General features: G+C 32.1%; 50 protein-coding genes (2 of these 50 cut by a window edge). 25 read left to right on the top strand and 25 right to left on the bottom strand.

Features of this window, described 5'->3' with window-relative positions; all coding sequences use genetic code 11:
- From CGC48_RS00260 to CGC48_RS00275, 4 genes are all read right to left on the bottom strand, one after another.
- On the bottom strand, positions 1-1,702 hold the 5' portion of the coding sequence (locus tag CGC48_RS00260) for an efflux RND transporter permease subunit (RefSeq protein WP_095897306.1). The gene continues 701 nt to the left of window position 1, outside the view; 1,702 of the gene's 2,403 nt are visible here — the first part of the coding sequence; it begins with the start codon at positions 1,700-1,702; its stop codon lies off the left edge, out of view.
- Positions 1,703-1,880: 178 nt separating this feature from the next.
- Positions 1,881-2,411, bottom strand: a complete 531-nt coding sequence (locus tag CGC48_RS00265) for a DUF4136 domain-containing protein (RefSeq protein WP_041996986.1) — start codon at positions 2,409-2,411, stop codon at positions 1,881-1,883.
- A 126-nt stretch (positions 2,412-2,537) separates the two neighbouring features.
- Entirely contained in the window at positions 2,538-3,788 is a 1,251-nt protein-coding gene (metK, locus tag CGC48_RS00270; RefSeq protein ID WP_095897307.1) for a methionine adenosyltransferase, read from the bottom strand.
- A 236-nt stretch (positions 3,789-4,024) separates the two neighbouring features.
- Positions 4,025-4,558 carry a hypothetical protein gene (locus CGC48_RS00275; RefSeq protein ID WP_095897308.1) on the bottom strand — a complete coding sequence of 178 codons (534 nt, stop codon included), beginning with the start codon at positions 4,556-4,558 and terminating at the stop codon, positions 4,025-4,027.
- Between the two features lie 166 nt (positions 4,559-4,724).
- Here CGC48_RS00275 and CGC48_RS00280 point away from each other — a divergent pair, with 166 nt between their 5' ends.
- Entirely contained in the window at positions 4,725-5,492 is a 768-nt protein-coding gene (locus CGC48_RS00280) for a murein L,D-transpeptidase catalytic domain family protein (RefSeq protein ID WP_095897309.1), read from the top strand.
- Positions 5,493-5,545: 53 nt separating this feature from the next.
- Here the strand turns inward: CGC48_RS00280 and CGC48_RS00285 are convergent, their stop codons facing one another.
- Together CGC48_RS00285 and CGC48_RS00290 are read right to left on the bottom strand one after the other, a co-directional pair.
- Positions 5,546-7,225 carry a L,D-transpeptidase family protein gene (locus tag CGC48_RS00285; RefSeq protein ID WP_098029708.1) on the bottom strand — a complete coding sequence of 560 codons (1,680 nt, stop codon included), beginning with the start codon at positions 7,223-7,225 and terminating at the stop codon, positions 5,546-5,548.
- Between the two features lie 47 nt (positions 7,226-7,272).
- Positions 7,273-8,676 (bottom strand): aromatic amino acid ammonia-lyase, encoded by a 1,404-nt coding sequence (locus CGC48_RS00290; RefSeq protein ID WP_095897310.1) that lies wholly within the window; start codon positions 8,674-8,676, stop codon positions 7,273-7,275.
- 158 nt (positions 8,677-8,834) lie between these two features.
- On the opposite strand from CGC48_RS00290, the gene CGC48_RS00295 reads away from it, so the two are divergent.
- Both CGC48_RS00295 and CGC48_RS00300 read left to right on the top strand, forming a co-directional pair.
- The gene (locus tag CGC48_RS00295; protein ID WP_095897311.1) at positions 8,835-10,196 is read left to right on the top strand and encodes an MFS transporter; all 1,362 of its coding nucleotides are present in this window, start codon (positions 8,835-8,837) and stop codon (positions 10,194-10,196) included.
- 57 nt (positions 10,197-10,253) lie between these two features.
- A complete protein-coding gene (locus tag CGC48_RS00300) occupies positions 10,254-10,901 on the top strand; it encodes a hypothetical protein (RefSeq protein ID WP_095897312.1) in 648 nt (215 codons plus the stop codon).
- Positions 10,902-10,980: 79 nt separating this feature from the next.
- Here CGC48_RS00300 and murB read toward each other — a convergent pair whose 3' ends face one another.
- Positions 10,981-12,000, bottom strand: coding sequence for a UDP-N-acetylmuramate dehydrogenase (gene murB / locus CGC48_RS00305; RefSeq protein ID WP_095897313.1), 1,020 nt, complete (start codon positions 11,998-12,000; stop codon positions 10,981-10,983).
- 251 nt (positions 12,001-12,251) lie between these two features.
- On the opposite strand from murB, the gene CGC48_RS00310 reads away from it, so the two are divergent.
- From CGC48_RS00310 to CGC48_RS00330, 5 genes are all read left to right on the top strand, one after another.
- The gene (locus tag CGC48_RS00310) at positions 12,252-12,566 is read left to right on the top strand and encodes a YbaB/EbfC family nucleoid-associated protein (protein WP_018278892.1); all 315 of its coding nucleotides are present in this window, start codon (positions 12,252-12,254) and stop codon (positions 12,564-12,566) included.
- A 57-nt stretch (positions 12,567-12,623) separates the two neighbouring features.
- Positions 12,624-13,391, top strand: coding sequence for a ParA family protein (locus CGC48_RS00315; protein ID WP_018278891.1), 768 nt, complete (start codon positions 12,624-12,626; stop codon positions 13,389-13,391).
- 9 nt (positions 13,392-13,400) lie between these two features.
- Positions 13,401-14,342 (top strand): ParB/RepB/Spo0J family partition protein, encoded by a 942-nt coding sequence (locus tag CGC48_RS00320; protein ID WP_095897314.1) that lies wholly within the window; start codon positions 13,401-13,403, stop codon positions 14,340-14,342.
- Entirely contained in the window at positions 14,335-14,943 is a 609-nt protein-coding gene (locus CGC48_RS00325; RefSeq protein ID WP_095897315.1) for a DUF5683 domain-containing protein, read from the top strand. Before CGC48_RS00320 ends, CGC48_RS00325 begins: the two co-directional genes overlap by 8 nt.
- A 65-nt stretch (positions 14,944-15,008) precedes the next feature.
- Positions 15,009-16,655 carry an OstA-like protein gene (locus tag CGC48_RS00330; RefSeq protein WP_095897316.1) on the top strand — a complete coding sequence of 549 codons (1,647 nt, stop codon included), beginning with the start codon at positions 15,009-15,011 and terminating at the stop codon, positions 16,653-16,655.
- 390 nt (positions 16,656-17,045) lie between these two features.
- Here the strand turns inward: CGC48_RS00330 and rlmD are convergent, their stop codons facing one another.
- The gene (rlmD, locus tag CGC48_RS00335; RefSeq protein WP_098029709.1) at positions 17,046-18,455 is read right to left on the bottom strand and encodes a 23S rRNA (uracil(1939)-C(5))-methyltransferase RlmD; all 1,410 of its coding nucleotides are present in this window, start codon (positions 18,453-18,455) and stop codon (positions 17,046-17,048) included.
- A gap of 287 nt (positions 18,456-18,742) precedes the next feature.
- Between rlmD and bshA the strand changes: the two genes are divergently transcribed.
- The 7 genes from bshA (at position 18,743) to CGC48_RS00370 (ending at position 26,551) form a co-directional block, all read left to right on the top strand.
- Positions 18,743-19,879, top strand: coding sequence for an N-acetyl-alpha-D-glucosaminyl L-malate synthase BshA (bshA, locus tag CGC48_RS00340; RefSeq protein WP_095897317.1), 1,137 nt, complete (start codon positions 18,743-18,745; stop codon positions 19,877-19,879).
- Positions 19,880-19,900: 21 nt separating this feature from the next.
- Positions 19,901-20,161 carry a thiamine-binding protein gene (locus CGC48_RS00345; protein ID WP_095897318.1) on the top strand — a complete coding sequence of 87 codons (261 nt, stop codon included), beginning with the start codon at positions 19,901-19,903 and terminating at the stop codon, positions 20,159-20,161.
- Entirely contained in the window at positions 20,145-20,819 is a 675-nt protein-coding gene (gene pnuC / locus CGC48_RS00350; protein WP_095897319.1) for a nicotinamide riboside transporter PnuC, read from the top strand. The genes CGC48_RS00345 and pnuC overlap by 17 nt, the downstream gene beginning before the upstream one ends.
- Positions 20,783-21,349: an AAA family ATPase gene (locus CGC48_RS00355; protein ID WP_095897320.1), complete on the top strand. Its 567-nt coding sequence runs from the start codon at positions 20,783-20,785 to the stop codon at positions 21,347-21,349. The genes pnuC and CGC48_RS00355 overlap by 37 nt, the downstream gene beginning before the upstream one ends.
- Positions 21,342-22,889, top strand: coding sequence for a DUF4301 family protein (locus CGC48_RS00360; protein ID WP_095897321.1), 1,548 nt, complete (start codon positions 21,342-21,344; stop codon positions 22,887-22,889). Before CGC48_RS00355 ends, CGC48_RS00360 begins: the two co-directional genes overlap by 8 nt.
- A 101-nt stretch (positions 22,890-22,990) precedes the next feature.
- Positions 22,991-24,034 carry an endolytic transglycosylase MltG gene (gene mltG, locus CGC48_RS00365; protein WP_095897322.1) on the top strand — a complete coding sequence of 348 codons (1,044 nt, stop codon included), beginning with the start codon at positions 22,991-22,993 and terminating at the stop codon, positions 24,032-24,034.
- A gap of 96 nt (positions 24,035-24,130) precedes the next feature.
- Positions 24,131-26,551: a thiamine pyrophosphate-dependent enzyme gene (locus CGC48_RS00370; protein ID WP_095897323.1), complete on the top strand. Its 2,421-nt coding sequence runs from the start codon at positions 24,131-24,133 to the stop codon at positions 26,549-26,551.
- A gap of 196 nt (positions 26,552-26,747) precedes the next feature.
- Here CGC48_RS00370 and CGC48_RS00375 read toward each other — a convergent pair whose 3' ends face one another.
- The 3 genes from CGC48_RS00375 to CGC48_RS00385 form a co-directional block, all read right to left on the bottom strand.
- On the bottom strand, positions 26,748-29,312 hold the full coding sequence (locus CGC48_RS00375) for a phosphoenolpyruvate carboxylase (RefSeq protein WP_095897324.1): 2,565 nt from the start codon (positions 29,310-29,312) through the stop codon (positions 26,748-26,750).
- A gap of 85 nt (positions 29,313-29,397) precedes the next feature.
- Positions 29,398-29,877 (bottom strand): Lrp/AsnC family transcriptional regulator, encoded by a 480-nt coding sequence (locus CGC48_RS00380; protein WP_018279111.1) that lies wholly within the window; start codon positions 29,875-29,877, stop codon positions 29,398-29,400.
- A gap of 88 nt (positions 29,878-29,965) precedes the next feature.
- Complete coding sequence (locus tag CGC48_RS00385; RefSeq protein ID WP_198537142.1) at positions 29,966-31,054, bottom strand: M14 family zinc carboxypeptidase; 1,089 nt, start codon at positions 31,052-31,054, stop codon at positions 29,966-29,968.
- 125 nt (positions 31,055-31,179) lie between these two features.
- Between CGC48_RS00385 and CGC48_RS00390 the strand changes: the two genes are divergently transcribed.
- Complete coding sequence (locus CGC48_RS00390; protein ID WP_095897325.1) at positions 31,180-31,602, top strand: helix-turn-helix domain-containing protein; 423 nt, start codon at positions 31,180-31,182, stop codon at positions 31,600-31,602.
- Between the two features lie 18 nt (positions 31,603-31,620).
- On the opposite strand, the gene corA is transcribed toward CGC48_RS00390, so the two are convergent.
- The 5 genes from corA to CGC48_RS00415 all read right to left on the bottom strand — a co-directional run bounded on the left by corA (position 31,621) and on the right by CGC48_RS00415 (position 36,590).
- Positions 31,621-32,706 (bottom strand): magnesium/cobalt transporter CorA, encoded by a 1,086-nt coding sequence (gene corA / locus CGC48_RS00395; RefSeq protein ID WP_095897326.1) that lies wholly within the window; start codon positions 32,704-32,706, stop codon positions 31,621-31,623.
- Positions 32,707-33,192: 486 nt separating this feature from the next.
- Positions 33,193-33,702 (bottom strand): KdsC family phosphatase, encoded by a 510-nt coding sequence (locus CGC48_RS00400; protein ID WP_095897327.1) that lies wholly within the window; start codon positions 33,700-33,702, stop codon positions 33,193-33,195.
- Positions 33,683-34,462, bottom strand: a complete 780-nt coding sequence (locus CGC48_RS00405; protein ID WP_041993211.1) for a Rossmann-like and DUF2520 domain-containing protein — start codon at positions 34,460-34,462, stop codon at positions 33,683-33,685. The genes CGC48_RS00400 and CGC48_RS00405 overlap by 20 nt, the downstream gene beginning before the upstream one ends.
- Before the next feature lie 20 nt (positions 34,463-34,482).
- On the bottom strand, positions 34,483-35,037 hold the full coding sequence (locus CGC48_RS00410; protein WP_098029711.1) for a hypothetical protein: 555 nt from the start codon (positions 35,035-35,037) through the stop codon (positions 34,483-34,485).
- Positions 35,038-35,066: 29 nt separating this feature from the next.
- Positions 35,067-36,590: a helicase HerA-like domain-containing protein gene (locus CGC48_RS00415; protein WP_095897328.1), complete on the bottom strand. Its 1,524-nt coding sequence runs from the start codon at positions 36,588-36,590 to the stop codon at positions 35,067-35,069.
- A 161-nt stretch (positions 36,591-36,751) separates the two neighbouring features.
- On the opposite strand from CGC48_RS00415, the gene CGC48_RS00420 reads away from it, so the two are divergent.
- Genes CGC48_RS00420 through CGC48_RS00430 form a run of 3 tightly spaced genes read left to right on the top strand, consistent with a single transcriptional unit; the run spans position 36,752 to position 38,231 of the window.
- Positions 36,752-36,982 (top strand): hypothetical protein, encoded by a 231-nt coding sequence (locus tag CGC48_RS00420; RefSeq protein WP_018279119.1) that lies wholly within the window; start codon positions 36,752-36,754, stop codon positions 36,980-36,982.
- 6 nt (positions 36,983-36,988) lie between these two features.
- Positions 36,989-37,546, top strand: a complete 558-nt coding sequence (locus CGC48_RS00425) for a phosphatase PAP2 family protein (RefSeq protein WP_095897329.1) — start codon at positions 36,989-36,991, stop codon at positions 37,544-37,546.
- A 7-nt stretch (positions 37,547-37,553) separates the two neighbouring features.
- Positions 37,554-38,231 carry a TrmH family RNA methyltransferase gene (locus tag CGC48_RS00430; RefSeq protein ID WP_095897330.1) on the top strand — a complete coding sequence of 226 codons (678 nt, stop codon included), beginning with the start codon at positions 37,554-37,556 and terminating at the stop codon, positions 38,229-38,231.
- Positions 38,232-38,288: 57 nt separating this feature from the next.
- Here CGC48_RS00430 and fbaA read toward each other — a convergent pair whose 3' ends face one another.
- Positions 38,289-39,356 carry a class II fructose-bisphosphate aldolase gene (gene fbaA, locus CGC48_RS00435; protein ID WP_095897331.1) on the bottom strand — a complete coding sequence of 356 codons (1,068 nt, stop codon included), beginning with the start codon at positions 39,354-39,356 and terminating at the stop codon, positions 38,289-38,291.
- 318 nt (positions 39,357-39,674) lie between these two features.
- Between fbaA and CGC48_RS00440 the strand changes: the two genes are divergently transcribed.
- Positions 39,675-40,871 carry a heparan-alpha-glucosaminide N-acetyltransferase domain-containing protein gene (locus tag CGC48_RS00440; protein WP_095897332.1) on the top strand — a complete coding sequence of 399 codons (1,197 nt, stop codon included), beginning with the start codon at positions 39,675-39,677 and terminating at the stop codon, positions 40,869-40,871.
- A gap of 30 nt (positions 40,872-40,901) precedes the next feature.
- Here CGC48_RS00440 and CGC48_RS00445 read toward each other — a convergent pair whose 3' ends face one another.
- Positions 40,902-42,551, bottom strand: a complete 1,650-nt coding sequence (locus tag CGC48_RS00445) for a S41 family peptidase (RefSeq protein WP_095897333.1) — start codon at positions 42,549-42,551, stop codon at positions 40,902-40,904.
- A gap of 124 nt (positions 42,552-42,675) precedes the next feature.
- Positions 42,676-44,718, bottom strand: a complete 2,043-nt coding sequence (locus CGC48_RS00450; protein WP_095897334.1) for a protein-disulfide reductase DsbD family protein — start codon at positions 44,716-44,718, stop codon at positions 42,676-42,678.
- Positions 44,719-44,876: 158 nt separating this feature from the next.
- Between CGC48_RS00450 and CGC48_RS00455 the strand changes: the two genes are divergently transcribed.
- A complete protein-coding gene (locus tag CGC48_RS00455) occupies positions 44,877-45,749 on the top strand; it encodes a PPK2 family polyphosphate kinase (protein WP_095897335.1) in 873 nt (290 codons plus the stop codon).
- Positions 45,750-45,772: 23 nt separating this feature from the next.
- A complete protein-coding gene (locus tag CGC48_RS00460) occupies positions 45,773-47,155 on the top strand; it encodes a M20/M25/M40 family metallo-hydrolase (protein WP_095897336.1) in 1,383 nt (460 codons plus the stop codon).
- Position 47,156: 1 nt separating this feature from the next.
- Here the strand turns inward: CGC48_RS00460 and CGC48_RS00465 are convergent, their stop codons facing one another.
- The 6 genes from CGC48_RS00465 to CGC48_RS00490 all read right to left on the bottom strand — a co-directional run bounded on the left by CGC48_RS00465 (position 47,157) and on the right by CGC48_RS00490 (position 55,465).
- Positions 47,157-49,178, bottom strand: coding sequence for a ComEC/Rec2 family competence protein (locus tag CGC48_RS00465; RefSeq protein ID WP_095897337.1), 2,022 nt, complete (start codon positions 49,176-49,178; stop codon positions 47,157-47,159).
- Positions 49,175-49,729 carry a C40 family peptidase gene (locus CGC48_RS00470; RefSeq protein WP_232780517.1) on the bottom strand — a complete coding sequence of 185 codons (555 nt, stop codon included), beginning with the start codon at positions 49,727-49,729 and terminating at the stop codon, positions 49,175-49,177. The genes CGC48_RS00465 and CGC48_RS00470 overlap by 4 nt, the downstream gene beginning before the upstream one ends.
- A gap of 180 nt (positions 49,730-49,909) precedes the next feature.
- Positions 49,910-52,432 carry an ATP-dependent Clp protease ATP-binding subunit gene (locus tag CGC48_RS00475; RefSeq protein ID WP_095897339.1) on the bottom strand — a complete coding sequence of 841 codons (2,523 nt, stop codon included), beginning with the start codon at positions 52,430-52,432 and terminating at the stop codon, positions 49,910-49,912.
- 240 nt (positions 52,433-52,672) lie between these two features.
- Positions 52,673-54,064 carry a dihydrolipoyl dehydrogenase gene (lpdA, locus tag CGC48_RS00480; protein ID WP_095897340.1) on the bottom strand — a complete coding sequence of 464 codons (1,392 nt, stop codon included), beginning with the start codon at positions 54,062-54,064 and terminating at the stop codon, positions 52,673-52,675.
- A 157-nt stretch (positions 54,065-54,221) separates the two neighbouring features.
- Complete coding sequence (locus CGC48_RS00485; protein WP_095897341.1) at positions 54,222-55,169, bottom strand: glycosyltransferase family 2 protein; 948 nt, start codon at positions 55,167-55,169, stop codon at positions 54,222-54,224.
- Positions 55,170-55,183: 14 nt separating this feature from the next.
- Positions 55,184-55,465: a GNAT family N-acetyltransferase gene (locus CGC48_RS00490; RefSeq protein ID WP_098029712.1), complete on the bottom strand. Its 282-nt coding sequence runs from the start codon at positions 55,463-55,465 to the stop codon at positions 55,184-55,186.
- 147 nt (positions 55,466-55,612) lie between these two features.
- Between CGC48_RS00490 and CGC48_RS00495 the strand changes: the two genes are divergently transcribed.
- The 3 genes from CGC48_RS00495 to CGC48_RS00505 all read left to right on the top strand — a co-directional run.
- Entirely contained in the window at positions 55,613-56,272 is a 660-nt protein-coding gene (locus CGC48_RS00495; protein WP_232780518.1) for an alpha/beta hydrolase, read from the top strand.
- 143 nt (positions 56,273-56,415) lie between these two features.
- A complete protein-coding gene (locus tag CGC48_RS00500) occupies positions 56,416-57,129 on the top strand; it encodes a DUF4369 domain-containing protein (protein ID WP_018279136.1) in 714 nt (237 codons plus the stop codon).
- A 13-nt stretch (positions 57,130-57,142) separates the two neighbouring features.
- Positions 57,143-57,671, top strand: the 5' portion of a protein-coding gene (locus tag CGC48_RS00505; RefSeq protein ID WP_098029714.1) for an SIR2 family NAD-dependent protein deacylase. 158 nt of this gene lie beyond the right edge of the window; the window shows 529 of its 687 coding nt (coding positions 1-529); the start codon lies at positions 57,143-57,145; its stop codon lies beyond the right edge, outside the window.

Genomic DNA, 57,671 nt, shown 5'->3' on the forward strand with positions numbered 1-57,671 from the left:
TCATAAAAGTTGTGATACGAGCTGTTTGTCCTAAAGAATCTACATAAGACGACAACATTTGCGTATTTCCTTTGGAATTTCGTACGTATGACATTATAAAATTTTGCTCCTGTGTGGTAGGCAATTCGTAATAGTCTGGATTTCCGTTATAGTACGTTTGTTTCGCGTATTTTAACAAATTTAGGATTGAAATTGGTTTTGAAATTTCTGGAATTTCGTTAATGTGTTCACAAAGCTCTTCCAATCGTTTGAGAGTGGGTAAGCGTGTCACTCCATTTTTTTGTTTTGTGTTAATAACAATTTCCAGAGGCATAATTCCGCCAAATTCTTTTTCAAAAAAGAGAATATCATCAAAAAATGCAGCCGATTTTGGCATATCCTCAATCAAACTACCTGATATTTTTATTTTATAAATTCCAATAATACTTGCCACTAGCAAGGTCACTGCAACCGAAAAAACCGCAAAACGATGATGTTTTACTGTGTTTTCAAGCCATCGAATAAGTCCACTAATCCAATTTCTATTCAAGTGACGCAAATGCTTGGCTTTCGGAATTTTCATAAAACTATAAATAATCGGAATAATAAGCAAAGAAAGAATGAAAATGGAAATAACACTTAACGAAGCGATTATTCCAAATTCTTTCAATAAATCACTTTCTGTAAATATGAAAGTAGCAAAACCGATGGCTGTTGTTAAGTTCGTCAGGAGTGTTACATTACCTATATTACGTATGACACGTTGCAATGATTTAGCTTGATTTCCGTGTTTGTTTATTTCTTGTTGATATTTGTTAATCAAGAAGATACAATTTGGAATTCCGATAACAATTACTAACGGAGGAATTAGCCCTGTTAGTATAGTAATTTCATAATCAAACAATCCAAGAAAACCAAACGTCCACATAACTCCGATAGAAACTACTGTCATTGAAATGAACATTGCTCGGAATGAACGGAAAAACAGAAAGAAAATAAAAGAAGTAGTAAACAAAGCCGCCGCAATGAACAAGCCTATTTCGTCAATGATACTTTGAGCACTAAGTGTGCGTATGTATGGCATTCCCGAAGTATGAACCTTTAGCTTAGTTTGCTGCTCAAATTTTTCTACCAGAGGAATAAAATTATTGATAATAAAATCTTTACGAGCTTTAGTGTTTATGATTTTTTTATCCATATACACCGCAGTTTGCAAAGTTCCTGTTTCTTTGTTGTAAATTAATCCCTCATAAAAAGGTAATTTTTCCGCAAGTATTGTTTTTATACTATCAGCTTGTTTCTGGGTTTCAATTTTGCCATTCAGAAGCAATTCTGTAGTAAAACTTTGTTTAGCAGTATCTTTTGCTAGAATTGGAAGATTCTCAACGGAGATAACAGCATTTATTTCTTTAAAACGTTTCAATTCTCTGCTTAACTCATTCCATTGATTGAGTACATCAGGAGTATATACGTTTTCATCTTTGATAGCTAAAAGAATTAAATTACCTTCTTCTCCGAATTTAGATAGAAAATCTTTGTATTCCAAATTTACGGGGTGGTCATTGGGGAGCATATTTGCTTCTGTGAAAGTAAAACGAATGCTTCTCCACTGAATTGCTAAAAATATAGTAATCAATGCTATACCTATCAGAAGCGTAATTCTGTTTCGTAGTATTAAACGAGCAATGGTTGTCCAAAATTCTGCTTTAAACCATTTAATCATCAGTAAATTTTTAAAATATTCGTGCAAAATTAATAATTAATTTCCAGATTCAGAATTTAATTTCTTAATTTGCCTCAGAAAAATAATTAACTTTTAGAAGAAAAGTCAAAAAAGAAAAAAGAGGTAATGAACTAATTCAATCTACCTCTTTTTTTAAAAAAAAATTTTGACCAATATTTTATTTCTTCAGTGGTGGATATTTTTCCAAGATTTTATTTACAAAGTTGGCGATGGCTTCTTCCTTAGCTTCTACACTTCTGGGAATGTAGCCAGTTCCCTTACCTTGCCAAATGAGTTCCTTTTTTTTGGCATCAATGATTTCAATGTAAAGTGTTCCTTCCGCACTTGAACTTACATTATAGTAAGAACCTCCCCAAAAAGGTCCCCAGCCCCAACCCCAATAATAGGGAGAATTATTGTAAATATTAATATTTTCACGCTCTCTTGTGAAAATATTTACCAAAAAATCAGGATTGTCAGAAACCACCATTCCTTTTGTATTCAGATTATGTTCAATGGCACGTAAAATTCGCTTCTTGTCCAAATCCGAAATCTGAGCTTTGTCCACTCCCTCTTTAAAGAATGCATACGATTTGTAGGTAGAAAAATCCGCTTTTCCATCATAATCTACTGCAACCATTACACTTGCACACGAAAAAGAAGTCAGAGCAACAAATAAAACAATGATAATTGATACTGCATTTTTCATATTTTATACTTTTTATTGATTGAACAACTTATACAAAGTTAATAGCAAAATTCATACCGAAAATCATTATTTCTGTCAGCTAAGTGAACAAAAAATATAAAATGAAAGAATAAAATACCTAATACACTAAATTCCAAATTCAGTTTTTATTTTATCCACAAAATCCAATTTTTCCCAAGTAAACAATTCTACTTCAATCGTTTTAGTTTCATTATAAGGCGACGTAAAAACTTTGGTTACAGTTTCAGGCGCACGTCCCATATGCCCGTAAGCAGCTGTTTCACTGTATATTGGATTACGAAGTTTGAGTCGTTGCTCAATATCATAAGGTCTTAATTTAAAGATGTTTTGTACTTTTTTAGCGATTTCTCCATCTGTTAAATTCACTTTTGATGTACCATACGTATTTACGTACAGACCTGTAGGTTCAGCAACTCCAATAGCATAACTTACTTGTACCAAAATTTCGTCAGCAACCCCAGCGGCGACCATATTTTTGGCGATGTGACGCATTGCGTAAGCAGCACTTCTGTCCACTTTACTTGGGTCTTTTCCTGAAAAAGCACCGCCTCCGTGAGCTCCTTTTCCGCCATACGTATCAACAATAATTTTTCTGCCCGTTAAACCTGTATCACCGTGTGGTCCTCCAATAACAAAAATCCCTGTAGGATTAATATGATACTTTATCTTCTCGTCGAAGAAAGGTGCGTACTGCGGATATTTTTTAATAACTCTTGGAATTAAGATAGTTACAATATCATTTTTGATTTTTTGTAACATTTTTTCCTCTGTATCAAAATCATCGTGTTGGGTTGAAATTACAATTGTATTGATACGAATGGGCTTATTATCATCACTATATTCCAAAGTAACTTGGCTCTTTGCATCAGGACGAAGATAGGTAATTTCCTTATTTTCACGACGTAATTCAGCTAATTCCTTTAACAAAGCGTGAGATAAATCCAACGCCAAAGGCATATAATTTTCTGTTTCGTTAACAGCATAACCAAACATCATACCTTGGTCACCAGCACCTTGTTCTTCTGGATTTCCTCTATCAACACCTTGGTTAATATCGGGTGATTGTTCGTGAATTGCCGATAAAATTCCGCAAGAGTTTGCCTCAAACATATATTCGCTTTTGGTGTAGCCAATTTTACGAATAACATTTCTTGCAATTTGCTGAACATCAATATATGTGTTCGATTTTACTTCACCAGCTAATACCACTTGCCCTGTAGTTACCAAAGTCTCACAGGCAACCTTTGAGGTTGGGTCAAAAGCTAAGAAATTGTCAATAAGTGCGTCACTAATTTGGTCTGCGATTTTGTCTGGATGTCCTTCTGAAACGGACTCGGAGGTAAATAAATATCCCATTTCTATAAAATTTTTTAGAAAGGAAGATTTTAGGCGATAACTGCAATTTTCATTAATTCATTTCTTATTAAAGAAATAATTATTTAGCAATTATAAAGCAATGTAAATCACTGTTTTAGCATTTTTTTGGAAGTTCCAAAAAGAGGTTGCAATCAGTCCAAATCTTTCCTCTTATTATTAATTCGGGTGCAAAGGTACAAAAACAAACAAAAATAGAAAAGGGAAAAAGAAAAATTTTACAACCCGACAACAATTCCCACGTTAGGAACAAATCCTGTAGAAAATATGCTTTTATTTTTATTGTAAAGTATATTATATGAAAAGCCGAGCTGCATATAAGCTCTTCCACCTAAATGTTGCATATAACCACCTCCCACATATAATGCATTTTCTCTCACATTGTACGAAGTTTTGGTAATTTTGTGTTTTTGTGATACAAAATAATGCTGAAAAGAAGAATTTAGGAAAAAATTTCGTTGTATGTAATAATTAACAGAAGGACCAAATCCTAAAAGATTATTTTTATAAAATTCTGTATTTTGAAATGTATAATTCAAATTTGCTGCCACTTCAAAAGCCTCAGTTACTTTGTAACCAACTCTTGGTGTAATAAAAACTCCCAATCCATAACTTCCTCCTGAAAGACCTACATTCCCACCAAAAGTCCAATTATTTGGAGAATAAGTTTTTGAAAATGAGGAACTTCCTTGCTGAGCTATCAAAAAATTACAGATAAAAATAAAACCAAACGTTAAAATTAATCTCTTCATAATAAAATATTTACACTGCAAAAATAAATAAATACAATAGTTAAGCAATTTTTTATCTACTATAAAAATGTTAATTAACAATTTTTTATCCACTAAGCTCTTGTTTTTTAATTTATATGGATATAGCTTTGCATCGATTTTTGTTATAGTATAATAACCATATGTTATGAACAAGATATTCCGTGTAATTTGTTTATTTATTTTAAGTATTTCAACACATCTAACAAAGGCAGAAAACATTGTTTTTGAATCTATTAGTGATTCCATTAATTCAAAAGAATATGTTACTTTGGCTCTAAAGAAAATGGAGACAAACATCAAAGATGTTTATGATGAAATTGGGGCAGAAGAATACGATTTAAACTTTGAAGCTTTCAGATACGCCTACATTGGTTATCAATCTCTTAGAAAACAACAAAGACTAAACGATAAAGAAATCTTTTCAATTATTGACTTCTCAAAGGATTGCAACACAAAACGCTTCTACACAATTGACTTGGAAAATAAGCAAATTATCTACAACACCTATGTTGCACACGGTAAAAAAAGCGGAGAAAAAACCCCCACTTCATTTTCAAATATCAAAGAATCCAACAAAAGCAGTATTGGCTTTTATATCACAGGAAAAACCTATATGGGAAGTAGAGGATTTAGCTTACAACTTCACGGTGATGAAAAAGGATACAACAGCAATATGGCCGAACGTGGTGTGGTAATCCACACAGCTGATTATGCCAGTGAGGATTACATAAAGAAAAATGGTCGTATGGGAAGAAGTTTGGGATGTCCTGTGCTGCCTAAAGATATTTATAAACAAGTTATAGAGACTATCAAGGAAAAGACGATGATTTTTGCTTACTACAACAATCCGAAATATTTAAGTTCTTCTAAATACCTAAATGTCCTAAAATTAATAGAATATTCTATGCTTTAATATTTTAAGGTTGTCATAAAAAAACAGGATAGCAAAATTGCTATCCTGTTTTTTTAATCTTGAAATTTTCTTAATTCTTTGAGTTGTTCTTGATCAAATCCATATATATCATTTTTGATAATCAAATCTCCTTTTTCATCAACCCAAGCAGTTATGTAAAGCATATTTACTAAAAATTTGGTATTCAATTTTATACGTCTCTGATTTCTTCCTGAATTCATTGCTTCGACCACTTTTTCTCTTGTCCAATCATCTTGATTTTTTAAAAGAAGATACGCTAATTCTGCAGGTTCTTCCACACGAATACATCCGTGGCTTAAAGCTCTATTTTCTCTTGCAAATAGCTTAGGAGAGGGTGTGTCGTGAAGATATATACTCATATCATTTGTTAAAATAAATTTTACTAAACCTAAAGAATTTCTGGCAGATGGAGCCTCTACAAATCTGAATTTTCGTTTGTTAATATCAGAGCTTTTCCAATCAACTGTCTTTGGATCTATTTTTTTTCCATTTTCGTAAAGTGTATATCCACGTTTTTGATATTTTTCAGGGTCGGATTGAGATACAATTTGTGGAATCATCTCATTTTTTATAATACTCTGAGGAACAGTCCAAGTAGGGCGAAATTCAACATATTTTAACGTGTCTATAAATACAGGTGTAGCTGTATATTCTTTCCCAACAATTACATTCATTTGATGAATCATAGAATCTTTATGATAGATAAACATCTTGAATTCAGGAATATTCACAACAATGTAATCATCACCTAAATCATTATTTAGTAGTCGTATACGCTCCATATTAAGTTGAAGTAAATCACGTTTTTGAGAAAGAGTCATATTCAAATAATAAAGAGTTGATTTACCAGGAATTCCATCTGGTTTAATTCCTTTATCTTCTTGAAATTGCATCAATGCTTTCAACAAAGTACTATCTACCTGATTAGCCGAGTTTTCTGGAATTGCTTCATAGCCTTTTTGTGCTAAATTCTGTCTTAAATTTTCTACTGACTTGTGTTTATATCCCACTAAAAATTCTTTTGGTTGAGGAATCGTAACCTCTATTATTGAATCTTCTTCAGTATCTTTTAATGTTTTGTATTTTTCACTCATTCGCTTATAAAGAGAATGCTGAGGATGTAAAGCGTCAACAATTTCTGATAGTTTTTCATCATCTTTTATTTTCAACAATATTTCCAAATCATCTCTATTCTTTTTTGAACGTTTCCAAATGTGTTTTCCGTGAGCTAATTTTGTGATACGTCCACGTCCTAAATGATTGGTTAACAACAAAAAAGAAGATGTGATTTCTTTATCCAATTTTTCAATTTCTGAAAGAATAGGGGAGGAAGTATAAAGATTTTCTACAGATTGTAATAAAAGTTTATGATTATAGGTTTCAGGATTTAATCCGTAATTTTCGGAATTTTCCAGAATTTTCATATACTCATAAAATAATTTCCCTGGCTTGGTTTCGTAAAGCCAACGCGTTTGAAATCCGTTCTGTTTATAAAAATTCTTAGTGTCATTAATAACAGATTTTCTGAGTACACTATCTTTTATAAATATCTGATTAAAAGATTTTTGCGTAGTGTCAGATAAAGAAACCATTTTAGGACTTTCATAGGTTTCTCGTTGCTTAATTTCTTCAACAAGTTCTTTGGGCGTCTGGTTTTTGCAACTTTGTAAAATTATAAATACTCCTAAAAGTACAAAAAAATAATTTTTCATTCTATTAAATTGAAAGTTAATAATATAGTAAATATACATTGATTTATTTAAACAATTTCGTTTTCTCTAAAAAATAATAATATTTTTTCAATATATTTTTTCAAATCCTGCTTATTTGTATCAAAATCTAAATATTTGATGTATTTTTTAATTATCTCAGAGTCATACTGACTTTTTTCATTGAATATTATTAAAGCTACAATCAATAATTCAATGGCTAAAATTTGTTCTATATTTTTAATCACTTCATAACATTTCACTGCTGAACTTCCGCCCATTCCTTTAATATCAGTCATTTTTTCAGTAAAAATAGGGCTTTCTACACTTACGGGAACCGATAATCGTTTATTTTCTGCCAAAATCCCCTCAGTTATACGCTGAAGAACTGTAAAATTTAAAAACATAGCCAAATTTTCTTCGTTATTCTGTGTACTTAAGGTAGAAATTAAGTAAAAAATCCTTCTTTCTGAGATATTTCCTAAACTTGTTAAAGCAATTGATAGAAAATCTAAGCCAAGTGATAAGGGTAAGGTATGCGAATTTCCTCCAAAAATAACTTGTTTTTTTTCTGGGAAAACTAAAAGATTATCTGTGGTTGAATTAATTTCGGTTTTAATAATTTTTCGTACGTATGCAATTGTATCTTTTACTGCTCCGTGTACTTGCGGAATAGCACAAAAAGCCTCAGGAGCTGAAGAGGAAACAACTTTATTGATATTTAATTTATTACTATTCATTAAATTACGAATAGAATCCGCTGTTTGAATTTGCCCTTTGTGAGGACGTACGATCTGCACCTGTTCCGAAAAAAACAAACTATTAATTCCAAAAACTTGTACCGAAATTGAAGATATAAAATCAGATATTTTACACAATTTCAATGCTTTAATAAGATTACAAGCCCCATAAGCAGTCGTAAGTTGCGTGCCTCCTAATAAAGCTTCAGCTTCCTTATTTCTTAATTGTATAGGCTTCCAACCAAACTTGGCTTCCAACTCACAAGTAGAAAATACCTTTCCATTAATGCGAACTTCTCCTTCTCCGATTAAAGGTAATGATAAGTGAGCCAGAGCAATACGATCATCTGGAGTGTTTTTTGAGTACACCACAGGAAGAATGTTATTATTGAAAAAATCAAGTAAACGTTCAACAATTTCCAAACGAACACCGCTAAAACCATAGCACAGCGACTGAATTTTAAGAAATAACATAAGTTTAACAACTTCGTCAGAAATAGTCTCTCCAATCCCACAGGCATATGATTTTAACAGAAAATACTGATTGTTAATATCTTTTTCTTTAAATTGCTCTGAAATATCTTGGCTCAGAAAGGCGTTACATTTTTGGACATTAATTATTGCTTCTTCCGATAATTTTAACTTTACATCATTAGTGAGTATCGACTCGATATGCTCCAAAATAAGCACATCATTAGATATATAGTGAATCATACTTATTCATTATTTCGAAGTACAAATATATATTTTTTTTGAATATACAGAAAATTACCCATTTAAGTCAAAAGATATTTTTATTCTAACATAGAGAAAAAATCTTAAAAAAGTGTAAATTTGCCTCCTTGATAATCTAACTAACGAAAAAATTGCTTATGCCAACTCAATTTCCACGCGGACACAAAAAACTTCTAAAAGCTTGGATATTATATGATTGGGCTAATTCTGTATATAGCTTAACTATTGTTTCTGCTGTATTTCCTATCTTTTATGGATTGTTATTCAAAATAGCAGAAATAACTCATATTGAAATTTTCGGAATAAGTTTTAAAAATACTGCCGTTATCACTTTTGTTACATCATTAGCTTTTTTAGTGGTTGTTTTAGTTTCTCCTATACTTAGTGGAATAGCTGATTATCTGGGAAATAAAAAAACTTTTATGAAGTTTTTTTGTTATCTGGGAGCAATTTCCTGCATAGGCTTATATTGGTTCTCTCTGGAAAATGTGTACTTCGGACTTACGTGTTATTTTTTGGGAGTTGTAGGTTTTTGGGGAAGTATCGTTTTCTATAATTCTTATTTGCCAGATATAGCCTTGCCAGAACAATATGATGAAGTTAGTGCTAAAGGTTTCATTATGGGGTATTTAGGTTGTACCACATTATTGATTTTCAATTTGGCAATGGTAATGTATCCATCTTTCTTTGGTATTGGAGGAGATGAAACACAAGCAACCCTTACAGCAATGAAAATTTCATTTGTAACGGTGGGAATTTGGTGGATTACTTTCAGTCAGTATTCGTTTAGATATCTACCTGATTTTGAGAAAGGAAGAGGCAAAATAAATAAAAATATTATTTTTAATGGTTACAAAGAATTAAGAGGTGTCTGGAGAAGATTAAAAGAATCTAACAGATTAAAAATGTTTCTATTCGCATTTTTTGTCTATAGTATGGGAGTACAAACTATTATGTTAGTTGCAACCTATTTTGGAGAACAGGAAATCCGTTGGAAAGGTACAGAAGAACGAACATTAGGGTTAATTATAAGCATTTTGATAATCCAAATTGTAGCTATTTTTGGAGCAAGGCTAACGGTTGTCGCCGTCAAAAGAATGGGACAAGTTCCTGTACTAATTATTTTAAATTGCATTTGGATTATAATTTGTTTGGTAGCTTATTTTATTTATCTTCCAGTACATTTTTATATAACGGCAATGCTTGTAGGAATGGTAATGGGTGGAATTCAAACACTTTCTCGTTCAACGTATTCAAATTATCTACCCGAGACAAAAGATACAACATCTTTTTTCAGTTTTTTTGATGTTGCTGAAAAAATTGGCATTGTTATTGGTATGGGAATATATGGCTTCATTGACCAATTTACGAATAATATGCGAAATTCAGTAGTTTTTTTGGTTCTGTTTTTCGGTTTTGGCGTATTTTTGTTGTTGAAAGTCTTAAGAATGGAAAGAAGAAAAGCGAAATTAGAAAAGCTTCAGTCCAATTGTGATTAATAAATGAAACTCATCAAAGTTTAAATTTATTTTTTGGTTACTTAATATGAATTTGTTATGAAAAAAAGTATTTTTATTTGTTTTTTGTGTTTAGTTATTAATTTTGCTAAAGCACAAACTTTTGAAACTTCAAAAAGGCAAGTTCCTGTTGTAGTTCCACTTGAAAATGCTCCCGAACTTAATTCATCTGATAACTTATTTTCTTTACCTTTATCTACAAAAAAAGACGAATCGGGTTCTCTACTAAAAACACCAGAAAAAGAGGTTAATTTCACGAAAAAAAGTGATTTGATACGACGAAAAATAGACTTTAAGCCTAATTATAGCGTTTTGAATGACCATAAAAGGGAAGAATATAACGCTCCAAAAGGGAATCAATTTTTTGGAGACTTTGTAAGCAATGGCGGATTTGTGAATGTATACTGTAGAGATTATCAAGCTATTGATGGTGATAGAGTTAGCATTTTAGTAAACGACAAAGTTGAAATTCACGATATCCTTCTATTAGGAGAATATAATGGCTTTCAAATCAATTTAAAACCTGGATTCAATAAAATTGAATTTTTAGCTTTAAATCAGGGAGAATCAGGTCCTAATACAGCAGATTTCAGAGTTTTGGACGATGGTGGAAAAGTTATCGCTCAAAATCAATGGAATTTAGCAACAGGTTCCAAAGCTCAGTTTGTTATCATAAAAAATGAATAGCAAATTTACATTACCAATATACCATTTATTAAGATAAATTTAAAAATCATAACAATTGTTTTTAATTGAAATGATTTTTTTAAAAAATGTTCACTTCAAACTCTAATTCTATATCAAACTTTTCCTTCACCTCATTTTTAACAAAATGAGCAATTTCAAGAATCTCTGTGCCTGTAACATTTCCATAATTTACTAAAACAAGGGCTTGTTTTTTGTGCACACCAGCATCACCTTTTCTATAACCTTTTAATTTACAAGTATCTATTAACCAACCTGCTGGAATTTTCACTTGTTCCTGATTTAATTCATAAAAAGGCATTTTAGGATATTTTTCTTGAAGTTTCTCAAATTTCATCTTTGTCACAATAGGATTTTTAAAAAAACTTCCGCTATTTCCTATTTTTTTAGGATCAGGCAATTTGCTTTCGCGAATAAAAATAACTGCTTCTGAAATGTCCTTTGGGGTTGGATTTTTAATTTCTCTTTGAGATAAAACGTCTTTTATAGCACCATACTCTGTACGTAAAATGTGATTTCTTTTGGTAAGTTTGAACGTAACAGAAGTAATTATATAATTATCTTTTTCTTCATTTTTAAATATAGATTCACGATACGCAAATTTGCAATCAACATTAGAGAAGGTTTTCTTTTTATATGTTTTCACGTGAATCGCTTCACAATTCTCCATAACATCTTTGATTTCAATCCCATAAGCTCCTATATTTTGTATGGGGGTAGTCCCCACATTACCTGGTATGAGTGACAGATTTTCAAGTCCCCCAAATCCTTGATTTAGCGTATGTAAAACAAATTTGTGCCAGTTTTCACCTGCCTGAGCTTTAATCCAAACGAAATCTTCTGTTTCCTTTTCTATAGAAATTCCTTTAAGTTGTATATGAAATACAGGTTTTTCAATATTTTGGGTTAAAAGCATATTACTACCACCTCCTAAAATAAAGGGATTAGGAAAATGTTGTAATGCATTAATTAATTCTTCTTCAGTTTGAATTTTAATGAAATCATTTGCTTGAACATCTATATTAAACGTATTGTAAGGTTTTAAAGATAATTTCTTTTGTGAATATATTTTATTTACCATAATTGTATTTTTTATTATGATTTTTGTAAAATTTCTTTTTGCAAAAATACGAAATATGCAAAGAATTCACACGTATTTTTTACTTAAGATTGAAATGATTTTTCAGTATTCTAAAACAAAAAATGTAATATGTTAAAAATCTGTATACTTTCAAAAAAATATAAATTGATTTTACATACCCCTAATTTTGCAAACTTGTTACTTCAAAAAAAATTACTACTTTTGTCCACACAGAAAAATTAAAATAAAATATGTTTGGAGATCTTATGGGAATGATGGGTAAATTAAAAGAAACCCAGCAAAAAATTGAAGAAACAAAACAACGTTTAAATAATGTTTTAATAGATGAAGTTTCATCAAATGGTGAAATAAAAGTTACCATAACAGCCAATCGGGAAATAAAATCTATTCAAATCAATGAAAGTTTACTTTCTGATAAAGAAGAATTGGAAGACTACTTGGTGCTCACACTAAATAAAGCGATTGAAAAAGCTACACAAATCAATGAAAATGAGTTAGCTGCAGTTGCCAAACAAGGAATGCCTAACATACCTGGTCTTTTTTAGTAAAGAGCTTTAATCACCAATAAAATATTACTTTCAAGATAATTAAAATTTAAGATTATGGGCAAAATAATTGCTGTTGCAAATCAAAAAGGGGGAGTAGGAAAAACTACAACTTCAGTGAATCTGGCAGCTTCTTTAGGGGTACTTGAGAAGAAGGTGTTACTTATTGATGCTGACCCTCAAGCAAATGCTACTTCAGGGTTAGGGGTTGATATTGATTCAATTGAGCACGGAACTTACGAGCTTTTAGAGCATACTGTGGAAGCAAAGGATATGATTATCCACACAGAATCTCCTAATTTAGATTTAATCGCAGCACATATTGACTTGGTTGCTATTGAAATTGAGCTGGTTGATAAGGAACAGCGTGAGTTTATGCTCAAAAAAGCTTTAGAACCTATCAAAGACCAATACGATTATATTTTAATTGATTGTGCTCCTTCATTGGGCTTAATTACACTAAATGCACTTACAGCGGCTAACTCTGTTATTATACCTATTCAGTGTGAATATTTTGCTTTGGAAGGGCTTGGCAAACTCTTAAATACGGTTAAACAAGTACAAAAAGTATTCAATCCAAATTTGGATATTGAAGGGCTTCTTTTAACAATGTATGACGCTCGTTTACGTCTTTCAAATCAGGTAGTTGAAGAGGTTCAAAAGCACTTTAGTGATATGGTTTTCAAAACGATTATCCAGCGAAATGTACGTTTGAGTGAGGCTCCAAGTTTTGGTGAAACAATCATAAACTATGACGCAACCAGCAAAGGAGCTACAAATCATATTAATTTGGCACAAGAAATTATTGATAAAAATAAAGTTTAAATCACATAAATGGCTAAAACATTCAAAAAACAAGCCTTAGGAAGAGGTGTTTCTGTCATATTTGGAAATAGTCCAGATAATGACATTAATTCAGCAAAGGATAAAAATGCTGAAAAAGTAGTAGGTAACATCATTGAATTGGAGCTTGATTTTATAGAAGTAAATCCTTTTCAACCCCGAACTTCTTTTAATGAAGAAGAACTTGAAGGGTTGGCTTCATCTATTCAGGAATTAGGTGTTATTCAACCAATTACTGTTCGGAAAATTGGATTTAATAAGTTCGAATTAATTTCTGGTGAGCGTCGTTTTAGAGCTTCAAAATTGGCTGGACTGAAAACCATTCCTGCTTATGTTCGTATCGCAGATGATAACGAATCCTTAACGATGGCTTTAGTTGAAAATATCCAACGCCAAGATTTAGACCCAATTGAAATAGCACTTTCTTACCAACGACTAATTGAGGAAATTAATCTCACTCAAGATCAAATGAGTAAACGTGTTGGTAAAAAACGCTCTACAATCACTAATTACTTAAGACTCTTAAAATTAGCTCCTGTAATCCAAACAGGAATTCGTGATGGGTTTATTTCTATGGGTCACGGACGTGCCATAATTACCATTGAAAATCCTGAACAACAGGTGGATATTTATCAAGAAATTATTTCGCAAAATTTGTCCGTTCGTGAAACAGAAGATTTGGTTCGCAGAATTCAAAATCCTGATTTGCAAACTACTGAAGGTAAAAAGTCAGAAATTGAAACCTCTAAAAGTCAAAATCTAAAAGCAGGAATTCCTTCATATATTCAGGAAAATTTGGACAATTTTAGTCACTTTTTTGGCACTAAAGTTTCCGTTAAAGTTGCTAAAAATGGTAAAGGAACATTAACAATTCCTTTTTCTTCGGAAGAAGATTTTAAACGTATTCAAAGTTTGTTGAATAAAAATGTCTAAATCAATTGTTTTCATATTTATAATGTGGCTTGGCCTGTATGTATCTTATGCACAATCAGCTGGTTTGCAAGATACAATACAGGCTAAAGCTGTAAAAAGTGAATTTAAAACGATACAACAACCTACTTGGAATACAGACCCTCTTTCTCCTGCTAAGGCAGCATTTTATTCCGCAATTCTTCCAGGTTTGGGACAAATTTATAACAAAAGTTATTGGAAAGTTCCTCTCGTTTATGGAGCCATCGGTACAGGAGTTTATTTTTACATTCGCAATACAAAAGAATTCAACAGATATCAAACGGCTTATAAAAGACGAATGGCAGGACATACCGACGACGAATTTTATGGAAATAGAAGTGATGGTCAGCCTCGTTTAAGTACAGATGGTTTGCGTAGGGCTCAGCAGTTTTACAGAAGAAATCAGGAGTTGTCCCTGTTAATTACGGCAGGTTTGTATGCTTTGAATATCATCGAAGCCAATGTAGATGCACACTTGAAGCAATTCAATGTAGATGAGCGTCTTTCTTTTGAACCTTTCTTTGAATCAAATGAAATAAATGCAAAGCCTATGTTTGGGATAACAATGCAATATCGTTTTTAATACTTTCTTCTTAAAGAAAAATCAGAAATAATTTTTTTAAAATACGTGTATCAAATCCTGTCCGAATGAGATATATTTTATTTATCATCAGTTTGTTAGCAATTTATTTACCTTCTTTGGCTCAAAATAATGACCCAAAAATAAAACGTATTGAGATTGTCTACGGAGGTGAATTCACTATTGATAACGCAAAATATCCTGGAGCTACCATTTTCAAATCCGATGGAAATAAAGTTCAGTTCAGGCATCAAGGATTGGATATTTGGTGTAATTTGGCAGTACTTTATGAGGAAAAAAATCTTGTTATTGCTCACGGAGATATATTCGTACAACAAGGGGATACCTTACAAATGAATAGCCAATACATTTCCTACAACGGAAACCTTAAAACAGCTGTAGCTAAAGAAAATGTAGTACTGAAGAACGAAACAATGACTCTTGAAACAGAAGAGCTTTTCCTCGACAGAAATACACAAGAAGCCTATTATAACAACTTTGGTAAAATCACCGATGTGGAAAACGAACTGACCAGCAAAACAGGTAAGTACTTCATTACCAAAAAGAAAAATCAATTTACTAATTCAGTAAAAATTGTAAATAAAGATTTCGTGGTTGACTCTCAAATATTGGACTACTACCACCCCACAGGAAATGCTTACTTCTACGGAGCGACAACAATTACAGGTCAGGACTATAAAGTTTATTGTGAACGAGGCTTTTACGATACACGCAAAGAAGAAGGGTACTTTATGAAAAATGCAACTATCGATTACGACTTAAAAACACTGAAAGGAGATAGTTTGTACTTTGATAAGAAGAAACAATTTGCCTCAGGGACAAATAATATTGTTGTGATTGATACCATTAATAATACCATTGTTAAAGGACATTATGGCGAAATTCACAAAGCGAAAGACTCTATGTTCATTACCAAAAAACCTGTAATCATTTCATTGATTGAAAAGGATTCAATGTATATGCACGGAAAAAAGATACTGGTTACAGGAAAGGAACAGAACAGAACAATCAGGGTGTTCCCTGATGCTCGTATTTTTAAATCGGATATGCAGGCAAAATGTGACTCTATTCATTCCAACGAATTTAGCGGACTTACTCAACTTATAGGTAAACCTGTGGTTTGGACAGGGGAGAGCCAAATGACTGGTGACAGTATCCATCTAATAGCCAATACAAAAACTGAACAATTGGATTCGCTCAAAGTTTTCAATAATGCCCTCGTAGTTGAAAAAGATACGCTGAGCGACGGATACAATCAAGTAAAGGGAAAAGTTCTGTATGGCAAATTCAAGAAAAATCAACTCAAGCAAATTGATTTCCTCCAAAATACGGAGTCTATCTATTACGTCTACAATGATAAAAAGGAAATGGTGGGCATCAACAAGCTCACTTGTAGCCACATCAAACTGCATTTAGATGAGCAACAACAAGTTGAGAAGGTCGTTTTTATCACGCAACCTGTAGGAGATTTATATCCAGAAGACAAACTTCATAAGAACGACCGCAAGTTCCGAGAATTTATATGGCGAGGCGACGAACGAATCGCAAGTAAAGATGAAATTTTTAGCGAGGAAGAAAAGAAACAACAACCTATTAAAATTCAAGGACCTAAGGAACCTGAAGAAGTTGATATAGAAGAAGCGAAACTAAATGCTGAGCAAGATGAAGAAGCTTCTACCGAAACTGAAAAATAATTCGCCTGACAATGATTAAAAAACATACGGCAAACTAAAAACACTTTGCCTGTAAACTGAAAACACTTTGACGTCAAAGTTAAAATACTTTCCCGTCAAAGTGTTTTTGATTTTCACTACAAGAACAAATCTGAAAACATATCACTTGTAATTTCTTTCCGTTAAAAAATAAAAAGATGTACTTATAAAACATTAGCTTTGTTGTACAATTATCAACAAATAAAAATGATGTTTATAATTAAATGAACATCAGGAATCTAAAAAATGTACGTCAATTTGAAAAAAAACTGACGTCAGAAAATAAATTTCTTGACGTCAGAAAATTTTCGAACGCACGTCAATCTTTTTTAAAGTGTACGTACGTTTCTGTTTGGAACGTATTTTCGGCTCTTATCGTTTTTCCAAAAGTACTACATTTTCTACGTGGTGCGTCTGCGGAAACATATCGACAGGTTGCACTTTGGTGACCTTGTACATTGCGTCCATCAACGCCAAATCACGTGCTTGTGTAGCGGAATTACAACTCACATACACCACTTTAGGCGGAGCAATGTTGAGGATTTGTTGTACCACGTCCTTGTGCATTCCGTCGCGAGGTGGGTCGGTAATGATAAGGTCAGGTACTCCATTTTCAGCTATAAACGCTTCATTGAAAACGTTTTTCATATCTCCCACAAAAAAACTTACGTTCGTAATATTATTGTTCTGGGCATTGACTTTAGCATCTTCAATAGCTTCCGGAACTGCCTCTACGCCAACTACTTTTCGGGCTTTCTTTGCTACGAATTGAGCAATAGTGCCCGTTCCGGTGTAAAGGTCGTACACCAATTCATTTCCCGTTAGCTGGGCAAAATCACGAGCCACTTTGTAAAGTTCATAAGCCTGTTCGGAATTAGTCTGATAGAAGGACTTAGCATTGATTTTAAACCGCAAACCTTCCATTTCCTCATAGATATAATCGCGTCCTTTGTAGCAAATAATTTCTTGATCGTAAATAGAATCGTTTGCTTTTCCATTGATAATGTATTGAAGCGATGTGATTTGCGGGAATTTTTCTGACAGAAAATCGAGCAGCAACTCCCGTTGAGTTTTATTTTCCTCAAAAAACTGAATAACCACCATAAGCTCACCAGTGGAAGCAGTTCGTATCATCATCGAACGTAAGAAACCTGACTGATTACGAGGGCTATAGAAAGGCATTTCGTGTTTCAAAGCGAACTGCTTTACCGCCAAGCGTATGGCGTTGGAAGGGTCGGCTTGTAGATGGCATTTTTTAACGTCAAGAATTTTATCCCAAGCCCCTGAAATGTGAAATCCTAAGCCGTTGCGATTGTCAATACTTTCTGAATCTTTTATCTCTTCAGGCGTAAGCCAACGCGTATCCGAAAAGGAAAATTCCATTTTATTGCGGTAAAAATAGATTTTTTCTGAGCCTAAAATAGGTTGTATTTCAGGGAGTTCTATTTTTCCTAAGCGTTTGAGATTATTTTCAACTTCTTTTTGTTTGTAAAAAAGTTGATGTTCGTAGCTCATATTCTGCCACTTACATCCCCCACAATACCCGAAATGTTCGCAAACGGGTTCGGTACGCCTTTCTGATGATTTGTGAAGTTTTGTTACAAATCCTTCGTAATAAGCGTTTCTTTTTTTGGTAGTTTGCACATCAACTACGTCACCTGGAACAGCATCTGACAGGAAAATAACCCGTCCGTCAGGAGCTTTGGCTACACTTTTGCCCTTTGCCCCAGCATCGATGACTTCTATATTTTCAAATACTAACTTCTGATTTTTCTTTCCCATAATTGTGTGCAAAGATAATTCTTTATTGATAAAGAGCAAAAAATGCTGACCCATCAGTCAATCATAGCTAATATATAAAAAACTTCTGACGTCAATTTTAAAAAGATGTAAAAGCAAAATATTATGAGGTATCATTTATATATTGGTTTACAATGATTTAATTATTTTATATTTTCAAAACAATATTTTAAAGAAGAACTTTTTATTTTTTTTCGGTTGATTATTCATTTTTTTTATATTTTTACGAATTGAATATTTGGTGGTAAGCCAACAAAAATCAATTTTAGATGAATATAGCAATTGTTTGTTACCCTACCTTTGGTGGAAGTGGGGTAGTAGCAACCGAATTAGGACTTGCCTTAGCTCGGAAAGGACATCAAGTACATTTCATAACATACAGCTACCCAGTACGTTTGGACTATTTGGAAATGAATATTCACTTTCACGAAGTACACGTGGAAGAATATCCATTGTTTCATTATCAGCCATACGAATTGGCACTTTCCAGCAAGATGGTTTCTGTAATAAAAGCCTATAAAATAGATATTTTACACGTACATTATGCCATTCCACACGCTTATGCTGGTTATATGGCTAAGCAAATGTTGAAAAAGGAAGGTATTGAAATTCCAATGATTACAACTCTGCACGGAACAGATATCACTTTAGTAGGAAATCATCCGAATTACAAACAGGCAGTTACTTTCAGTATTAATGAATCAGATGTAGTTACTTCTGTTTCAGAAAGTTTAAAACAAGATACATTACGTTTGTTTGATATTGAAAAAGAAATCTATGTAATTCCGAACTTTATTGATATAGGAAAAGACACATACACAGCCCCGTGTAAACGTTCTATAATGGCACAAAAAAACGAACGAATCGTAACTCATATTAGTAATTTCCGCAAAGTAAAACGAATTCCTGATGTGATTGAAGTTTTTTATCAAATACAACAAAAAATTCCTTCAAAACTTATATTAGCAGGAGATGGACCTGAAAGAGAGTTTGCTGAGAATAAATGTAAGCAGTTAGGTATTAAAAATAAAGTACTTTTCTTGGGAAATACTTTAGATGTGGATAGACTACTTTGTGCTTCTGACCTGTTTTTACTACCATCAGAATCAGAAAGTTTTGGGCTTTCAGCTCTGGAAGCAATGGCATCAGGCGTTCCTGTAATTTCTTCAAACGCAGGAGGTTTACACGAAGTAAATGAAAATGGTTTCTCAGGATTTTTAAGCCCTGTCGGAGACGTTAAAGAGATGAGTAAAAACGCCATTTACATTCTGGAAGATGAAAACCGCTTAGCTCAATTTAAAAAACAGGCAAAAATTTCTGCCAAAAGATTTGACGAGTGTAAAATCATTCCGATGTACGAAAATCTTTATGAAAAAACTATAGAAAAAAATATTGGAGAACATTAACTATTTTAAACTATAAAATTTATGAAAATATCAGTAGAACTGACATTCAGTCCATTACAAGATGATTTTGAACAGCCTATTATTCATTTTATTAAAAAGTTACGAAATTCAGGTTTAAAAGTACTTGAAAATCCGCTAAGTACACAAGTTTATGGTGATTATGATAAGGTAATGCATACACTCACTGCTGAAATAAAAGAAGCTATGGAGCTTGTTGAACGTGGATTGATGTACATAAAAATAGTAAAATCAGACAGATACGACTATGAACCACATTTTTGATTGGTTTTTTGCTCAATATAAGGGTGTAGAAACGCATCTTATTGTGCTGGAAATCATCGGTGTGATTTTTGGTCTTCTGAGTGTTTATTTCAGTAAGAAACGAAATATTCTGGTCTATCCCACAGGCATTATCAGTACAATTATTTTTGTGTATTTACTTTGGATTAGTCGGCTTTTTGGAGATATGCTTATTAACTTTTACTACACAATAATGAGTATTTATGGTTGGATTCTTTGGGCAAAAAGTAGTAAAGATAATGTACATATTGAAGTTTCAAAAACTACTCGGCGTGATTGGCTTATTAGTTTTGGATTAGCTACATTTAGTTGGATATTTGTAACAGGAGTGTATTTGTTAAAACCTTACATCAATAATGGATTTTCATCTGAAGGAATTTCCTTTGGTTTTCAATATTTTACTTGGATAGATTGGATTGATATTTTTACCACTTCAATATTCTTGGTTGGAATGTGGTTGATGGCTAAACGAAAAATTGAAAATTGGATTTGCTGGATTATTGGCGATATTATTTCGGTGCCCTTGTATTATCATAAAGGACTTGTATTCAGTTCATTTCAGTATTTTATTTTTACTATAATCGCAATTGCAGCCTTTTTTGAATGGAAAAGAAGTTTAAACAAATTGAAAGTGATATAATTCGCGTGGCTTTTGTAGGACCTGAGTCTACAGGAAAAACTACACTTAGCAAAGCTCTCGCCAAGGATTTCGAAACAAAATGGGTTCCTGAGTTTATGCGAACGTATCTACAAAAAAAATGGGACGAAAAACGTGAAACCTGTACTTGGGACGACCTCGAACCCATTGCATTAGGGCAAACTTCATCGGAAAATGAACTTATACAAAAAGCAAATAAAATTATTTTTTGTGATACAAATTTGCTTGAATTGATGATTTATTCGTATATTTACTACGGAAAATGCTCGGCTGAAATTGAAAAATATGCACTTGAAAATCATTATGATGTCGTTTTCCTGACAGATATTGATGTTCCTTGGCAAGCAGACGATTTGCGTGATAAACCCAATGAACGTGAATTTATGTTTGTTCAATTTAAGCAAATGCTTGACAAACAAAATATTAAATATGTAATAATAACAGGCGACCTTGAAAAACGTTTGAAAACTATAAAAGAGGTTGTTGATAAAATATTGAAAAACAATGGCTAAACTTACATCAAAAGACCAAGAGTTATTGGCTAAAAAAGGAATTTCAGAGGAAGTTCTTGAAAGTCAGTTAGAACTTTTCAGACAAGGTGTCCCTCCAATTGAGTTAAAGGCTGCTGCGACCATTGGAAATGGAATTCTATCTTTCTCAAAAGAAGAAACCGCTAAATATGCAGCACTTTATCAGAAGAAAAAGAAAGGTATTTCAATTTTGAAATTTGTACCTGCATCAGGAGCAGCTACTCGGATGTTCAAATCACTTTTTGCTTTTAAAGATAATTACAATCCTGAAAAAGAGTCATTTAAAGCATATATCAATCGAAAAAGTGATAGAGAAATTGAAGCTTTTTTTGAAGGACTGGAAAAATTCGCTTTTTATCCTATTTTAATGGATTATATAGCAAAAAATATTCCCGATTTTCACATACAAAATGAAGACAATCAAAAACATATGATTGTATCTGTTTTACTTGGAGAAAACGGATTAAATTATGGAAATTTACCTAAAGGGCTACTTCCTTTTCATAAGCATTCAGAAAAAATCGTCACACCTTTTGAAGAGCATTTTCGTGAATCGGTAATGTATGCTTCGGGTGAGGATACTGCTCATCTACATTTCACTATTACTGAGCAACATACGGAGGCGTTCAACAAAGAATTAAATGAAATCAAAGAAAAACTTGAAAAGAGATATAACACTAAATTTGATGTAAGTTTTTCCTATCAAAAGCCAAGTACTGATACCGTTTCTGTTACCGAAGACAATGAATATTTCCGAGACGAAAATGGAAATCTTTTGTTCCGTCCATCGGGTCACGGAGCTTTGCTTGATAATCTTAATGAAGTTAATGCTGATGTAATTTTTATAAAAAATATTGATAATGTTGTAGTTAAAAAATACACAGATGAAACCGTTTTTTACAAAGAAGCACTGGCAGGAAAATTACTTGAAATTCAATCGGAAGTTTTCCACATCTTAAAACGTATTGATAACGATAAAGTTAAGAAAAAAGAAGTGAAAAAAATATTGAATTTTCTCAAAGAAATCAATGTTTATGTTCCTGACTATCTGTATAAATTCAGAAGGCGCTATGCTTTGGAATTCATTCAAGAACAACTCAATCGACCAATTCGTTTGTGTGGAATGGTTAAAAACGAAGGAGAACCAGGTGGAGGTCCGTTTTGGGTAAAAGATATCAATGGAAACTTAAGTTTACAAATTATTGAATCTGCACAGGTAGATTTGGGTAATGCTGAACAAAAAGAGATTTTCCAGCAGTCTACACACTTTAATCCAGTTGATTTAGTTTGTGGAACAAAAAACTTCAAAGGAGAAAAATTTGATTTACAAGAGTTTACAGACCCTAAACAAGCTTTTATTACAGGAAAAACCTATATGGGAAAACCACTAAAAGCTCTTGAACGTCCAGGACTTTGGAATGGCTCTATGGCAAACTGGATAACCATTTTTGTTGAAGTTCCATTGATTACTTTTAACCCAGTAAAAACGGTAAACGATTTACTGAAAAAAACACATCAGTAATTAATTGATTATAAAATGATTTGGAAGTTTATAAACTAATGAATTTTCCTGACTTTGTTCTTAAAACTTCCAAATCATTTGATTTTTAAATATAAAAAACTATGTATCTGAAAAGAATTATACTTGTTGCATCTGTTATTGGAGTAGTTATTCTGGGGATTTTCTCTTATTTTGTATACAACGCCGTTTTAAGCCCAAATACGAATTTTCAGGAAAAGGAAGTGACTATTTATATCCCAACAGGTTCTAATTTTAATGAAGTTATTCATAAAATAAGTCCGTACCTTTCTGATATAGAAACTTTTAAACGAGTTGCTATTCAAAAAAAATACGCTCACAATGTAAAAGCAGGAAAGTATATTATAAAAAGAGGAAGTAATAATAATGATATTGTCAATACATTGAGAAGCAAAAATGTACCTATCAAATTGACTTTCAACAATCAAGATAGATTACAAGATTTAGCAGGACGTATCAGTCAGCAAATTGAAGCTGATAGTCTTTCTCTATTGGAATCTTTTTTAGAAACTTCTTTTTTATCTGAAAATCAATTTAGTGATAAAGATGCCATCACAATGTACTTACCTAACACGTATGAGTTTTTTTGGAATACGTCAGCAGACCAATTCAGAGACAGAATGCTAAAGGAATACAATCGTTTTTGGACAGAAGAGAAAAAACTAAAAGCTGAAAATCAAAATCTTAGTCCGAAACAAGTGAGTGTTTTAGCTTCTATAGTACAAAAAGAAACAGCTCAAGTATCGGAGCGGAGTAGGGTAGCGGGAGTATATCTTAATCGATTGAAATCAAATATGTTACTACAGGCTGACCCAACCGTGATTTTTGCAATAAAAGAACATTCAGGAAATTACGACACAATAATAAGAAGAGTTTTAAACCGAGATTTAGAGATTGATTCTCCTTACAATACTTATAAATATGCAGGATTGCCTCCTGCACCCATTGCAATGCCTGATGTTTCATCTATTGAAGCTGTTTTAAATCCTGAAAAACACGATTTTTTCTATTTTGTGGCAGATATAGAAAAACCAGGTTTTCACAAATTTGCACGAACTTATAATCAACATCTTATCAATAGTAAAGCTTATCATCAGTGGATAAATTCACAAGGAGTTAGAAGATAAATTTACTATATCACATTCATAACCTTAATTTTTCATAATTTTTTGGTTATTTGACAAAAAATTAATACATTTGAAAACTTATTATAACTTTAATTTATGACAAAAAAGAATACAACCTCCAAGCATTTGCTTAACAATACGTTAAAGAGCTATGCTTTAGAAGATTACAAAACCGCTCTCATCAGTAGAGAGTGTAGTGCCTTAGGCAGAATAGAGGTTCACACGGGAAAAGCTAAATTTGGTATTTTTGGTGATGGAAAAGAATTACCTCAGTTAGCAATGGCACGAGCCTTTAAAAATGGTGACTTCCGAAGTGGATACTACCGAGACCAAACCTTTATGATGGCAATAGGGGCTTTTTCCATCGAGAATTTCTTTGCGGGGCTCTATGCTCACGCTGATATCCAAGCCGACCCAACCAGTGCTGGAAGGCAGATGGGAGGACACTTTTCAACTCATAGTTTAGATGAAAATGGAAATTGGAATAATTTATTAAAACAGAAAAATAGTAGTAGCGATATTTCGTGTACAGCAGGGCAAATGCCTCGTTTACTTGGATTGGCACAGGCTTCAAAAATATATAGAGAAGTAGCTGGTATACAAAATAATAATTTTTCTGATAACGGAAATGAAGTAGCTTGGGGAACCATTGGTAATGCAAGTACCAGTGAGGGGCATTTTTTTGAAACAATCAATGCGGCAGGGGTAATGCAGGTACCAATGGTGATGTGTGTATGGGACGATGATTACGGAATTTCTGTACCAGCGAAATATCAAACTACTAAAGAGAATATATCTGAGATTTTAAAAGGGTTTCAACGCGATAAGAATTCTAATAATGGACTTGAAATTTTTGTTGTCAATGGTTGGGATTATCCTGCTTTGATTGAGACTTTTGAAAAAGCTGGAAATATTGCTCGTACTGAGCACGTTCCTGTACTTATTCACGTAAGAGAACTCACACAACCTTTAGGACATTCAACTTCAGGTTCGCACGAACGCTATAAAACAAAAGAACGCCTCGAATGGGAGAAGGAATTCGATTGTAACCGTAAAATGCGTGAATGGATCTTAAAAAGTGAATTTGCTACAGAAGAAGAACTTGTTCAGATGGAACAAGAAGTTAAAAAAATGGTAGCGGGAGGAAGAAAACGAGCTTGGGAAGCGTATACCAATCCGATAAAAAGTGAAAGAAGTGAGTTCATTTCCGTAATTGATGAGCTTATTAACCAAGCTACCAATCATAAAGCTGAAATTGAAGCAATTAGAAATGAATTAGTTAGCATAAAGGCTCCTATACGCAAAGATATTGTAAGTGCGGGTCGTAAAATACTTCGAAATTTACGTTACGAACAACCTTCAATCACCAAAAATTTACGTCAATGGATTCAGAATTACTCGGTTGATACTCAACCTAAATATAGTAAATATTTATATATTGAAAATGATAGTAATCCTGTTTCAGTAAAGGAAGTTCTACCTGTTTATGACAAAAATTCAAACTTGGTAGATGCTCGTATTGTTTTGCGTGAAAATTTTGATGCTCTATTTGCAAAGTATTCTAATCTACTCATTTTTGGTGAAGATACTGGAAATATTGGCGATGTAAACCAAAGTTTAGAAGGCTTACAGAAAAAATACGGCGAATTACGTATTGCTGACGTAGGAATTCGTGAAGCGACCATTGTGGGGCAGGGAATAGGAATGGCAATGAGAGGATTGCGTCCTATTGCTGAAATTCAATATTTGGATTATATACTTTATGGGTTACAGACTCTTAGCGATGATTTAGCTTCGTTACATTATCGTACATTTGGTAGACAAATGGCTCCTATGATTATCAGGACTCGTGGGCATCGATTAGAAGGAATTTGGCACTCAGGCTCACCAATGGGAGTTTTATTGCACTCATTAAGAGGAGTTTATATATTAACACCGCGTAATATGACCAAAGCTGCAGGATTTTATAACACCTTGTTAGAAGGAAATCAACCTGCAGTTGTAATTGAATGTTTGAATGGATATCGCCTTAAGGAGGAGCTTCCTGTAAATCTTGGAGAATTTAAAACACCTATTGGAGTTGTTGAAACCATAAAAGAAGGAAAAGATATTACTATAGTTTCTTATGGGTCAACCTTACGTATTGTAAGTCAAGCAGCTGAAGAATTAGAGAAATTTGGTATTAGTGCAGAAATAATTGATGCTCAATCACTTTTACCATTTGACCTAAATCACGATGTTGTAAAAAGTGTAGCTAAAACTAATCGTTTATTGATTGTAGATGAAGACGTTTCGGGAGGTGCTTCAGCTTATATTTTACAAAGAGTTCTGGAGGAACAGAATGCGTATCAGTATTTGGATAGTGCTCCGCAAACGCTAACTGCAAAAGATCACAGAACCGCATATGGCACTGATGGGGATTATTTTTCAAAACCAAGTGTAGATGATGTTTTTGAAAAAGTATATGGAATTATGGACGAGGCAAATCCTAATAAATACCCAAACTTTTTGAAATAGATTAGTCTATCAAAATTATATTTACAAAACCTCTATATGTAACTTTATAGAGGTTTTATTTTTTATACAATGAAAAAGAAGTTCATTTTATAAATTCTATTTTACATAATATAAATTATGATACAAAAATAAAATTTTATAAAAGAAAGATTTAATAGTTTAATTTATTAAATCTTCCTTTATTTTTTAATTATTTTTATGCTGAATTTCGGCTAGCATTAATGTTACCAAACATCGAACGCATTACCATTTTTTCATAAATATTTACTAATTCACTATCAAAAGTTTCGTTTTTAATTTTTTGTAATGCATATTGTTGAATTGTTAATAATGGTAAAACCATTTTTTCACGAATCTCTATAGATGCTTTTCCGCTTTGATGATTTTCCATCAACTCTGAATAGCCTGTCAGTTTCAATAACATTTTTTTTGTCAACTCAAATTCTTCATAAATTAATGTCCAAAATTCTCCAAATTCAGCATCATTTTGCATATATTGTGTTAATTTAAAATTTGATTTTGTCAAACTCATCATACTATTTTCAAGTAACGCTCTGAAAAATAATGAGTTCTTATACAAATAAATAGCTTTATCAAAGTTTCCTTTTTCTTCAAGATATTTTAAAGCAGTTCCCACTCCGTAAAAACCTGGTACGTTTTGTTTTAACTGACTCCAACTTCCAACAAAAGGAATCGCTCTTAAATCACTGAAATTCAATCCTTCTGATTGTGAGCGCTTACTAGGACGACTTCCAATATTTGTTTTAGCATAATATTTTAACGTGCTAACTCGCTCTAAATAAGGAATAAACATTGGATGATTTTTGAAATTAGTATAACTTTCATAGCTAATTTGAGCTAGTTCAGAAATAACTTTTTTATCTTCTTCTGTAAGTAATGTGTTTTTATTATCATTAAAAACTTTATTGTTAATCCCCGCACTAAGTAACTGCTCCAAGTTATATTGAGAAGATTCCAAAGTTCCAAAATTAGAGCTAATCGTCTGACCCTGAATTGTTAACTGAATTTGTTCAGCCTCAATAGTATTGCCTAAAGATGCATAAAATTGATGAGCTTTTCCTCCACCACGTGCAGGAGGTCCTCCCCTTCCGTCAAAGAAAATAACCTTAACTCCGTTATTTCTAGAGACTTCTGTTAAACGCTCTTTAGCTTGATAGATACTCCAATTTGCCATTAAATATCCGCCATCTTTTGTTCCATCAGAAAAACCTAACATAATGATTTGTATATTATTACGATTCTTCAAATGTTCTTTATAAGTTGAATTCGTATATAATTCCTGCATAACACGTTCAGCAACAGACAAATCGTTAATAGTCTCAAAAAGAGGAATAATATCAATACTTGGATTTTTCCAATCGCATAAACGAATCATTGTCAGTATTTCAAGCACATTTAATGAACTTTGATTATTGCTAATAATGTAACGATTTGCTCCACGTTCGCCGTTAAACTTTTGAATTTCTTTTATAGCGTAAATGCTTTCAATCGTTTGTTTGGTAAGTTCATCAGAAAAATCAGCTGAATTCAGAATTCCTTTTGCATTTATTAAACACTCATATTGCTCTTTATCAGATAATTCTCCATAATTTTCAGGTAATATTCTCCCTTTCAGAGTTCTTGATATATCTTTTATTACGGAATGATGTACTCGTGAATCTTGTCGAATGTCAAGTGTTGCGAAATGAAATCCAAAGATTTGTATTTTATGTAATAAATCATCAACTTTTTCAACAAATAATGATTGATATTTTTCTATCAAAATCTGTTTAATGTTTATCAATTTTTCAATAAATTCATCTAACAGAATAGAATCATCTTTTTGCAGGAAACTCAAATTGTATAATTTAATTTCCAATTCACTAATGAGAGGCTCAACTTCTGGGAAAGTTAATCTCCTCTTGATATTGCGTAAATCTTTATAGTAATTCCGAATAACAGACCTTCTGAGGCGTTCTGCTACCTTACGCGTTATTTCTGCTGTAACAAACGGATTCCCATCACGATCACCACCAGGCCAAAATCCAAGTTCAATGATTTCATTATCTATACGTTTGTCTTTAAATATGTTATGATATATATATTTGTAAATTGTTCCAACAGAGTGATAAAATACATTCTCTAAATACCATATCAAATTTACAGCTTCATCATACGGTGTTGGTTTTTCTTTCTTGAAGAAAGGAGTCTTTCCCAATTGTGCTAAAAGATTCTTAATGAGTAATATATCATCTTTTTTGATTGCTTCAGATAAATCATTAATAATTGCTAAAACCGCTCCTGGATAAAACTGAGTTGGGTGTGCTGTAAGTACAGGACGCACTTTTGCATAACGCAGATATGCTTTTAACTGTTCTGTTTTTTCCTGAGACTCAGCCTTTTCACGAACGTTTCGGAGGGAACCAAGTCCATCTAAATTGTTTACAATAGCAAAACTGGCATCTTCTATCGCATCAAATAAAACTACCTGACGTTCAATATATTGAATGAAACGAAACAATAAATCATTTTTTTGTTTTTCAGTTGGATTTTCTAAATATTTATTAAAAAAATTATTAACTATTTCAACTGGAGAGGAATTCTCCTCATACCCTTTGTTACACATTTCACTAAAAAGAGGCAACAACGTTCCCGTTTCCAAAACCTCTTCATAAGGAAGCGTCATCAAAATACCATTATAAATTTGGTATTTACTTAATACATTTTCGTTAAATCGTTCTAATTTTGTTTTTCTCGGCATACGAATTTGATTATTTTTAAAACATAAAAAAATCCTCCCAAATTTTTTGAGAGGATTTTACTATTGTCTATTTCATCTTAAAAAATTATAATTCTTTGAAAACAGTTCGCATCAAACGTTTTTTGTCATTGATGGTTTCCTCCAAAGAAATCATACTTTCTGTACGAGCAACTCCCTGAATATCATCAATCATATAAATAATTTCCTTTGCGTGTTTCGTATCTTTTGCTCGAATTTTACAAAAGATGTTATATTTACCTGTAGTTATGTGAGCAACAGTTACATAAGGAATATTTGCCAAACGTTCCAAAACAAATTGAGTCTGATGGTTTTTTTCAAGAAAAACTCCTACATAAGCTACAAATGTATATCCAAGTTTTTCATAATCAATGGTTAAAGTTGAGCCTTTTATAATTCCTGACTCCTCCATTTTACGAACACGAACGTGAACCGTACCAGCAGATATATCTAATTTCTTGGCAATATCAGTAAAAGGAGTACGTGTATTTTCTATTAGCATATCCAAAATTTGATGATCAATCTCATCTAACCTAAATCTTCCCATCGTATTATTTATTAATTACGAATGCAAAGTAAATCATTTTTTCAATATATTCAAAATAAATTCATTTTTTTTTTGTAAAAAATTATTTTTATACAAATTTAGGTTCGAATTTTTTTAAATCTAATTGTTTTTCTATATCTTTTTTATCTATCTTATTTATAAAAATCTCCGACAATCTATACTCCTTATGACCATAGTAATTTTTTAAATTTCCAATTTTAGAAATATAGGGTTCAAAATAAATTGTATTATTTTTTAAAGCTTCTTTAAATAAAATGCCTATATCAATTGTATTTTGATAAAAGTCATCTCGCAATAGTACATCAAAAAACAATTTATCATTTTCAGGAATTTCAAAATATGATTCATATTCATTGCCTAAAACATCATTGTCAGCAATATATTTAAGTCCTTCAATCATAGCAAAGGAAACATACTTTCTGGTTTCTTCTCGGAGATAATCTAACCGGTAATGTCCTGCTTCAAACAAAATAGTTGATATGTTTACATTTGTAAAATAATCTCCAGTACAATTTATATTAAAACTATCATCAAAACGTCCTATTTGATTAGGTATGTATTTTTGTAACATTTCATTCATAACAGAAATGACTTCCATACTTTTCCTGCGTACGATATTAATATCTCTATTTTCGTTATATAAAGGAGCTAAAAACGATATTGTTGCTGGATTTTTCGTCTTTCCTGCCGAGAAAATAGTTCTTTGATCGTGTAAATTAAAACAAAAATCAGGCTTAACAAGTTCAAATGCTTTTCTAAGACATTTACTTTCAGGTTGAGATAATTCAAATGCATCACGATTCAAATCTACTTTATTAGCATTTACACGTGTATATACTTCAGCTCCGTCAGGATTTAGAATTGGTATAAAAAATATAGATAACTTTTGTAAATAACTATTATTTACTTTTGTAAAATAATTTAATGTGTCTAATAATGATTTTGTTGTTGTTGATTCATTTCCGTGCATTTGAGACCACATTAATATTTTCTTATTACCATTTCCAATCTGATACAAATAAATAGGTTTGTCATTAACTGATTTTCCTAATATTATTTTATTTTGAATATTATAATTTTGTAGAATAGGTAAAATCATTTTGAAATTAATATATCTACCTGATATTCTTTCCTCTTTAAATTGATTATATTCCATAAAAGTTTAGTTTTGTAATCTTATCTCTATAGTTACATTATTAAATTTTTCACATAAAATTTTTATTTTTATAATTTTATTTTTTACATTTGTATTTTATTATTTCTACTTAATTTCTATTTACAATGGTAAATTCATCTGATTTCACAAAAAGGCTTCAAAAAGTAATGGATTATTACGGATTAAGTGCTTCAGCTTTTGCTGATACTCTCGAGATTCAACGTTCAAGTATTTCTCATTTACTTTCAGAGAGAAACAAACCTAGTTTGGATTTTATTCTCCGATTGGTTTCTAAATTTCCTGAAGTTGATATATACTGGATTACACAAGGAAAAGGAAAATTCCCTATATCTCAGGCTGTTTCACCTAATTCAGGAAAAGATTCATTTCAGACAAATTTATTTGACGAAAAAAGAAATGTTACAGAAAAAAAAGAACTAAATAATCCTATTGAAGTCATAAGTAGTATCCCAAAACCTGATAAAAAAGTAAAAAAAATAATTTTTTTCTACGATGATAATAGTTTTCAAATGTTTGAAAACGAATAATTTTTTTACAATTGTAATTTAAAGCCATTTCTTTCTTTTAAAATATGATATCATCAAGAAAGATAGTAAAATCATTATTCCCCAAACGATAAAGTATGACCATTTATACCTAAGTTCAGGCATAAAATCAAAGTTCATACCATAAACTCCTACAATAAATGTTAAGGGAATAAATATTGTTGATATTAAAGTGAGTAATCGCATTATGTTATTCATTTTGTTGCTCATAGCTCCCATATAAGTATCTGTTAATCCCCAGAGGATATCACGATATGTACCTAGAGTTTCTACAATTTGAATAGTATGATCGTGTAAATCATGAAAATAATGCTTTGTATCAGCTGTAATTAAGTAATGATGAATTTTTTCTAGTTTGCTCGTTATTTCTCTAACTGGAACAATTGATTTTTGAAGAAAAATTGCGTTTTTCTTCAAACTCTGTATTTCCAAAATTATTTTTTCATCAGGATTATTTATAATTTCATCTTCTATATCCTCAATTTTACTTCCAATTTTATCCAAAACCAAAAAATAGTTATCGATTACTGCATCTAAAAGCCCAAAAAGAAGATAGTCTATATCTTTTTCACGAATATTATTTACATTTGTTATCAATCTTTTTCTTAATGGTGCAAACACATCTTGCCCCTCTACTTCTTGAAAACTTATAATATATCTTTCACCTAAAATTAGTGCCAGATGTTCTGAAATAATCTGTTTATCCTTTCCAAAATATATCATTTTGATAATAATCAATAAATTATTATCAAGGATTTCACTTTTAGGACGATGCTCTGTGTCGAGAATATCTTCCAAAAGTAAACTGTGTAAATTTGTAAACTCTCCTACTCGTTTTATTTCATCAATATTATTTAATCCATTGATATTTATCCAAGTACGATTTTGAGCAGAAATAAAAGATAAAGCTTCCGTAACAGAATTTACTTTTCCTGAATGAAAAAATGAATCTTTATATGAAATTACATCAATGTCAATTGCCTTTTCTTTTTCACCAAAATATAATAAGCTCCCTGGAGGTAATTCCATCTTATTAATTCGATTCAATTTTTTCTTTTTACGCTTTTGAGAAATACTTCTGCTCATTCTTCAAATTACTTCAAAAATCTATTTCAAAAGTAAAAATTATTTTTCAAACTATGAAATTTTTTAATCTATGATTGTTTTCTAAATAACGCTTCAATAAGATATATTAAATTAATTATGTAAAATATTGATTATTAATTATTTGATTGTATTTTTTTAAACTAAAAGTTTAAAATTATTAACATTTTAATAATATATATCATTCTGTCATTTAATTATGAAATACAAAATCTTTTTCACATTAAAATTCTCGTTTTCAATAATTTATATTAGTAAATATGCTCCATTTTGGATTCTAAATTTTAGGAGTAATCATTAATTAAAGTAATTATAGAAATAAGGTTAATTAAAATACTTATTACCAGTTTTTTATATTTTAAATAAGAACTTTATAAGATTAAAAAAACTCAAATCTTCTCTCCTATGAAAGAAAATTTGAGTTTACCTTTTAACGGAAAAACTATCTCTGCTATTTATATAATTTATTTAAAATTCCCAGTCACCACGCACTTTTAAGACTTGAGTAATAACATCACGAACACAACCTTCCCCACCCTTCAAATGAGAAATATAGTTTGCTACCGCCTTTACTTCCGGAGCTGCGTCTTGCGGACAAGTTGCTAATCCAGAATGTTTCATTGGTGGAATATCCAATATATCATCTCCCATATATAAAATTTCTTCTGTTTTTAGTCCTTTTGACTGTTGATATTCCAAAAAAGTATCTAATTTTTGATGTCTTTTCATAAAAATTTCACTAATTCCTAAATCTTCAAGTCTTTTTTTAGCTCCTTGATTATTTCCTCCAGTGATAATACACATATTATACCCCTTATCCAACGCAAATTTCATCACAAAACCATCTTTAACACTCATACTTCGTAGTAATTCTCCTTCGTTTGTTACTAAAACCTGAGCGTTTGTTAGTACTCCATCTATGTCAAATACAAAAGTTGTAATATTTTTTAGATACTCTTTATAGCTTTTTGTTTCCATAAGTTTCTAATATTGAATTTGTTATTGTTTTATAAATTTCTTTTCGATTTCCATTTAATAAGGCTAAATGATTTTCAATAGTTTGAAGGTCATTACGCCTTGCTGGACCTGTTTGAGCATCAAAGGGTTCCATTTTCTGAATTTTCTCAAAAGTTTCCGTAAGTAAAGTAGCCAAGATTTCAAAAGGAATTTCATTTTCCTGACATATTTCCTTACTGATTCCTATTAAATGATTTGTAAAATTATTCATTATTACTGCAGAAATATGCAAAATTTTTCTTTGAAAACTATTTATTTTATAAACTTTACTTGAGATAGACCTAGCTAATGTTTGTAGTACATTCAAATCTGATAAATCATTAGCTTCTATACATATAGGAACTTGTTGGAAATCAATCGCTACATCTTTAGAGAAAGATTGTAATGGGTAAAAAACTCCTCTTCTATTTTTGTGACTCAAAGCATTAATATCAGTATTTCCTGAGGTATGAACTACCAAACTTCCTGAAAGAGGTAAACTTTCAGATATCTCAAAAATAGCTGAATCTTTCACTGCAATTATACAAATGTCAACAGGTTTTAATAATGAAACATTTGTAATTTTTTCAACTTCAAATTGCTCAAAATGAGAAGTGAAGTAACTCCTATTACAAAGTTGCTTCACCTCAATTTTATCATTATTATAAAAAACTTTCATCAAATGGAAAGCCACATTCCCTCCTCCTATTATGCTCAATGACAATTTTTGTTTTCTTTCCATCAGATAATTTTACAATGTTTCTATAAATTCCAATTTATAGTAATTCGTGATAATTTTGCGGTATCCTCTATGTCATTTTTTGTAATTTCGGAAGAAAGCCCAAAATTATTGCTCTTCAAAGCTGACTTATCAAAAGTAAAATAGAAATTTTCGTCTGTAGGAGTTATCAATACACTTTTCAGTGTTTGTTCAATTTCAAAGTTAGGATATTTTTCTTTAACATCTTTATAAGTACTTGATAGTGAAATTCCTTTCTCTGTTGTAAAACGTGAATCCAAAATCAACACGCTTTCTACAACCTTTTGATTATCAGAATTAACAGCAGGTGTAATTTCTATCAGTTCTTTCCCACCTTTTTCAAAAATGATAATGCGTTCCATACTGGCATAACGAAGTTCCCCCTCAAAAGTAGTGTTTACCAGAGAATCCTTTACATAGATAGAGTCTAATTTTTGAATAGGCGTATTTTTATGTAAAATTCCAACACTATCTTTAGTTATCAGGAATTTATTATCTGTTTTATTACACGCAATGGTTGCAAACAGAATTAGTATTAGTACAATGTATTTATTCATTTTTATAATTAATTTATTTAAAAAAATCATTATTTTTTCATTACTTTGTTCAAAACACCAAAAACCCCACGAATAAAAGTTGCACTCGTAACCATCTTCAATATAGGATTTTGAGCTGTACTTTGCTTTGTTGTTTTTTGCGATTTGGTTTGTTTTTGTTGCTTCTCCTCTTCCTTTTCTTTAACCTGCTGATTCTGAATTTCATAAATTTTCTTATTGAGTAATTCATAGGCACTCTCTCTATCTATTACTTCGTTGTATTTTCTTGCTAACTCAGAACGATTTACAAGAGTATTTATTTCAGTATCAGATAGTATATCCATTCGGCTCATTGGAGCTCTTAACATTGTGGCTACCAGAGGAGTAGGTATTCCTTTTTCATTCAAAACAGTCACAAAAGCCTCTCCCGTTCCTAAAGATGTCAATACTTCTGCTGTATCATAAAATTCTGAAACAGGATAGTTTTCAGCTGTGAGTTTGATGGCTTTTCTATCCTTCGCTGTAAAAGCTCTAAGAGCGTGTTGCACTTTCATTCCTAATTGCGAAAGGACTGCTTCGGGGATATCTGTTGGATTTTGTGTGCAGAAAATAAGCCCAACACCTTTAGAACGAATGAGTTTTACAATATTTTCTAACTGATTTAGCAATGTTTTGGACGCTTCATTAAAAATTAAATGAGCCTCATCAATGAAAATAACTAATTTTGGTTTCTGTAGGTCTCCCTCCTCAGGAAATGTAGAATAAATTTCAGCTAACAGACTTAACATAAAGGTAGAAAACATCTTTGGACGGTCTTGAATGTCCGTTAAGCGAATGATGTTTACATATCCTTCTCCTTTACTATTTGTTCTCAGTAAATCAGAAGGTTCAAAACTTCTTTCTCCAAAAAATAATTCTGCTCCTTGATGTTCTAATTCAACAATTTTTCTCAAAATTGCACTTGTTGAAGTTTTTGCTATTGCTCCGTATTCCTTTTCAAATTCCACTTTACCTTCTTCAGTAGCAAATTGTAATATTTTCTTCAAATCTTTCAAATCCAACAAAGGATAACCATTATCATCACAATATTTGAAGATTACCGCCAACACGCCTTCCTGTACATCGCTCAAATCCAGAATACGAGAAAGCAGTACAGAGCCAAATTCGGAAACTGTTGCTCTCATTCTTACTCCTTTTTGTTCTGAAATAGTAAGCAACTCCACTGGAAATCCTTGTGGAGCATAAGGAACGCCTATTTTTTTATGACGTTCTGTAATGAATGATTTTTCTTCGCCCATTTCTGCCAAACCACTCAAATCACCTTTTAAATCCATTAAAAGCACTGGAACTCCATTTTTAGATAAATTCTCGGCAATTACTTGCAGCGTTTTAGTCTTTCCTGTACCTGTAGCACCAGCTATAAGTCCGTGCCGATTTAGCGTTTTCAAAGGAAGATTAACTAAAACATTCTCAATAGGTTGCCCTTCATACATAGCTCCACCTAAAGTGATGTAATCTCCTTTGCAAATATATCCATTGGTTATGGTTTCTTTAAAAGATTCTATTTTACTCATATCTCCAAATTAGATGCTAATATTTCAAGGAAACAAAGATATAATAAAAAAATGAAAGCTTTTGCATTTATCTAATTTTCTTTGACAAAATTTGCTTACTAAGTTCTATTCATATAAATTTGCGTAAAATATTTGTTAAATCACGTAATATAAGAATACAGATGAGTAATTTTCCTAAATTTTTGCTGGGAGATAATACAGACTTCCCTGATGCTATTTTCGTAATCCATACGGAATATCCACGTTTTGTACTAAATTTAGAAACCGATGAGGTGGAATGGTTGGAAGAATTTGACGAAGAAGACACTAAAGAACTTGAAACAGAAGCAGAAAACCTCATTCAACAAGCCAATGAGTTTTACGAACGAGAAATAGACCGATACGAAGGGTAATTCGTTATGTTTGAATTCATTATTGAAAAAGACAAAGAACTTCTCCTTTATCTTAATAGTTTAGGTTCAGAGCATTGGGACGGATTTTGGCTTTTCGTAAGTCATAAATTTTCTGCGTTGCCTCTATATATTTCGTTGCTCTTTTTTTGTTTGAAATTTTTAAAATGGAGAAAAACGCTTGTGATTTTGCTCTGTGTGGCTTTAATGATTGTTGCAACTGACCAGTCAGCAAATCTTTTTAAATATGGTTTCGAAAGATTGCGTCCGTGCCACGACGAAACTCTGATTTCACAAATGCGTCACGTAATCTGCGGGGGAAAATACGGCTATTTTTCGGCACACGCAGCAAGTTCAATGGCAGTGGCTACGTTTTTCAGTTTGCTTTTCCACCAAAGAATAAAATGGTTATCTTTTGTATTGCTATCTTGGTCATTTTTAGTAGGATATAGTCGAATTTATTTAGGAGTTCACTTCCCAGGAGATGTCATTACAGGATTTGTTTTGGGAGGAATATTGGGGTATATTTTCTACAAAATAGCATTTGAAAAAATATTAAAAAAATGAATTTACAATGAAAGATGAACATATTTTGCTATCATATTTAGAAAATTTCATTACAGAAGAGCGAAAAAAACGATTTTCAGAAATTCTCGAATATCGAACCAATCATTTTACGGTAGCTGTAGAAGATGTTTTCCAGATGCACAATACGAGTGCTGTTATCCGAAGTTGTGATGTGTTTGGTGTGCAACAAGCTCATTTGATTGAGCAACGTTTTGGAAAACGTTTAGATGCCAAAATCGCGATGGGAGCTCAAAAATGGGTGGATACATTCCGATACGATAATACACAACATTGTATGGATACGCTTCGTGAAAAAGGTTATCAAATTGTGGCAACAACACCTCATAAAGATGCTTATTTCTTAGCTGATTTCGATATTTCAAAGAAAAGTGCTTTCTTTTTTGGTACAGAAAAGGACGGATTATCAGAATTAGTATTAAATCAAGCTGATACATTTTTAAAAATTCCGATGGTGGGCTTCACCGAAAGTCTAAACATCTCAGTTTGTGCGGCTATCATCTTGCAACAACTCACAGAAAAACTCAGAAAATCAGATGTTTCTTGGCAACTTACAGAAGAAGAAAAAATGGCAATCCGAATTGATTGGACAAAAAAATCTGTTCGGAGCATTGATGATGTTATGAAACGTTTTTATCAAATCAATTCTGAAAAAGAAAAAGAGTAAGAAGTTTTTATTTCTTACTCTTTTTTCAAAATCTATTTTAATCCGAAAAATATCTTACTATAAAGTATTGACATTGTTCAAATCCTCGAAAGCTTTTTTAAGTCGAGCGATGAAAGTTTTTTCTCCTTCTCTCAACCAAACACGAGGGTCATAATATTTTTTGTTTGGAACATCAGCTCCTTCTGGATTTCCAATTTGTGATTGCAAATAAGCTGATTTTTCTTTCATATAGTCACGAATTCCTTCTGTGAAAGCGTACTGCAAATCGGTATCAATATTCATTTTGATAACACCATACGAAATTGCTTCACGAATTTCCTCAAGAGTAGAACCAGAACCTCCGTGGAAAACAAAATCTACTGTATTTTCAGGAACGTTATAATTTTTAGATATGTACTCCTGAGAGTTTTTCAAAATTTTTGGAGTAAGTTTCACATTTCCAGGTTTATAAACTCCGTGAACATTACCAAAAGCAGCTGCGATGGTAAACTGAGGACTTACTTTCAATAACTCCTCATACGCATAAGCAACTTCCTCTGGTTGAGTATAAAGTTTAGAAGAATCAACATCTGTGTTATCAACTCCATCTTCCTCACCTCCAGTGATTCCCAACTCAATTTCAAGAGTCATACCCATTTTGCTCATTTTTTCCAAATATTTTTTACAAATTTCGATATTCTCTTTAAGTGGCTCTTCTGAAAGGTCAATCATATGTGAGCTAAACAAAGGCTTTCCTGTTTCAGCAAAATGTTTTTCTGATGCATCTAACAAACCATCAATCCAAGGAAGTAATTTTTTTGCACAATGGTCAGTATGAAGAATTACACTAACTCCGTAAAGTTCAGCTAATTGATGAACATGTTTTGCTCCTGACACTGCCCCTGCAATAGCAGCACGTTGATTTTCATTTGAAAGTCCTTTTCCTGCCATAAAACAAGCCCCTCCATTGGAAAACTGAATGATAACAGGTGCATTCATTTCTTTGGCAGTTTCCATTACGGAATTAATTGTGTTTGAACTAACAACATTTACAGCTGGTAAAGCAAATCCTTTTTGTTTGGCGTACTGAAAAATCTCCTGTACTTGTTTTCCAACAGCTACGCCTGGTTTAATATTGTGTGCCATTTATACTATAAAAAATTTAAAATTATACTATCTAAAAAATTTAACAACAAATCTAAAAATAAGATTTTAAGCACCTTACATCTAAAGGGCTAAAGTTGGTAACAAAAGTACAATTTTTTGGTTAGATGACAAAAATAAAAGCCATTTTTTAAATAAAATTTCTCTTATGAAAACTAAAAATGACATTTTAAAAAGAATAATACAATTTTAAAAGTTTCTTTTACTACGATTTTATTATGTTAAAATTAAAATAATTCCTTCAGTATTATCCACTCAATGGATTAATTTTTCTACCTTTGCCCCTTAAAATAAAGATTTATGAAAAACCCTATTTTTAGGCTTTACTTTATTGATGTGATGAGAGCCTTTGCCATTTGTATGATGTTGCAGGGGCATTTTGTAGATGGATTATTAGCAAATGAATATAGAACTTCTGAGTACCCAATATATTCTATATGGTTATTCTTCAGAGGATTAACAGCCCCTATCTTTTTTACTGTTTCTGGTTTTATTTTTATGTATCTTCTGGCGAAAGAAAAAACCGCAGGAAAAACTGGTTGGAACCATTTACGAGTTATCAAAGGAATTCGACGAGGAATAACATTAATTATTACTGCTTACCTACTGAGGATACATTTTTGGAGTTTATTCAAAGGGAAAATATATGCAAATTCCTATATGATTGATGTTCTTCACTGTATTGGGCTATCTTTGCTTCTTTTAATTGCAATATATTTATTTTCGTACAAGAAAAAGCCTTATGTGATGCCTTTAATTTTGATATGTTTTGCTCTTTTGTCGTTTTTACTACTTCCTATCTATTCGGTTCAAAACTACGATTTTTTACCAGTTTTTTTGGCAAATTATTTTACACAAGCAAATGGTTCTGTATTTACTATTTTCCCTTGGTTTGGATACGCTGCTTTTGGAGCCTTTATTGGAGTTTTGTTTAGTATATTCAAGGACAATAAACACGTTTATAGTTATGCAATTACCTTTTCAATCATATTTGGATTGATTTTATCATTTGGTTCTCAACCTTTTTTCTATTGGCTTTACAATATGACGGACTCACAATTAGCTTTTCTAATTTCGGAAAACACTATTTTTAATCGATTAGGAAATGTCCTGTTAGTTTTTTCAGTATTTATGTTACTTCGTGATGTAATTATGTCTTCAACAATACGAACTATCGGGCAAAATACCTTGTCTATCTACATCATACATTACATTATTTTATACGGAAGTTTTACAGGATTTGGCTTATATCAATACTTTCACCATAGTTTGAATCCGTATGTTGTAGCAGTTGGAGCTTTACTTTTTATTCTAGTAAACGTTTGGTTATCTTTTAAATATAATCAGTGGAAACCTTTTGCCGTTGATAAATACAGAATAATAAAAGATGAATGTAAAAGTTTTTTGATAGAAGGATATTATCTAACAATCTCTTTTCTCAATAAATTGAAAAACAGAATATTGGACTTTATATTTGTTTCTAAAAGAAATTCGTAAAATAAAAAAGGAATTCTCGAGAATTCCTTTTTATTTTTGGGTGTTACGCTTCTTTATTTTTTTCTTTTTTACAGCCTTTTTAGCTGGTTCTGGAGGAGCTTCGCCACCTTTATAATAATACAAGCATTTTTCAATATAAAAATCTCCCTGATTCTGAATCATACCTGCGATATTATCATCATACCACATTTCAGCCAAACTCGCCTTCAAATATTTTGAAATTTCATCTTTATTCCTTCTGAAATCAATGAATATTTTTCGTGCCGAGAGAAACTTTGAAAAAGCATTCAACATTTCTTTCGAAATTTTATATTTTTTTACAAAATATTCTTTATCTGTCTTTTTATTTTCCTCAGGATGAGTATCAAAATACTCAAACAAGAAGAAATTTGTTAATCCAGAATTCAATATTTCGTGTACCATATACATATCTGGCTTCATATCCATCGGTACGTAAACATCTGGATAAATTCCTCCACCACCATAAACAATCTTACCTCTGGGAGTTATAAACTTCAAAGAATCAGCTACTTTTGTATTATCTATCTGAGTACTCCTTTTATTTCTGAAGTTATAAGGTTTTTGAATTGAACGACCTGTAGGTGTGTAATAACGAGCTGTAGTCAAACGCACAGCCGAACCATCAGGCAAGGGCATTTCACTCTGTACCAAACCTTTACCAAAGGTACGACGACCGACAATCACTCCCCTATCATTATCCTGCAACGCCCCCGCAACAATTTCACTTGCCGAAGCAGTTTGCTCATTTACCAATACAAAAACAGATTTATCATCAAATAAACCTCCCTCAGTTGAATAAATTTCTTCAATTTCTTTACGATTATTTTTAGTAAAAACAATCATTTTATCTTTCTGCAAAAATTCATCAGCAATCTGAATCCCTACATTAAAAAATCCGCCAGTATTATCTCTCAAATCTAAAATTAAGCTATTAATTTCTCCAAGCTCTTTTAATGCTGATGTAAACTCCTGATGTGTAGTCTCAGCAAAACGATTCATTCGGATATATCCTAAGCTATCATTAATTTTATAATAGCGGTCAATGCTTTTTATAGGAATATATTTTCGAGTTATGGGAATTGTAAAAAGACTATCTACTGCTTTCCTATAAACGGTCAAATTTGTTTGAGAATTTATTTCCCCTCTGAGGATAGTTCTAATTTTATCAGCCGAAAATCCTTTACCAAAAAGAGTGTCTTCGTCAGATTTTAAAATGCGGTCACCCAGCGAAATACCTTTTTCAAAAGCATCACTTCCATCAATGGACTTTATCACAGCAATTGAATCTTTATACATATAAAAAGAAACTCCCACACCAACAAACTTACCACTCATATTCTCAGTAATTTCCTGAATATTTGATTTTGATATATATGTAGAATGTGGATCTAACTTGTGAAGAATTCCATTTACAGTTATATCTACAATACTATCCGTATCAATATCATCAACGTATTCATCTTCAATATAGTCTATAAGTTTACCTAATTTTGCCTTACTCGGGCTTTCCTCTGTAATAGTATCAATATTAGTAATTGGCAAAGGAACGGGAGGAGGTAATTTTTGTACGTAAAAATCTGAAAGAAATTTCCCCAAGAGAATCCCTACTGCCAAAACCCCTCCCAACACAAGTGGCACTATGTAAGTTTTTACTTTCATTCAAAAATGATGTTTAAATTAATTTTCTCCTGTTTTACAATAAATTCAGAATAATAGAAACAAAAACACGACAGCTCATCATTAAGGAAAAGCAGTCGCATTTTTGAATATTTAACAAAGGGTTTTACTTCTTGAAGGCTTCTAACCCTGATTTTAACCAATTATAATATTCCTCAGTATCAGGTGTATAACCTACTGGTTCTACTAAATTAGTTTCATCGTGATTCATTAAAACGTAGAACGGCTGAGAATTAGCTTTATATCGAATTGTTTGGAATTCACTCCATTTTTGTCCGACATATTTCAATTTTTTACCTGGTTTAAGTTGAGAATCAACAACTTGATTCTCAGGAAGCAAACGCTTGTCATCTACATAAAGAGAAACTAAGATAACCTCATTTTTCAAAATTTCAAGAACGTGAGGCTCTGTCCATACATTTTCTTCCATTTTTCGACAATTAACGCAAGTTTTTCCAGTAAAATCTATCAAAACAGGTTTGTTTACTTGCTTAGCGTAAGCAAGTCCCTTATCATAATCATCAAACGTTATAATGTCGTGAGGAGCAAAGAAATATGCTCCTTCAGGAAGGGTAGCTTCTTGAGTGCTTGTCACACCCTTTTTATAACCTACTCCATAAGGCGATTCGCTATAATGCTGAGGCGGAGGAAAAGCACTAATCAAATTTAAAGGAGCTCCCCAAAGTCCTGGAATCATATATATTGTGAACGTTAGAGATAGTAATCCTAAACTTAGTCTTCCTACCGAAATTTTGTCTATTGGCGAATCGTGTGGTAAACGAATCTTTCCAAACAAATACAAGGCCAAGGTTCCAAAAACAGCAATCCAAACAGCTATAAATAATTCTCTTTCAAACCAATGACCTGTCACTGCTAAATCTGCATTTGAAAGGAATTTGAACGCTAAAGCCAACTCTAAAAATCCTAAAACTACTTTAACTGTATTGAGCCAACCTCCCGATTTTGGTAACGTGTTTAACCAACCCGGAAAAGCAGCAAAAAGAGCGAAAGGCAATGCAATAGCCAATGAAAAACCAAACATTCCTATAATTGGTGCTATACCTCCTTTTTGAGCGGCTTCAACGAGCAATGTCCCTACGATAGGTCCTGTACAAGAAAAGGATACTACTGCCAAAGCTAGAGCCATAAAAAAGATACCAACAAACCCACTACGATCTGCTTGAGCATCTATCTTTGTACTCCAAGAACTTGGTAAAGTCAAATCAAAAGCTCCTAAAAATGAAGCAGCAAAGAAAATTAAAATGATAAAGAAAATAATGTTAAACAAAACACTACTTGCCAAAGCATTCAATGCATCTGCTCCAAAAATTCCCGTTACAACAACTCCTAACAACACGTAAATTACAATAATCGAAATACCATAAATTACTGCGTTCTTGATACCTTTTGCTTTTGACTTACTTTGTTTTGTGAAATAACTCACCGTCATAGGTATCATTGGGAAAACACAAGGCGTTAGTAATGCAGCAAATCCTGACAGAAATGAAATAATGAAAATACTCCACAAACCTTTATTTCCAACTCCTTGATTTGTATTACTTTTACCAGATTTAGTTTCTACTTTTTTAGCAGATTCTGATTCTTCTACACTTGTAGGAATTGCTGATTGTACCTGAGTATTTTCTTCAGAATTCATTAATCCAGCTTGTTGTTCTAAATTTTGTGAAGAAGTTACAGCAGTAGCGCTTGAGAAAACAAACTCTAAATCAACTGTATCAGGAGGAAGACAGTTGGTGTCATCACAAACCATAAATTCAACACTTCCTGTGATGCTTGTTAGCTCTTTTGATGTTTTTATTCGTTGTTTAAAAACCGCTTTTTCATAGAAAAAACCTATTTCCATATCAAAAACAGCATCGTGCTTAACAACAGTTCCCTCTTCTTCTGTTTTTCCTATAAGCTGAAAATCAGAACCTGATTTGTACTCAAATGTAGTAGGAACAGGACCATTAGGCGGAATATTCTGCGAATACAATTTCCACCCCTTCTGAATTGTAGCAGTTGAGACTAAGTAAAACTCATTATCACTTACTTTTTCAACTTTGGTTTCCCACTTCACAGGGTCATATATTTGAGCATTTAATGCTACAAATACAAATGAAAATAAAAGAGTTAAGATATTTCTCATACATTATTTTTTATTTGTGAAGCGACAAAGATAATAAAAAAATGATTAATATCTTCACTTCTAATATTTATTTTTAGCCAACATTTCCAATGTCTCTAATAGTTTGTTTTTCCTGATAAAATACTTTACTTTTGCAGAGTAACCAGAAAATTACTTCTATGGCAAAAATAAACCTTAAAAAATATAGAGTAAAAGAAAAAATTAACCTACCAGAACTACCTACCTATGAAGATTTTTCTCTCAATGAAGAAAATTTAAAATCTGAGCTTAAAGAAGTTAGTAAAAAACTTGCAGATTTTCAGGACGTTCTCTATGCACATAACAAATACAGTGTTTTAATTTGCATACAAGGAATGGACACTTCTGGCAAAGATAGTTTAATAAAAAATGTTTTTAAAGGATTTAATAGCCAAGGAATTGAAGTTCATAGTTTTAAATCTCCTTCAAAAAAGGAATTGGAACACGATTATTTGTGGAGACACTATATAACATTGCCTGAACGCGGAAAATTTGGAATTTTCAATCGTACACACTATGAAAATGTAATTGTAACTCGTGTACATCCAGAATATATTTTAAACGAAAACCTTCCAAAGATAACGAAAATTGAAGATATTGACGAGCATTTTTGGAAAAAACGATTTAAACAAATCAGAAAATTTGAAAAAAATCTCTCAGAAAATGGAACAATTATCTTCAAATTCTTTTTAAATATCTCAAAAGAAGAACAAAAACAAAGACTATTGGAACGCTTGAACAACTCTTCCAAAAACTGGAAATTTTCAAAAGAGGATTTGAATGAGCGAAAACTTTGGGACGAATATCAAAAATTCTACGAAGAAGCAATTAATGAGACATATTCAAAATCAGCTCCTTGGTACGTAATTCCTGCAGATAATAAAAAAGCTGCACGACTATTGGTGGCAAAAATATTATGGAATAGGTTGAAAAATTATGATAATATAAAATATCCTGAGATAGGTAAAGAGGCAAATATTGAAAAATATAAAGAGGAATTACTAAAAAGTTGATTCTATAAAATTACAATCATTTTATGAAAAATAAAATTATAATTATCATTTGCATTTTTTTAAACACTTTTAATAAGATAAATGCTCAAAATGAAAAAGATTCAATCTTTTTAAGAAGCATTTACAACCAAGCTCTGACAGAAGGGAAAGCGTATGATTGGTTACATCAAATTTGTTACAATGTTGGATCCAGACTTTCAGGCTCTTATGGCGAAAAGAAAATGGTTCGATTTCTGGAAGCAGAAATTAATAATTTAAATATTAAAGCGAATCTTCAACCTGTGATGGTTCCTCATTGGGTAAGAGGAATTTCAGAATATGCTTATATTGAGACACGTAAAGGAAAAATCACAACAGTTCCTATCTTAGCTCTGGGCGGTTCTGTTGCAACTCCTGCTTCTGGAATTAAAGCACAAGTTGTTGAATTTAAAAGCTTGGAGGAACTTGAAAAAGCTGATATTAACAAAGTAGTTGGAAAGATAGTTTTTATCAACGGCTCTTTACCTAACGAAATGATCGATGTTTCAGAATCTTACGGAGTTCGTGGAGCTCAACGTTACTCAGGAGCGAGAATTGCTGTAAATAAGGGAGCAGTAGCAGTTATTATTCGTTCTTTAACGCACAAATTAGATAATTCTCCACACACAGGAGTTATGTCATACGAGGATTTACCCAAAAGTAGACATATTCCAGCAGCTGCCATCAGTACAAATGGAGCAGATTTGCTTAGTAGTTTACTGAGTTTAAATCCCGAATTACAATTTTTCTTCAGGCAAAATTGTAAAATTTTCAATGATGTACAATCAAATAATGTAATTGCTGAAATTCGAGGTTCTGATTTTCCTGATGAAATTATCTCTTTAGGAGCTCATCTTGATTCGTGGGACGTAGGACAAGGAGCTCACGATGATGGTGCTGGAGTGGCACAATGTCTGGAAGTTATTCGTATTTTTAAAGCCTTGAATTACAAACCAAAACGAACAATCCGTATTGTTTTTTTTGCTAACGAAGAAAATGGTGCACAGGGAGCTATCAAATATGCAGAAGAATCGAAAAAGAAAAAAGAAAACCAAATATTTGCTTTGGAATCAGATGCAGGAGGATTTACACCTTTGGGATTCAGCTTACAAGGGAATGAAAAGAAAATACAGAAGATAAGTTCGTGGAAAAGTTTGTTTGAGCCTTATCAAATATATTATTTCAAAAAAGGTTTTCCTGGACTTGACATCATTTTTTTACAAAGTGAAAATAATGTTTTAGCAGGTTTGTACACAAATTCACAACGTTATTTTGATTATCATCACTCTGAAAATGACATTTTTGAAGCAGTGAATGAACGAGAATTGGAGCTTGGAGCCGCAGCTATGGCGAGTTTGATTTATTTGGTGGATAAATATGGTTTGTAATTCATTCTACATAAGCTCCTTCTTCCAAAGTTGCGTGAAATAAAACTCCAAGTTCATTACATTTTATTTGTAATTGTTTGATTGTATTTGGAAAATTGCTTCCGTCTGCAATCACTATTTTAGGTTTGATTTCCAATAACATACGTTCAAAATTTATTTTAGGAGATTGTGTCACAATTATCTTATCTACTTTTATTTTTTTAGATTTTGGATAAACCGCCAAACTATCCAAACATAAAATTACATTTCCCTGATATTGAATTATATGAGGGATTTTTTGTATACTGACATTTGAAACTCCTGAAGACGTTATATAATTATCAATAATCCGATTTGATTTTACACTATCATTTTGAAAAACAACAAGTTGTTTCCCTTTTCTAACAGAAAATAAACTTTTTTTATGCAAATGGAAGATAGTTATATTCTCTTCATTCTCGATTTTATACTTATTGTAAAATAATACACCTTGAAAAAGTAAAATAGAAGATAATAAAGCTATTATTGATTTAAAATTACGTTTATTTATCCAAAAAATTAAAGTAAAAACTATTAATAATGAAACAATCAGCAATTTATTATCAAAATATATATTTCGAACAATGAATTCTTCCTGTGAAGCAATGATTTTTGTAGAGAAATTCATTAAATAGATAATTTTTTCAAGAATAAAACTTAAAAAAGAAGGCAAAACATTAAAAGAACCAAGTATTAAAGCCAGAAAACCTAAAACAAGAATTGGCGATAAAAGTGGTACAAGTAGTAAATTAGAAATAAAAAACAAAAAAGGAAACTGATGAAAATAATACAAACTTATTGGAAGTATGACAATTTGAGCCGAAATACCAACCAAAAACAAAGACCAAATACCTTTTAAAATTCGTATTTTAAGTTGCCACAATTTTTCCAAATGAGGATAAAACATCAGTATCGAAAAAACAGCTAAATAACTTAACTGAAAACCAACTTCATACAAATAATTTGGATTAATTAATAGCAATAATAGCATTGAGAACATTAAGGCATCAAAGCGTCCTTGTTGCCTATTTAACATAAGAGCTACTCCAATGAAACTGAACATTGTAACGGCTCGTAACACCGAAGGTGACAACCCTGCTAAGAAAGCAAAGTTCCAAAGAAAAAATAACAATAAAACAAAACGTAGCCCTTTCCAAATTCCATAATTTGGTAACTTTTGTAATAAAAACAACAACATTGCAGTGATAATCCCAACGTGAAGACCTGAAATAGCCAAAATATGTACTGCCCCCGCATCAATGTAGTTTTTATATGTATTTTCGTCTAATTCTTTACGTTCTCCTAAAAGCAATGTTTTTAGTAAAGAAGCTGTTTCCTTTGAAAAATTTGAATCAAGCACTGAAAACATCTTCATTCGTATTTTTTCAGCAAACCCTCGTATTGAACTTTTTTTCAACTCATTATGAACCTTATACGAGAATACATTTGCTTTATAAAATACATCTTGTCGTTGCATATAGCTTTTATAGTCAAATTGATAAGGGTTTTTAGGAGCAGGAATTGAGGTTAATTTTGCAGATAATGTAAGAAAATCATCTCTATGTAAATCAATTCTTTCTGATGAATTCTTTGGAAAGAAAACAAGTAACTTCCCTCCTACTTGTTCATCGTCAGCTGAAACTAATTTTGCTTTATACGTAAATCCAAAGTCAGATTCTGAAACTTTTTCTAAAATTCTGACTTGTAGTAAATAGAACTCATTCTCTTTAAGCAAATTTGTGTAATGATTTGATTTTAAGGTAGGATTATGTAGCACTGCAACTAAGATTCCTATAAAAAAAGACGCTAAAAAAGTATGAAATGTAAAAAGTCTTTTTAGCTTTATATTCTTTAAAGAAAGAAAATAATGTACTGATAATGTTACTATTAGAAATAAACAAGAAACTAAAATAGTTTGTAAACCTACACGAAAAAGACCTGAGACTGCAATTCCAATTACAATTCCTGAAAGTATGGTTAATATTGCCGTATTTACAAATTTCACATAAGAATTCTTTTAGCTTTTCGGTATGCTTTAGACCAATAACCCTCACTTAATGAGGATATAATTACTCCCCTTGATGTTGAAGAATGTATGAATTTTATTTCATTTCCTGTTTCTACCACAATGCCAACGTGAGAAATTCTTTTATTCTTTCCTGTCACAAAAAACAGCAAATCACCAATTTGAACGTTTTTCAAATCGACATTTTTTCCTTGGTTTGCCATTTCGTGAGAAGAACGATGTAGAGAAACTTCTAAAGGTTTGAAAGAAGCGGATACAAATCCTGAACAATCAAACCCGCTTCGGGTAGTTCCTCCGTATTTGTAAGGACTTCCTAAATAGGACAATGCTGTATCAAGCACTAATTGTTGTTGCTCATTTGTTGTATAGGCAGAAGGATTTTCTTTTTTTACACTAACAGAATTCGTTTTTTCTGTAATGTGTTTCTCAGTTTTTTCCTGATGATTTTTATTTACTTTCTTATCTTTTTTATGTGACACTTCTGCAACCTGATTTCTCTTATTTTTAGAAACCTCCTGTTTTTCCTCCATCTTCACAGTACGTTTTCGTGTGCTATAACGCTCTGCACAAGATGTGAAAAGTATGACAAAAATAAGAAATATTACTTTTAAAAATCTCATTACCAAAACTAAAAATTAGATGTGAATATAAAAGCCGAAAGAGCAAAGTAAATAATTAACCTTCTGCTCTTTCAGCTTAATGTATTAAAACTAAATAATTGATTTTATTGATACTACCAAATTATCTCCTTCAGCATTTACATCAAAATAGATATTATCCCCTTCTTTGATGTGTGATGAAACTATTTCTTCAGCCAAAAGGTCTTCAACATATTTCTGAATTGCTCGTTTTAAAGGTCTTGCTCCATACTGCTTATCATAACCTTTTTCTGCAACGAAATCTCTTGCCTTTTCACTTAATTCAATTGAATATCCTAAATCTTTAATTCTGGAATATAACTTATTAAGCTCAATATCAATTATTTTAATTATATCCTCTTTACTTAGCGGATTAAATGTAATTACATCATCGATACGATTTAAAAATTCGGGAGCAAATACTTTTTTGAGTGCGTTTTCAATCACTGACTTTTCGTGAGCATCAGATTGTGCCATTTTGGCAGATGTACCAAAGCCAATTCCTTGTCCAAAGTCTTTTATTTGTCTTGCCCCAACGTTAGAAGTCATAATAATGATACTGTTCCTGAAGTCTACCTTACGCCCTAAACTATCAGTTAAAAAGCCATCATCAAGCACTTGTAACAACATATTAAAAACATCGGGATGAGCCTTTTCTATCTCATCGAGCAAAATTACAGAATATGGCTTACGACGCACTTTTTCAGTAAGCTGTCCTCCCTCTTCATATCCCACATAACCTGGAGGAGCTCCAATAAGTCGTGTAGTTGAAAATTTCTCCATATATTCGCTCATATCAATACGAATCATAGCTTCCTCTGAATCAAATAGTTCTCGAGCTAAAACTTTTGCTAATTGAGTTTTTCCAACTCCTGTTTGTCCCAAGAAAATAAACGAGCCTATTGGCTTGTTAGGGTCTTTTAATCCAGTACGATTACGTTTAATCGCTTTTATAACTTTCTCAACTGCAATATCTTGACCAATAATTTTTCCTCTTATGGTTTCAGAAAGTGTTGATAGTTTATTCATTTCAGTTTGAGCAATTCGGTTCACAGGAATACCACTCATCATTGAAACTACATCTGCAATATGCTCTTCCGTTACCACATCTCTGTGTAGTTTTGCATCTTCTTCCCATTTTCTGTGAAGTTCAGCCAAATTTTGTTCTATTTTCTTTTCATCATCACGCAAACGAGCTGCCTCCTCAAACTGCTGACGTGAAACAGCATCTCCCTTTGATTTTATAACACGCTCTAACTCAGATTCTAATTCCAAAATCTCTTTCGGAACTTTCATCTGTGTTATATGTATGCGTGACCCCGCCTCATCTAATGCATCTAATGCCTTATCTGGTAGAAAACGATCTGTTAAATAACGACTTGTTAATTTAACACAAGCCTCAATAGCTTCATCAGTATAGGTCACACTATGGTGGTCTTCATACTTTTTCTTTATATTATGAAGAATCTCAATAGTTTCTTCAATTGATGTTGGTTCTACAATAACTTTTTGAAAACGCCTTTCCAAAGCGCCATCTTTTTCGATAGATTGGCGATATTCATCTAAAGTAGTCGCTCCAATACATTGTATTTCACCTCTTGCTAAGGCTGGTTTAAACATATTTGACGCATCTAAACTACCTGTAGCCCCACCAGCTCCAACAATTGTATGAATTTCATCAATGAATAGAATAATATCGTCATTTTTCTCTAATTCATTCATTATCGCTTTCATACGTTCCTCAAACTGACCACGATACTTAGTTCCTGCAACAAGCGAAGCCAAATCAAGTGTAACTACGCGTTTGTTATACAATACGCGTGATACTTTTTTCTGAATAATTCGAAGAGCAAGTCCTTCTGCAATTGCACTTTTACCAACTCCTGGTTCTCCTATCAGCAAAGGATTATTTTTCTTCCTACGGCTCAAAATTTGAGAAACTCGTTCAATTTCTTTCTCTCTTCCTACAACAGGATCTAATTTCCCTTGTTCCGCCAACAAAGTTAAATCTCGTCCAAAGTTATCAAGTACGGTTAATTTGCGCGTCCCTTTTTGAGTGCTACTACTCGATTCAGAAGCTTGACCTTTTCCACGTTCATAAGCACTTTTATCCTCTCTTTCTTCATCATCAAAATCATTAGTAGCATTGAAAAATTTGTCATCACCAATAGGTTGAAACTTAGACTTAACCAATTCATAATCAACTCCAAGTTTATTAAATACTTTCGTAGTTGGGTCATTTTCATTACGTAAAATGCTCAACAAAAGATGTCCTGTGTTAATTACATCATTTTGAGCCCGTTTAGCCTCCAAATAAGTAGCCTGCATAGCTCTTTCTGCCTGAACGGTAAAATGAATAGCATTATGATTTGGTGGATTAAGCCCCCGAGCAGAAGTTAGTGCGTGGATATTTTGCCTTAGCCTATCCATATCTGTTTTCAAACTAAGTAAAACCTCAAATGCCCTACCCTCACCTTCGTGAAGCATAGCCAATACAAAATGTTCTGTTCCTACTGTTGACTGCCCCAAACGGATAGCCTCATCTTTACTATATGTAAAAATTCTTTTAACTCTTGGAGAAAAATTGTCACTCATAAAATATGTTCTAAAAATGTATTGTATGTAACAAAAATCATTCCTTTTGGAATAACCTGAAATTTTGTCATTTAAAATGAAATTTCTTTTCTTGGGTAAAGGTAAACAAAATATCTGAAAATCAAAAATTAGAATATTTTTTTCCTCTCGAAAACAGCTTTAAAAGCAGTTCTTAAAGCTAAAAAGGCAGAAAATCCTAAAAAATTCTCTGCCCTTTAAAAAATTAATATTTTTTACTTTTTATATGTGAATTACTTCGCCATATGCAGCAGCAACAGCTTCCATAACAGCCTCACTCATAGTTGGGTGCGGATGTACTGCTTTTAATACTTCGTGACCAGTAGTTTCAAGTTTACGAGCAACAACTGCCTCAGCAATCATATCTGTAACTCCTGCCCCAATCATATGACAGCCAAGCCATTCGCCATATTTGGCATCAAAAATTACTTTTACAAATCCGTCAGCATTTCCACCCGCTTTCGCTTTTCCTGAAGCCGAGAACGGAAACTTGCCAACTTTTATTTCATAACCTTTCTCTTTAGCTTGTTTTTCAGTAAGTCCTACAGATGCAATTTCAGGGGTACAATACGTACAGCCTGGGATATTTCCGTAGTCAAGAGGTTCAACGTGTAGTCCTTTTATTTTCTCAACACACAAAATTCCTTCCGCAGAAGCTACGTGAGCCAATGCTTGACCAGGAACCACATCACCGATAGCATAATATCCAGGAACGTTTGTTTGATAGAATTTATCCACCAAAATTTTATCGCGGTCGGTTGCAATACCAACTTCTTCTAAACCAATATTTTCTATATTTGTTTTAATTCCTACTGCAGATAAAATAACGTCTGCCTCCAATACTTCTTCACCTTTTGAAGTTTTAACGAAGGCTTTTACTCCTTTACCTGAAGTATCAACTCTTGTAACTTCGGCAGAAGTCATAATTTTTATTCCCAATTTCTTGAAGCTACGTTCCAATTGTTTTGAAACTTCCTCATCTTCAACAGGAACAATGTTTGGCATAAATTCCACTATGGTAACCTCTGTCCCCATTGAATTGTAAAAATAAGCAAATTCAATTCCAATAGCACCACTTCCTACCACAATCATTTTTTTAGGTTGCTCTGGCAAGGTAAGTGCTTGGCGATATCCAATTACCTTTTTACCATCTTGTGGAAGAGCTGGTAACTCACGTGAACGAGCTCCAGTAGCAATGATGATATGGTCAGCAGAATATTCAGTTACTTTACCATCTTTGTCTGTAACTTCCACTTTTTTACCAGGTTTCACTTTTCCAAAGCCGTCAATTACGTCAATTTTATTTTTTTTCATTAAAAACTGAACGCCTTTGCTCATTCCGTCTGCAACATCACGACTTCTTTTTACAACTGCAGAAAAATCCTTATCAAATTCTTTTACAGAAAGTCCGTAATCTGAAGCGTGTTTCAAATATTCAAACACTTGAGCTGATTTTAAAAGTGCTTTTGTTGGGATACATCCCCAATTCAGACACACACCTCCCAAGTTTTCTTTTTCAATTACTGCTGTTTTAAAGCCCAATTGAGAAGCACGAATCGCAGTTACATAACCACCTGGTCCGCTTCCCAATACAATAATGTCATATTTACTCATCTTATATAATTTTATTTGTCAATTTAATTTAGCGTACGAAAGTACGTAATTTTACTTACAATGATTAATATTTTTTATTTTTTTAAATTTAGATATTCTGCAAAAAATTAAAAATCAATTCTTTTCAGATTTTATGTTTATCAATGACTCTAGAATTTTAGATTCCAATTTTATCACTAATTTTATATCTTTCTTCTTTATTCTTGGTTCTCAAAATGATTTCTCCTAAAAATCCTGCAATGAAAAACTGTGTACCAATTACCATCGTTGTTAATGCAATGTAAAACTCAGGACGATTAGCTATCAATCGGTTATGCGGATTAATAAACAATTTATCAATACCCAAATAAATTGAGAAAGCAAAACCTATAAAAAACATCAAAACTCCTAAAGCTCCAAAAAAATGCATTGGCCTTTTTCCAAATTGAGATATGAAACTAATGGTTATCAAATCTAAAAAACCATTAATAAATCGATTCATTCCAAATTTAGTTTGCCCATACTTTCTGGCTTGATGTTGAACAACTTTTTCAGTAATCTTCTCATAACCAGCATTTTTAGCCAAAACAGGTATATAACGATGCATTTCTCCCGAAACATCAATATTCTTGACTACTTCTTTTTTATAAGCTTTCAAGCCACAATTAAAGTCGTGAAGGTGTAATCCTGATGTTTTACGAGCAGCCCAATTGAACAATTTTGATGGCAAGTTTTTAGTTAACTTTGAATCGTAACGTTTTTTCTTCCAGCCTGATACCAAATCATATCCTTCTGTGGTTATCATTCTGTAAAGTGCTGGAATCTCGTCAGGGCTATCCTGTAAATCAGCATCCATTGTTATGACAACATCTCCTTCTGCCTTAGCAAAACCAACGTGTAGAGCTTGTGATTTTCCATAATTTCTGAAGAAACGTATGGCTGAAACACAACTATCCTTCTCCGATAAATTCTTTATTATCTTCCAAGAATCATCATTACTTCCATCATCTACAAAAATTATTTCGTAGGTGAATTTATGCTCTTCCATTACTCGGACTATCCAACTATGGAGTTCCGTTAATGACTCTTCCTCATTTAAAAGAGGGATTACTATTGATATTTGCATTGAGATACGTAAATCTAAATTCTAATTCCCGCAGGAATTAACTCCTTGTATTCCTTATTTCTTCTGAAAAAAGCAATTGCCTCTGAACAAGTTGGTACAACTCTAAGTTTTTTTGAAGAAACTTTTTGAAGGACAGCTTTCATAAATTCGTCTGTAAATTCTTCATCAGCCTCTTCGGGAATATGTACCTTTGTGAAAAAGATTTTTCTTTCTTGTATGGAATACTCTACAAATGCAATTTGTCCACTTACCTTGGCCTGAAATTGGCGTAAAAATTCACTATCTGTTATTTCAATCATATTGGTATAAAGCATTAACAATAGAAAATAGGGATTTCCGTCACCACTTTTATATTTAATAAAAAGGTTGTACCTTTACCCTAGTTTTATATTTGTAACTTCGGTGCAAAATTACGAAATAATTCATTAATTTTCAATTTTTAAATGATAAATACTAAAACTCATATTTACCTGATGCCGGGAATGGCTGCGAGTCCTAAAATTTTTGAATTTTTACAATTTTCTGACAATTACGAAATTCATCTCTTGGATTGGATTCTTCCCTTGAAAGAGGAATCTTTATCGGAATATGCTTTACGTTTATCAAAAAATATTAAGCACAACAAACCCATATTATTAGGGGTTTCTTTTGGTGGAATCATTGTACAAGAAATTGCAAAACATATTGATTATAAAAAAATTATAGTAATATCGAGTGTAAAAAGCAAACACGAATTACCTAAGAAAATGCTTTTGGCTCGATACACAGATTTGTACAAATTACTTCCAGTGAGTTTAATTAATTCTCTTGAATATTGGAAACAATTTTCCTTCATTGATTCTGTTACTAAACGTATTAAACTTTATGAAAAATACATCGGTATGCGTTCACCTTTTTATTTAGAGTGGTCTATTGATAAAATTATAAATTGGGAACAGGAAACTCCTTTACCTAATACTATTCATATACAGGGAAGTAACGATAAAATTTTCCCAGCAAAGTACATTTCTGACGCAATTATTGTTGAAAAAGGTACACATATTATGATTATCAATAGGTACAAATGGTTTAATGAAAATCTACCTTCAATAATTGAAGGTTAAAAACTGATTTCCAGTAATTTAAAAATTAAAAATTCCTTAAAGTTTTGCCAAAATAAAAATTTATGCTACCTTCGCACTGAATATGTGAAATTCTTTACGTGTAGAGAATGTATTGTTTTTTTGATTTTTTAGATTTATTTTCAATGAAAAAAATATTATTTTTAGTTTCGGCTTTAACAATTTTAAGTTGCTCAGAAACAGCTGATGAGAATACGATGATTATCGAGGGAAATATTGAAGGACTGAAGAAAGGAAAAATCTATCTTCAGCGATATGACGATGAAAAATTAATCAATTTGGATTCTGTTGAAGCAAAGGGCGATGGTAAATTTACTTTCAAAAGGAAACTTGAAACTCCCGAAGTTTTTTACATTTATCTTGATTTAGATAAAAAAGAGGGAACAGATTTTGGAAATAGACTTCGTTTTTTTGGTGAACCTACAACAATCAAAATCAATAGTAAACACGAAATGTTTGACATTCACGCAAAAATTGAAGGCTCCGAATCACAAAAAATTCTTGAGGAATATAACAAAAACATACGAAAATTCAGCAATCGAAATTTAGAACTTTTAGAACTACAACTCAATGCTTTAAAAGAACAAAATCAGAAAAAAGCTGATTCAATTAACCAACTTTCGGAAAAAAATACGCTTCGACGTTATCTATACACACTGAATTTTGCCATCACGCACCCCGACTCGTATGTGTCTCCTTACATTGCCTTAGCTGATGCACCTGATGCCAATGTTAAGTTTTTAGATTCAATACACGGCATACTTTCTCCTGAGGTGGCTTCATCTAAATATGGTAAGGAATTAAAAAAACATATTGAAGAAATCAAAAAAACAAACTAAAAACCAGCTTCTTATGAAAAAGAAGATTATAGCACTTACAGGAGCAGGAATTAGTGCCGAAAGTGGTATAAAAACATTTCGTGATTCTGATGGACTCTGGGAAGGACACAACGTAATGGAAGTTGCTTCCCCTGAAGGGTTTGCTAAAAATCCCAATCTTGTTTTGGAGTTTTACAATCAACGCAGACGGCAGCTAAAGGAAGTGAAACCAAACTTGGCTCACAATATTTTATCAGAATTACAATCTGATTACGAAGTAGTTATAATAACCCAAAATGTAGATGATTTACACGAAAGAGCTGGAAGTAAAAATATAATTCATCTTCACGGGGAATTGTTAAAATCAAGAGGCGTTGATAATGACAAACTAATTTTTGATTGCTTTGGGGATATTCATTTAGGAGATTTATCTCCCTCTGGAGCTCAGCTACGCCCACATATTGTTTGGTTTGGAGAAGATGTTCCAATGATTCCTAAAGCCATACAAGAAGTTGAAAGTTGTGATATTCTTTTGGTTATAGGAACTTCTTTACAAGTATATC

Origin of the sequence: Capnocytophaga cynodegmi (assembly GCF_002302475.1) — a bacterium.
GTDB classification, from domain to species: domain Bacteria; phylum Bacteroidota; class Bacteroidia; order Flavobacteriales; family Flavobacteriaceae; genus Capnocytophaga; species Capnocytophaga cynodegmi.

Bases quoted from the DNA above. Each gene is read 5' to 3' on its own strand.
- CGC48_RS00265 (WP_041996986.1), bottom strand. From the start codon at position 2,411: ATGAAAAATGCAGTATCAATTATCATTGTTTTATTTGTTGCTCTGACT.
- metK (WP_095897307.1), bottom strand. From the start codon at position 3,788: ATGGGATATTTATTTACCTCCGAGTCCGTTTCAGAAGGACATCCAGAC.
- CGC48_RS00275 (WP_095897308.1), bottom strand. From the start codon at position 4,558: ATGAAGAGATTAATTTTAACGTTTGGTTTTATTTTTATCTGTAATTTT.
- CGC48_RS00280 (WP_095897309.1), top strand. From the start codon at position 4,725: ATGAACAAGATATTCCGTGTAATTTGTTTATTTATTTTAAGTATTTCA.
- CGC48_RS00285 (WP_098029708.1), bottom strand. From the start codon at position 7,225: ATGAAAAATTATTTTTTTGTACTTTTAGGAGTATTTATAATTTTACAA.
- CGC48_RS00290 (WP_095897310.1), bottom strand. From the start codon at position 8,676: ATGATTCACTATATATCTAATGATGTGCTTATTTTGGAGCATATCGAG.
- CGC48_RS00295 (WP_095897311.1), top strand. From the start codon at position 8,835: ATGCCAACTCAATTTCCACGCGGACACAAAAAACTTCTAAAAGCTTGG.
- CGC48_RS00300 (WP_095897312.1), top strand. From the start codon at position 10,254: ATGAAAAAAAGTATTTTTATTTGTTTTTTGTGTTTAGTTATTAATTTT.
- murB (WP_095897313.1), bottom strand. From the start codon at position 12,000: ATGGTAAATAAAATATATTCACAAAAGAAATTATCTTTAAAACCTTAC.
- CGC48_RS00310 (WP_018278892.1), top strand. From the start codon at position 12,252: ATGTTTGGAGATCTTATGGGAATGATGGGTAAATTAAAAGAAACCCAG.
- CGC48_RS00315 (WP_018278891.1), top strand. From the start codon at position 12,624: ATGGGCAAAATAATTGCTGTTGCAAATCAAAAAGGGGGAGTAGGAAAA.
- CGC48_RS00320 (WP_095897314.1), top strand. From the start codon at position 13,401: ATGGCTAAAACATTCAAAAAACAAGCCTTAGGAAGAGGTGTTTCTGTC.
- CGC48_RS00325 (WP_095897315.1), top strand. From the start codon at position 14,335: ATGTCTAAATCAATTGTTTTCATATTTATAATGTGGCTTGGCCTGTAT.
- CGC48_RS00330 (WP_095897316.1), top strand. From the start codon at position 15,009: ATGAGATATATTTTATTTATCATCAGTTTGTTAGCAATTTATTTACCT.
- rlmD (WP_098029709.1), bottom strand. From the start codon at position 18,455: ATGGGAAAGAAAAATCAGAAGTTAGTATTTGAAAATATAGAAGTCATC.
- bshA (WP_095897317.1), top strand. From the start codon at position 18,743: ATGAATATAGCAATTGTTTGTTACCCTACCTTTGGTGGAAGTGGGGTA.
- CGC48_RS00345 (WP_095897318.1), top strand. From the start codon at position 19,901: ATGAAAATATCAGTAGAACTGACATTCAGTCCATTACAAGATGATTTT.
- pnuC (WP_095897319.1), top strand. From the start codon at position 20,145: ATGAACCACATTTTTGATTGGTTTTTTGCTCAATATAAGGGTGTAGAA.
- CGC48_RS00355 (WP_095897320.1), top strand. From the start codon at position 20,783: ATGGAAAAGAAGTTTAAACAAATTGAAAGTGATATAATTCGCGTGGCT.
- CGC48_RS00360 (WP_095897321.1), top strand. From the start codon at position 21,342: ATGGCTAAACTTACATCAAAAGACCAAGAGTTATTGGCTAAAAAAGGA.
- mltG (WP_095897322.1), top strand. From the start codon at position 22,991: ATGTATCTGAAAAGAATTATACTTGTTGCATCTGTTATTGGAGTAGTT.
- CGC48_RS00370 (WP_095897323.1), top strand. From the start codon at position 24,131: ATGACAAAAAAGAATACAACCTCCAAGCATTTGCTTAACAATACGTTA.
- CGC48_RS00375 (WP_095897324.1), bottom strand. From the start codon at position 29,312: ATGCCGAGAAAAACAAAATTAGAACGATTTAACGAAAATGTATTAAGT.
- CGC48_RS00380 (WP_018279111.1), bottom strand. From the start codon at position 29,877: ATGGGAAGATTTAGGTTAGATGAGATTGATCATCAAATTTTGGATATG.
- CGC48_RS00385 (WP_198537142.1), bottom strand. From the start codon at position 31,054: ATGGAATATAATCAATTTAAAGAGGAAAGAATATCAGGTAGATATATT.
- CGC48_RS00390 (WP_095897325.1), top strand. From the start codon at position 31,180: ATGGTAAATTCATCTGATTTCACAAAAAGGCTTCAAAAAGTAATGGAT.
- corA (WP_095897326.1), bottom strand. From the start codon at position 32,706: ATGAGCAGAAGTATTTCTCAAAAGCGTAAAAAGAAAAAATTGAATCGA.
- CGC48_RS00400 (WP_095897327.1), bottom strand. From the start codon at position 33,702: ATGGAAACAAAAAGCTATAAAGAGTATCTAAAAAATATTACAACTTTT.
- CGC48_RS00405 (WP_041993211.1), bottom strand. From the start codon at position 34,462: ATGGAAAGAAAACAAAAATTGTCATTGAGCATAATAGGAGGAGGGAAT.
- CGC48_RS00410 (WP_098029711.1), bottom strand. From the start codon at position 35,037: ATGAATAAATACATTGTACTAATACTAATTCTGTTTGCAACCATTGCG.
- CGC48_RS00415 (WP_095897328.1), bottom strand. From the start codon at position 36,590: ATGAGTAAAATAGAATCTTTTAAAGAAACCATAACCAATGGATATATT.
- CGC48_RS00420 (WP_018279119.1), top strand. From the start codon at position 36,752: ATGAGTAATTTTCCTAAATTTTTGCTGGGAGATAATACAGACTTCCCT.
- CGC48_RS00425 (WP_095897329.1), top strand. From the start codon at position 36,989: ATGTTTGAATTCATTATTGAAAAAGACAAAGAACTTCTCCTTTATCTT.
- CGC48_RS00430 (WP_095897330.1), top strand. From the start codon at position 37,554: ATGAAAGATGAACATATTTTGCTATCATATTTAGAAAATTTCATTACA.
- fbaA (WP_095897331.1), bottom strand. From the start codon at position 39,356: ATGGCACACAATATTAAACCAGGCGTAGCTGTTGGAAAACAAGTACAG.
- CGC48_RS00440 (WP_095897332.1), top strand. From the start codon at position 39,675: ATGAAAAACCCTATTTTTAGGCTTTACTTTATTGATGTGATGAGAGCC.
- CGC48_RS00445 (WP_095897333.1), bottom strand. From the start codon at position 42,551: ATGAAAGTAAAAACTTACATAGTGCCACTTGTGTTGGGAGGGGTTTTG.
- CGC48_RS00450 (WP_095897334.1), bottom strand. From the start codon at position 44,718: ATGAGAAATATCTTAACTCTTTTATTTTCATTTGTATTTGTAGCATTA.
- CGC48_RS00455 (WP_095897335.1), top strand. From the start codon at position 44,877: ATGGCAAAAATAAACCTTAAAAAATATAGAGTAAAAGAAAAAATTAAC.
- CGC48_RS00460 (WP_095897336.1), top strand. From the start codon at position 45,773: ATGAAAAATAAAATTATAATTATCATTTGCATTTTTTTAAACACTTTT.
- CGC48_RS00470 (WP_232780517.1), bottom strand. From the start codon at position 49,729: ATGGAGGAAAAACAGGAGGTTTCTAAAAATAAGAGAAATCAGGTTGCA.
- CGC48_RS00475 (WP_095897339.1), bottom strand. From the start codon at position 52,432: ATGAGTGACAATTTTTCTCCAAGAGTTAAAAGAATTTTTACATATAGT.
- lpdA (WP_095897340.1), bottom strand. From the start codon at position 54,064: ATGAGTAAATATGACATTATTGTATTGGGAAGCGGACCAGGTGGTTAT.
- CGC48_RS00485 (WP_095897341.1), bottom strand. From the start codon at position 55,169: ATGCAAATATCAATAGTAATCCCTCTTTTAAATGAGGAAGAGTCATTA.
- CGC48_RS00495 (WP_232780518.1), top strand. From the start codon at position 55,613: ATGATAAATACTAAAACTCATATTTACCTGATGCCGGGAATGGCTGCG.
- CGC48_RS00500 (WP_018279136.1), top strand. From the start codon at position 56,416: ATGAAAAAAATATTATTTTTAGTTTCGGCTTTAACAATTTTAAGTTGC.